General features: G+C 66.6%; 51 protein-coding genes, 1 tRNA gene and 1 pseudogene (2 of these 53 only partly in view). 28 read left to right on the forward strand and 25 right to left on the reverse strand.

Annotated features, from left to right (window positions below; all coding sequences use genetic code 11):
• The 5 genes from FV217_RS23190 to FV217_RS03570 form a co-directional block, all read left to right on the forward strand.
• A protein-coding gene (locus FV217_RS23190) for a glycosyltransferase (RefSeq protein WP_210245117.1) crosses the window boundary here: on the forward strand, positions 1-2,533 show its 3' portion. The gene continues 791 nt to the left of window position 1, outside the view; the window shows 2,533 of its 3,324 coding nt (coding positions 792-3,324); its start codon lies off the left edge, out of view; the stop codon is at positions 2,531-2,533.
• Complete coding sequence (locus tag FV217_RS03555; protein ID WP_147814362.1) at positions 2,533-3,966, forward strand: O-antigen ligase; 1,434 nt, start codon at positions 2,533-2,535, stop codon at positions 3,964-3,966. Before FV217_RS23190 ends, FV217_RS03555 begins: the two co-directional genes overlap by 1 nt.
• Positions 3,963-4,751: a polysaccharide deacetylase family protein gene (locus tag FV217_RS03560; RefSeq protein ID WP_147814364.1), complete on the forward strand. Its 789-nt coding sequence runs from the start codon at positions 3,963-3,965 to the stop codon at positions 4,749-4,751. Before FV217_RS03555 ends, FV217_RS03560 begins: the two co-directional genes overlap by 4 nt.
• Positions 4,748-6,034, forward strand: a complete 1,287-nt coding sequence (locus tag FV217_RS03565) for a glycosyltransferase family 4 protein (RefSeq protein WP_147814366.1) — start codon at positions 4,748-4,750, stop codon at positions 6,032-6,034. Before FV217_RS03560 ends, FV217_RS03565 begins: the two co-directional genes overlap by 4 nt.
• A 115-nt stretch (positions 6,035-6,149) precedes the next feature.
• Complete coding sequence (locus FV217_RS03570) at positions 6,150-7,361, forward strand: glycosyltransferase family 4 protein (RefSeq protein ID WP_246682710.1); 1,212 nt, start codon at positions 6,150-6,152, stop codon at positions 7,359-7,361.
• A gap of 103 nt (positions 7,362-7,464) precedes the next feature.
• On the opposite strand, the gene FV217_RS03575 is transcribed toward FV217_RS03570, so the two are convergent.
• Complete coding sequence (locus tag FV217_RS03575; RefSeq protein WP_147814368.1) at positions 7,465-8,688, reverse strand: GNAT family N-acetyltransferase; 1,224 nt, start codon at positions 8,686-8,688, stop codon at positions 7,465-7,467.
• A 193-nt stretch (positions 8,689-8,881) separates the two neighbouring features.
• Positions 8,882-8,956, reverse strand: a tRNA-Thr gene (locus FV217_RS03580).
• Positions 8,957-9,219: 263 nt separating this feature from the next.
• On the opposite strand from FV217_RS03580, the gene rpsT reads away from it, so the two are divergent.
• The 13 genes from rpsT to FV217_RS03645 all read left to right on the forward strand — a co-directional run bounded on the left by rpsT (position 9,220) and on the right by FV217_RS03645 (position 24,779).
• Positions 9,220-9,486, forward strand: coding sequence for a 30S ribosomal protein S20 (gene rpsT / locus FV217_RS03585; protein WP_147814370.1), 267 nt, complete (start codon positions 9,220-9,222; stop codon positions 9,484-9,486).
• 591 nt (positions 9,487-10,077) lie between these two features.
• Positions 10,078-11,592, forward strand: coding sequence for a chromosomal replication initiator protein DnaA (dnaA, locus tag FV217_RS03590; protein ID WP_147814372.1), 1,515 nt, complete (start codon positions 10,078-10,080; stop codon positions 11,590-11,592).
• A gap of 239 nt (positions 11,593-11,831) precedes the next feature.
• Positions 11,832-12,857 (forward strand): hypothetical protein, encoded by a 1,026-nt coding sequence (locus FV217_RS03595; protein WP_147814374.1) that lies wholly within the window; start codon positions 11,832-11,834, stop codon positions 12,855-12,857.
• A gap of 165 nt (positions 12,858-13,022) precedes the next feature.
• Positions 13,023-14,144: a DNA polymerase III subunit beta gene (gene dnaN, locus FV217_RS03600; RefSeq protein WP_147814376.1), complete on the forward strand. Its 1,122-nt coding sequence runs from the start codon at positions 13,023-13,025 to the stop codon at positions 14,142-14,144.
• Between the two features lie 43 nt (positions 14,145-14,187).
• Positions 14,188-15,321: a DNA replication/repair protein RecF gene (gene recF, locus FV217_RS03605; RefSeq protein ID WP_147814378.1), complete on the forward strand. Its 1,134-nt coding sequence runs from the start codon at positions 14,188-14,190 to the stop codon at positions 15,319-15,321.
• 138 nt (positions 15,322-15,459) lie between these two features.
• Positions 15,460-16,203 (forward strand): Stf0 family sulfotransferase, encoded by a 744-nt coding sequence (locus FV217_RS03610; protein ID WP_147814380.1) that lies wholly within the window; start codon positions 15,460-15,462, stop codon positions 16,201-16,203.
• Positions 16,166-16,993, forward strand: a complete 828-nt coding sequence (locus tag FV217_RS03615; protein ID WP_147814382.1) for a Stf0 family sulfotransferase — start codon at positions 16,166-16,168, stop codon at positions 16,991-16,993. Before FV217_RS03610 ends, FV217_RS03615 begins: the two co-directional genes overlap by 38 nt.
• Positions 16,994-17,463: 470 nt before the next feature.
• Entirely contained in the window at positions 17,464-19,320 is a 1,857-nt protein-coding gene (gene recQ / locus FV217_RS03620; protein ID WP_147814384.1) for a DNA helicase RecQ, read from the forward strand.
• A 300-nt stretch (positions 19,321-19,620) separates the two neighbouring features.
• A complete protein-coding gene (locus FV217_RS03625) occupies positions 19,621-20,709 on the forward strand; it encodes a hydrolase (protein ID WP_238230413.1) in 1,089 nt (362 codons plus the stop codon).
• 161 nt (positions 20,710-20,870) lie between these two features.
• Complete coding sequence (purL, locus tag FV217_RS03630; RefSeq protein WP_147814388.1) at positions 20,871-23,096, forward strand: phosphoribosylformylglycinamidine synthase subunit PurL; 2,226 nt, start codon at positions 20,871-20,873, stop codon at positions 23,094-23,096.
• Positions 23,097-23,128: 32 nt separating this feature from the next.
• Complete coding sequence (locus tag FV217_RS03635) at positions 23,129-23,365, forward strand: BolA family transcriptional regulator (RefSeq protein ID WP_147814390.1); 237 nt, start codon at positions 23,129-23,131, stop codon at positions 23,363-23,365.
• Positions 23,366-23,404: 39 nt separating this feature from the next.
• Entirely contained in the window at positions 23,405-23,746 is a 342-nt protein-coding gene (gene grxD, locus FV217_RS03640; protein ID WP_147814392.1) for a Grx4 family monothiol glutaredoxin, read from the forward strand.
• Between the two features lie 130 nt (positions 23,747-23,876).
• A complete protein-coding gene (locus FV217_RS03645) occupies positions 23,877-24,779 on the forward strand; it encodes an NAD(P)/FAD-dependent oxidoreductase (RefSeq protein ID WP_147814394.1) in 903 nt (300 codons plus the stop codon).
• A gap of 4 nt (positions 24,780-24,783) precedes the next feature.
• On the opposite strand, the gene FV217_RS03650 is transcribed toward FV217_RS03645, so the two are convergent.
• Positions 24,784-25,158 carry a DUF2794 domain-containing protein gene (locus FV217_RS03650; RefSeq protein ID WP_147814396.1) on the reverse strand — a complete coding sequence of 125 codons (375 nt, stop codon included), beginning with the start codon at positions 25,156-25,158 and terminating at the stop codon, positions 24,784-24,786.
• Positions 25,159-25,585: 427 nt separating this feature from the next.
• Here FV217_RS03650 and bluB point away from each other — a divergent pair, with 427 nt between their 5' ends.
• The 3 genes from bluB to FV217_RS03665 all read left to right on the forward strand — a co-directional run bounded on the left by bluB (position 25,586) and on the right by FV217_RS03665 (position 27,704).
• Positions 25,586-26,221: a 5,6-dimethylbenzimidazole synthase gene (gene bluB / locus FV217_RS03655; protein WP_147814398.1), complete on the forward strand. Its 636-nt coding sequence runs from the start codon at positions 25,586-25,588 to the stop codon at positions 26,219-26,221.
• Positions 26,222-26,417: 196 nt separating this feature from the next.
• Positions 26,418-26,915, forward strand: a complete 498-nt coding sequence (locus FV217_RS03660) for a L,D-transpeptidase (RefSeq protein WP_238230529.1) — start codon at positions 26,418-26,420, stop codon at positions 26,913-26,915.
• A gap of 273 nt (positions 26,916-27,188) precedes the next feature.
• A complete protein-coding gene (locus tag FV217_RS03665; RefSeq protein ID WP_147814400.1) occupies positions 27,189-27,704 on the forward strand; it encodes a L,D-transpeptidase in 516 nt (171 codons plus the stop codon).
• A gap of 103 nt (positions 27,705-27,807) precedes the next feature.
• Here the strand turns inward: FV217_RS03665 and FV217_RS23745 are convergent.
• Both FV217_RS23745 and FV217_RS03670 read right to left on the reverse strand, forming a co-directional pair.
• Positions 27,808-28,080 (reverse strand): annotated as a pseudogene (locus tag FV217_RS23745) (cupin domain-containing protein); the annotation flags it as partial.
• A 66-nt stretch (positions 28,081-28,146) separates the two neighbouring features.
• Positions 28,147-28,401 (reverse strand): DUF1674 domain-containing protein, encoded by a 255-nt coding sequence (locus tag FV217_RS03670; RefSeq protein ID WP_238230411.1) that lies wholly within the window; start codon positions 28,399-28,401, stop codon positions 28,147-28,149.
• An 82-nt stretch (positions 28,402-28,483) separates the two neighbouring features.
• Here FV217_RS03670 and FV217_RS03675 point away from each other — a divergent pair, with 82 nt between their 5' ends.
• From FV217_RS03675 to FV217_RS03690, 4 genes are all read left to right on the forward strand, one after another.
• On the forward strand, positions 28,484-29,860 hold the full coding sequence (locus FV217_RS03675; RefSeq protein ID WP_147814402.1) for an RsmB/NOP family class I SAM-dependent RNA methyltransferase: 1,377 nt from the start codon (positions 28,484-28,486) through the stop codon (positions 29,858-29,860).
• A 146-nt stretch (positions 29,861-30,006) separates the two neighbouring features.
• A complete protein-coding gene (locus tag FV217_RS03680) occupies positions 30,007-31,743 on the forward strand; it encodes a heparinase II/III family protein (RefSeq protein WP_147814404.1) in 1,737 nt (578 codons plus the stop codon).
• Positions 31,744-31,840: 97 nt separating this feature from the next.
• Positions 31,841-33,439 (forward strand): bifunctional phosphoribosylaminoimidazolecarboxamide formyltransferase/IMP cyclohydrolase, encoded by a 1,599-nt coding sequence (purH, locus tag FV217_RS03685; protein WP_147814406.1) that lies wholly within the window; start codon positions 31,841-31,843, stop codon positions 33,437-33,439.
• Between the two features lie 124 nt (positions 33,440-33,563).
• Positions 33,564-34,355 (forward strand): glycosyltransferase family 2 protein, encoded by a 792-nt coding sequence (locus tag FV217_RS03690; protein WP_187272417.1) that lies wholly within the window; start codon positions 33,564-33,566, stop codon positions 34,353-34,355.
• A gap of 259 nt (positions 34,356-34,614) precedes the next feature.
• Here the strand turns inward: FV217_RS03690 and FV217_RS03695 are convergent, their stop codons facing one another.
• From FV217_RS03695 to FV217_RS03710, 4 genes are all read right to left on the reverse strand, one after another.
• Positions 34,615-36,315, reverse strand: coding sequence for a cation acetate symporter (locus FV217_RS03695; protein WP_147814410.1), 1,701 nt, complete (start codon positions 36,313-36,315; stop codon positions 34,615-34,617).
• The gene (locus FV217_RS03700; RefSeq protein ID WP_147814412.1) at positions 36,312-36,683 is read right to left on the reverse strand and encodes a DUF485 domain-containing protein; all 372 of its coding nucleotides are present in this window, start codon (positions 36,681-36,683) and stop codon (positions 36,312-36,314) included. The genes FV217_RS03695 and FV217_RS03700 overlap by 4 nt, the downstream gene beginning before the upstream one ends.
• A gap of 162 nt (positions 36,684-36,845) precedes the next feature.
• Positions 36,846-38,795 (reverse strand): acetate--CoA ligase, encoded by a 1,950-nt coding sequence (gene acs / locus FV217_RS03705; protein WP_147814414.1) that lies wholly within the window; start codon positions 38,793-38,795, stop codon positions 36,846-36,848.
• A 201-nt stretch (positions 38,796-38,996) separates the two neighbouring features.
• Entirely contained in the window at positions 38,997-41,699 is a 2,703-nt protein-coding gene (locus tag FV217_RS03710) for a PAS domain-containing sensor histidine kinase (protein WP_147814416.1), read from the reverse strand.
• A 215-nt stretch (positions 41,700-41,914) separates the two neighbouring features.
• Between FV217_RS03710 and FV217_RS03715 the strand changes: the two genes are divergently transcribed.
• Positions 41,915-42,403: a phasin gene (locus FV217_RS03715; RefSeq protein ID WP_147814418.1), complete on the forward strand. Its 489-nt coding sequence runs from the start codon at positions 41,915-41,917 to the stop codon at positions 42,401-42,403.
• 218 nt (positions 42,404-42,621) lie between these two features.
• Positions 42,622-42,951, forward strand: a complete 330-nt coding sequence (locus tag FV217_RS03720) for a hypothetical protein (RefSeq protein WP_147814420.1) — start codon at positions 42,622-42,624, stop codon at positions 42,949-42,951.
• A gap of 195 nt (positions 42,952-43,146) precedes the next feature.
• Here FV217_RS03720 and FV217_RS03725 read toward each other — a convergent pair whose 3' ends face one another.
• The 11 genes from FV217_RS03725 to hisB form a co-directional block, all read right to left on the reverse strand.
• Positions 43,147-43,821 carry a L,D-transpeptidase gene (locus tag FV217_RS03725; RefSeq protein ID WP_147814422.1) on the reverse strand — a complete coding sequence of 225 codons (675 nt, stop codon included), beginning with the start codon at positions 43,819-43,821 and terminating at the stop codon, positions 43,147-43,149.
• Between the two features lie 114 nt (positions 43,822-43,935).
• Positions 43,936-44,757 carry a transglutaminase family protein gene (locus FV217_RS03730; protein WP_147814424.1) on the reverse strand — a complete coding sequence of 274 codons (822 nt, stop codon included), beginning with the start codon at positions 44,755-44,757 and terminating at the stop codon, positions 43,936-43,938.
• Between the two features lie 191 nt (positions 44,758-44,948).
• Complete coding sequence (locus tag FV217_RS03735) at positions 44,949-45,458, reverse strand: response regulator (protein WP_147814426.1); 510 nt, start codon at positions 45,456-45,458, stop codon at positions 44,949-44,951.
• Positions 45,459-45,656: 198 nt separating this feature from the next.
• Complete coding sequence (locus FV217_RS03740) at positions 45,657-46,790, reverse strand: transglycosylase SLT domain-containing protein (RefSeq protein ID WP_147814428.1); 1,134 nt, start codon at positions 46,788-46,790, stop codon at positions 45,657-45,659.
• 243 nt (positions 46,791-47,033) lie between these two features.
• On the reverse strand, positions 47,034-48,047 hold the full coding sequence (gene coaA / locus FV217_RS03745; RefSeq protein WP_147814430.1) for a type I pantothenate kinase: 1,014 nt from the start codon (positions 48,045-48,047) through the stop codon (positions 47,034-47,036).
• The gene (locus FV217_RS03750; RefSeq protein WP_147814432.1) at positions 48,044-48,367 is read right to left on the reverse strand and encodes a phosphoribosyl-ATP diphosphatase; all 324 of its coding nucleotides are present in this window, start codon (positions 48,365-48,367) and stop codon (positions 48,044-48,046) included. Before FV217_RS03750 ends, coaA begins: the two co-directional genes overlap by 4 nt.
• 108 nt (positions 48,368-48,475) lie before the next feature.
• Positions 48,476-49,252, reverse strand: coding sequence for an imidazole glycerol phosphate synthase subunit HisF (gene hisF / locus FV217_RS03755; RefSeq protein ID WP_147814434.1), 777 nt, complete (start codon positions 49,250-49,252; stop codon positions 48,476-48,478).
• Positions 49,253-49,276: 24 nt separating this feature from the next.
• Positions 49,277-50,014 (reverse strand): 1-(5-phosphoribosyl)-5-[(5-phosphoribosylamino)methylideneamino]imidazole-4-carboxamide isomerase, encoded by a 738-nt coding sequence (gene hisA, locus FV217_RS03760; protein WP_147814436.1) that lies wholly within the window; start codon positions 50,012-50,014, stop codon positions 49,277-49,279.
• 56 nt (positions 50,015-50,070) lie between these two features.
• Positions 50,071-50,733 carry an imidazole glycerol phosphate synthase subunit HisH gene (gene hisH / locus FV217_RS03765; protein WP_147814438.1) on the reverse strand — a complete coding sequence of 221 codons (663 nt, stop codon included), beginning with the start codon at positions 50,731-50,733 and terminating at the stop codon, positions 50,071-50,073.
• Complete coding sequence (locus FV217_RS03770) at positions 50,730-51,206, reverse strand: DUF2628 domain-containing protein (protein ID WP_147814480.1); 477 nt, start codon at positions 51,204-51,206, stop codon at positions 50,730-50,732. Before FV217_RS03770 ends, hisH begins: the two co-directional genes overlap by 4 nt.
• Before the next feature lie 23 nt (positions 51,207-51,229).
• A complete protein-coding gene (gene hisB, locus FV217_RS03775) occupies positions 51,230-51,817 on the reverse strand; it encodes an imidazoleglycerol-phosphate dehydratase HisB (RefSeq protein ID WP_147814440.1) in 588 nt (195 codons plus the stop codon).
• 217 nt (positions 51,818-52,034) lie between these two features.
• Between hisB and FV217_RS03780 the strand changes: the two genes are divergently transcribed.
• Positions 52,035-52,952, forward strand: coding sequence for a metallophosphoesterase (locus tag FV217_RS03780; RefSeq protein ID WP_147814442.1), 918 nt, complete (start codon positions 52,035-52,037; stop codon positions 52,950-52,952).
• Here FV217_RS03780 and FV217_RS03785 read toward each other — a convergent pair.
• From FV217_RS03785 to FV217_RS03805, 5 genes are all read right to left on the reverse strand, one after another.
• Positions 52,949-53,824, reverse strand: coding sequence for an S-methyl-5'-thioadenosine phosphorylase (locus FV217_RS03785; RefSeq protein ID WP_147814445.1), 876 nt, complete (start codon positions 53,822-53,824; stop codon positions 52,949-52,951). The two genes, FV217_RS03780 and FV217_RS03785, sit on opposite strands and share 4 nt — an antisense overlap.
• A gap of 122 nt (positions 53,825-53,946) precedes the next feature.
• Entirely contained in the window at positions 53,947-54,840 is an 894-nt protein-coding gene (locus FV217_RS03790; protein ID WP_147814447.1) for a cytochrome c1, read from the reverse strand.
• Positions 54,841-54,856: 16 nt separating this feature from the next.
• The gene (locus FV217_RS03795; protein ID WP_246682711.1) at positions 54,857-56,179 is read right to left on the reverse strand and encodes a cytochrome b N-terminal domain-containing protein; all 1,323 of its coding nucleotides are present in this window, start codon (positions 56,177-56,179) and stop codon (positions 54,857-54,859) included.
• Positions 56,180-56,225: 46 nt separating this feature from the next.
• Positions 56,226-56,798, reverse strand: coding sequence for a ubiquinol-cytochrome c reductase iron-sulfur subunit (petA, locus tag FV217_RS03800; protein WP_147814449.1), 573 nt, complete (start codon positions 56,796-56,798; stop codon positions 56,226-56,228).
• A 262-nt stretch (positions 56,799-57,060) separates the two neighbouring features.
• Positions 57,061-57,671 carry the final stretch of a malonyl-CoA decarboxylase gene (locus FV217_RS03805; protein ID WP_147814450.1) on the reverse strand. The gene runs 796 nt beyond the window's last position, so 611 of the gene's 1,407 nt are visible here — the last part of the coding sequence; the start codon falls outside the window, past its right edge — the gene reads right to left on this strand; its stop codon occupies positions 57,061-57,063.

Genomic DNA, 57,671 nt, shown 5'->3' on the forward strand with positions numbered 1-57,671 from the left:
GGCCCTGCGCGACCTTCCGGAAATCCGGCTCTGGCTCGGGGTCTATCTCGGCTGGCTCGTCGCCGCCGGCCTCGCCGTCGCGGTGCCCGGCCTCGCCAAGCTCGTTGCACTGGTGGCACTGATGGCGCTTCCGATCGCCGCCCTGGGCTTGCGCTACCGCTCGCTGCCGCTCGGCCTCTACGCCTTCGTTGCCTGGAACGCGCACGCCTTCGGCATGGCGCGCGGTTTTCTTGGGGGACGGGTCGCGCCGGGTGAGCGGATCGCCAGCACCGTCGCGGAACCGGCAACCCGGCACGACGCGGCATCGCCCGCACCCCGGGACGTAACCCCCGGCCGGGCGGCAAAAGCGCTGGCCATCTGCGCGGGGCTCGCCATCGCAGTGGCGGCCGCCGCCCCGATCGAGCGCGCCGATGCCCGGCCGGCAGAGCCGACATGGGTGGCCCTGCGTGATCGCAACCTCGCCATAGCCGAGGGCAGCCCGCTCGACTTTTCCGGCCTCGGACCCCTCGTCCCGGCCGGCACGCAAGGCCGGGTGATCGCCGGCCCCTCCGGCAACCTCGCGCTCGCGGACGATCCGGCCACGCGCGTCCCCTTCCTGTGCGCGTCGCTCGCCTGGAGTCCGGCCTCCGGCAGTTATCCCGACAAGCCGACCGCCGAGCGCTATGCGCGGCAACTCCGGATCCACGGTTACAACCTCGCCCGGCTGCACTTCGCCGACGCGATCCTGATGACCGGGCGGTCGCGCGATTTCGATCTCGACCCGGAGCAGTTCGACCGGCTCCGCTATCTGCTCGCCGCGCTGAAGCGCAACGGCATCTACTGGATGATCGACGGGCTGACGTCGCAATCCGGCGGCCTCGGCGGGATCGACGATCGTTGGGGCAATGCGGGCGGACTCAAGCTCGGCGTCCATGTCGATGGGGCCGCGCGCGCCCATTGGCGGCGCCTCGTCAGGACGATCTACGGCAGCGTGAACCCCTATACCGGGCTCAGCCCGCTGCACGATTCCGCGCTGGCCCTCGTGGTGCTCGCCAACGAGAACGGCGTCGAATTCGATACGATCCTGGCCGAGAAGGACTCGGGACAAGCCTATCCGGACATGCTCCGGGCTCCGTTCAACGCTTGGCTCAAGACGACCTATCGTGGCAACGCCGCGCTGCGTTCGGCCTGGGGCGATCTCGGGGCCGGCGAGAGCCTCGAGGCGGGCACGGTCCGCCTGCCGACGGATCGCTACGTGCCCGGCCCGCGGATGCGCGATCTCAAGCGTTTCTTCGTCGCGCTGGAGACGGACACGGTCGGCTGGATGACCGGGGAACTCGCAACCCTCGGCTATTCGGGCCTCGTCAGCGCCTACAACAACGGGCTGTCGAGCCAGACCGATCTGAGCCGGGCCCCGCTGCCTGTCGTCAGCATGAACGCCTATTTCGACGAAGTGCTCTCGTTCGATCCCGGCACGACGATCTCGCAGAAGAGCTCACTCGACGACGCTGCCGGCTACCTGCGCGAATTGGTCGGCCGGCGCCGGTTCGGGACACCCTTCGTCGTCACCGAGTACGACCATCTGTTCTGGAACCGCTTCCGGCGCGAGGCGGGACTCGTGGTGCCGGCCTATGCCGCGCTTCAGGGCTGGGATGCGATCTGCCGCCACGCAGCCGGGCCGATCGACCTGACCGTCGATCAGCCCTGGCCGCATAAGCGCAGGCTGCTGCCCTTCGGCATCTCGCTCGATCCGGTCGCCCGGGCCGGCGAGACCCTGGCCGCCCTGCTGTTCCGGCGCGGCGACGTCGCCGCGGCGCAAAGTGGTGTGGCCCTTCCGTTCGGGACGACCGCCGACCTCGTCGACGACGGCTTCGGCGGCTTGCCGGATTCCGTGACCAAGCTCGGGCTGCTGACGCGCTTCGGTCTCGTCCCGCATTCGGGCGAGCGTGTCCCGGCCGGCGTCGCCACGCTGCCGGCGCTCTCGCAAGGGACGACCCCGTCCTTCGCCGCGGATCGCGCCGCGATTCGAGACGACGCTTCCGATGAGGCCGCTGGCCTCTACGGAAGCGTCGGCGGGCAGATCCTTCTCGATGCCAGGGCGCGCCGGCTGCAGGTCGTCACGCCGCGCACCGTGGCCGCGAGCTATGCCGCGGTGACCGAAAAGCTGCGGCTCGGGCCCCTGACGATCGAGGCCGGGAGCGGACCGGCTCTGCTCGCGGCAAGCGCCCTCGACGGTCGGGATCTCATCGCGTCCCGGCGGATGCTGCTGATCTTCGCGACCGACGCCAGGAACACCGGCATGCGCTTCCGCGACACCGAGGCGCGCACCATCGAAAACTTCGGCGAGATGCCGATTCTGATCGAGCGTCAGACCGCGCGCCTGCGGTTCGCTCTGGACGCGCCGCGGGAATGGCGTCTGCGCTCGCTGCATCTCGACGGAACGCCGGGCGATGCGATCGCGATGCGCACCGAGGCGAACACCCTGGTATTCGACCTGGACAACACCGCGACTAGCCATGGCCCGACGACCTTCTTCCTGATGGAGCGGTCGTGATGTCGGCCGACGCTTCCCCACCCCTCGACTACCGATACCGCGTCGGCCCTCGGGCCGACGTCGAAGTCGAGCCGATCCGGCTGGAGCGCGGCTCCGGGCGGATGACGGAGCCCGGCCCGTCGCCGAAGATCGTCGCGGCCCGGCCGGTCTCCTCCCGGTCGGCGCTGTCCGTGGCCGCCTCGGGCCTGCTGTTCCTGTTCGTCTTCCTGTTCTTCTGGATCTCGGTGAACCCGTTCATCGATCTCACCGATCCGACCTCCCAGACACCGAGCGAGTCGGCCGGCGCGCTCAACCAGGCCGCCGTCTTCCTTCTCGCCGGATTGTCGGCCGCAGGCCTCGCCCTCGGCGCTTGGCGTCATGCCGGCAGCCTCGCCGTGCCGCTCTTCCTGGCGCCGCTGGCCTGGTACCTCGTGACGGCCGGCCTATCCGTGGAGCCCTCGCTTTCGGCGCGCCGCTACGTGCTGACGCTCCTCATCATCGTGCAGGTGGTCAACGCGCTGCTGATGGCCGGCGATCGGCGGATCTTTTCCGCATATCTCGCGGTCTCGCTGCTCGCCGTCCTGGTGATCTGCTACGGCGGCGTCGCGCTCTGGCCGAGCCACGCCGTCCATTCCGCCGACGAGATCCTCGAGCCGATGCATGCCGGGCATTGGCGCGGCTCGTTCCTGCACAAGAACGCGGCGGGCGGCGCGATGGCGCTGGCGGTGATCGTGTCGATCTACGTGGCGCGAACCTTCAACGTGGCGGTCGGATGGCTGCTCGGCATCGCCTCCGCGATCTTCCTCGTCGCGACCGTATCGAAGACCGCGCTGGCGCTTCTGCCGGTCTCGCTGCTGCTGTCGGAAATCCTGCTGAGGGTGTCCTCCCCGCTCGTCCGCGGGGCGATCATCGCCTCGGTGCTGGGGCTGTTCGGGCTGTTCACGGTGGGCTCGGTGATCCTGCCCCCGGTCCACGCGATCCTGGAAGTGGTCTCGTCCGACCCGACCTTCACCAACCGCACCGAGATCTGGAGCTACGCCCTGTCGCAGTTGGGCGCGAGGCCGCTGATCGGACATGGATTCGAGGCGTTCTGGCGCTCGGGCTCGGTATTTTACAGCGCCTCCGAGACCTTCGCGAGCCAAGCCGCCAACGGCCATGACGGCTATGTCGACATCCTTCTGACGACCGGCCTGCCGGGGCTGATCATCAGCCTCGGCGCGTTCGTGGTCCAACCGCTACGGGATCTCAACCGCAGCCTCGCCAGCGGCAAGGATCCGGCGACGACGGCGTTCTTCACGCGGCTGTGGGTGTTCTGCCTGCTGACGAGCTTCCTCGAAAGCATCTTCCTCAACAACACGCCCGGTTGGTTCATGTTCTTGCTCGCCGTCATCGGCCTGCGCTTCCTCGCCTGCGCCCGCGTCATCGTCGCACCGTCCGCGGAGGCTGCGCGATGACCGGTCTGGCGCAAGCCCCGATGCGGGAGCCGCTGCAGCGGCGCCTCGCGCGGCTGGCCGCCCGCACCATCCGCACGCGGACGGTCCGGGCCCATCCGCACGCGCCGCTGGTGTCCTTCACCTTCGACGACATCCCGGACTCCGCTGCGGAGCGTGGTGCCGCGATCCTGGAAGGCGCCGGAGTGCGCGGCACGTTCTACATCGCCGGCAGCCTCGTCGGCGCGGTCGAACCGATCCGACGCCTCGCCGGCCGGGAGCAGTGCCGCGACCTGCATCGCCGCGGCCACGAGATCGGCTGCCACACCTTCTCGCACCAGGCTGTCTCGGACCTGGGCCGCACGGCGCTCGCGGAGGACATCGCGAGGAATGCGCGCTTTCTCGGAGAAATCGATCCCGGCATCGCGCCGGCCAACTTCGCCTACCCCTTCAATACGACCTCGCTGCGGGCCAAGCGGCAGCTCGAATCCCACTTCGCCACGTGCCGCGGCGGCGTCCCCGGGATCAATGCCGGCCGGATCGATCCCGGCTTCCTGCGCGCGGTCGAACTCGCCGATTGCTGCATCGACGCGGCGGCGGTGCGCTCCTGGATCGCCCGCGCCGTCGAGGCGCGCGGCTGGCTGGTGTTCTTCAGCCACGGCATCAGCGAGCGCCCCGAGCCGTGGGGCTGCCATCCGGATCTGCTCCGGGCCGCGGTCGCCGAGGCCCGGAGGCAGGGGGCATCCGTCGTCACCATGCGCGAGGCGTTGCGGCAGGTGCTCGGCGACGATCGGGCGACCGCATCATGATCGCAGTCGCGGAACGGATCGAGGCTCCGATCGTGCCGTCGGCCCTGCCGTCCGGCGGACGGCTGCTGTCGATCAACAACTATCATTATCGCCGCGGTGGCGCGGAGGTGGTCTTCCTCGAGCAGAACCGCCTCTTCGAAGAGATCGGCTGGGACGTGGTGCCCTTCGCGATGCGCCATCCGCGAAACCTCCCATCCCCGCACGAGCGTCATTTCGTCGAGGAGATCGAGTTCGGCCACGCCTACGGCCCGATGACTCGGCTCAAGCACGCTGCGAGCATCATCTACTCGCGCGAGGCCCGCGCACGGCTTCGTGACATCCTGGGCGAGGCGCGGCCGGATGTGGCCCACTTCCACAACATCTATCACCACCTCTCGCCCTCCTTCCTGCCGGTCCTGAGACAGGCCGGGGTTCCGGTGGTGATGACGGTCCACGATCTCAAGCTCGCCTGCCCGGCCTACACGATGCTGCGTGACGGCAAGGTCTGCGAGCGCTGCAGGGGTGGCCGGATCCACAACGTCGTCGTGAACCGCTGCATCAAGGGATCGCTGCCCTTGAGCGGCCTCGTCATGCTGGAGACGGCGGTGCATCGGGCGCTGGGACTCTACCGTGACACCGTCGACGCCTTCGCGGTGCCGAGCCGGTTCTACATCGACAAGCTGGTGGAATGGGGCTGGCCGCGCGAGCGCTTCGTCCACGTGCCGAACTTCGTCGATTCCACCGCGCTGCGGCCCGGTACGACCGTCGGCGAGGGCTTTCTCTATGTCGGCCGGCTCAGTCCGGAGAAGGGGCTCGATACGCTGGTGCGCGCAGCCGCCCTGTCCGCGCAGCCGGTCACGATCGTCGGCACCGGGCCGATGGAGGACGAACTCCGGGCGCTCGCGGCCGAGACCGGCGCCGACGCGCGCTTCCTCGGCTTCCGAACGGGCGAGGCGTTGCACGATGCGATCCGCGGCTGCCGTGCCGTCGTGCTGCCCTCGACCTGGTACGAGAACGCGCCGATCAGCGTGCTCGAAGCCTATGCGCTCGGTCGCCCGGTGATCGGTGCCCGCATCGGCGGGTTGCCGGAGATGGTCCGCGAGGGGGAAACCGGCGCCATCGTCCCGCCGGGGGATGTCGCGGCGCTCGCGGCCGAACTGACACGCTTCGGAACGCTGCCGGCCGAGACGCTGCTCGCCATGGGCCGGGCGGGGCGGCGCTGGGTCGAGACGGATTTCTCCCGGGACGCCTACCGGGATCGCCTGCTCGATCTCTACGCCTCACTTCGCGGAGGCCGGCGATGATACCAGCGGCGATAAACTTCGACGCGTTCGGCGATCGGCCGCCGGCAAGCGCGATTGCGCGCGGCCTCTCGGGCCGCGAACGGCCCTGGCGGCGTCGGCCGAAAGGGCCATGCGTATGAGACGTCTGATCAAGCCGGGTCAACGCAAGGCCCGCCGCCCGCTCAAGGTGATGATGCTCGGCCTGCGCGGCCTGCCGCGGGTGCAGGGTGGAGTCGAGCGCCATGTCGAGGAACTCGCCCTGAGGCTCGCCAGGTCCGGCTGTTCGGTCGAGATCCTGGCGCGCGGCCCTTATGTCGAGCGGAAAGACCCGCACCGCTGGCGCGGCCTCGTCGTCACACCGCTGCCGTCGCCACGTGCCCGCTCGCTGGAAGCCGTGGTCCACACCCTCTTGGGCGTCGTGCACGCGGCGCGGCGCGGGCCGGACATCTTGCATATCCACGCGGTCGGCCCCTCGCTGCTCGTCCCGCTGGCGCGGGCCCTCGGCCTTCGCGTCGTCGTGACCCACCATGGCTTCGACTACGACCGTGCGAAGTGGGGACGTTTCGCGAAAGTCGCGCTGAGGCTCGGGGAATGGGCCGGCATGCGTTTCGCCAACCGGCGCATCGCCGTGTCACGCGTGATCGCGCGGACCATGAACACGCGCTACGGCGTGCTCGTCGACGCCGTGCCGAACGGCGTCACGCCGCAGCCGCAGCCATCGAGCATGGCGGCCTTGCGGCAGTTCGGGCTGACGCGACGGCGCTACGTCATCACCGTGAGCCGTCTCGTTCCGGAGAAGCGCCATCTCGACCTGATCGAGGCCTTCGCCCGAGGCGCGCCGGAGGGGTGGAAGCTCGCCATCGTCGGCGCGGCCGACCACGAGGACAATTATTCCCGTATGGTGCTCGCGGCGGCGGAGGCGACGCCGGGTGTGGTCGCGACGGGCTTCCAGAGCGGTCTGGCGCTTCGCGAGCTCATGGCGCATGCGGGCCTGTTCGTGCTCCCTTCAAGCCACGAAGGGCTGCCGATCGCGCTTCTCGAAGCCCTGGCGGACGGTCTGCCGGTGATCGCCAGCGATATCCCCGCCAACCGCGAGATCGGGCTGTCGGACGCGTGCTATTTTCCCGTTGGGGACGTCCCGGCACTGACGGCGGCGATCGCCCAATCCTGCGCCAGCTTTCACACCGACGCCGAGCGCGACGCCAGCCGCGCGCGGGTCGGTCGCGAGTACGACTGGGACCTGATCGCCGTCGACACCCGCGCCGTCTACGAGACTTTGCGGGAGGACGAGGATCCCGCCGCCATCCTGGGTGAGCTCACACCGCTTCCCCGGCCATCCCCGCGATAGACTGCTCTCCGAGTAGGCCGATTCGGGTTGAAGCGAGAGCGCAGCAGATCGAGATCCTGCCGCCGCCACACGAAAATCTCGGAGCGAGCCTGCGAGATTTTACTCAATGAGTTGTTTTGGAAGCATCGGCGTCGTCCCCGCTGGGCGGTGCATCGGGCTTGGCGGATTTCAGGGACCGCAGCAGGATCCACTTGTAGGGCCGGAGCCGTTGCCAGAGCCGAGAGGCGCGAAGACGCGTTAGAAGAGCGCCGGTCAGGACGTAGAGACGTCCGCGCAGGCTTACGGGAATCACCGCGATGTGGAGAGGCACGACCACGTCGCAATATTCGTACTTGTAGACCTCGTCGCCGATGCCGAAATCGAACCAGCGATAGCCGTGCGTGTGGCACCAGCGGATCAACTCGTCGTTGAGGATCCGGCCGGGTGAGAATTTGCGCCACTCGCCACCGGCATAAGCCGTCATCAGAAAATAGAAGCGGTCTTCATACACCAGGCCCCAATGGCTCGCGACGACCGTATCGCCGGCCCGGACCGCGGACAGATGAATCGGAGAGAGGTTCGCGAGCCGCCGCGTCGCCTCGTCGTAGAAGGCGCGCTTGCCGGGGATCTCGAAGCCCGGAACGCGGGTCTCGTGGAATTTCCGGGTCTTGTTCTCGATCATGTCGTCGAGGAACTGCCGGCCCTGCTCGGGCGAGTCGGCCACCTCCAGCGCCACGGCCTGATCCTTGGCAAGCTGGCGCATGTAGCGGACATGGCGCTTCGAGACCGGGATCCGCTTTTCAAGGTCTTCCCGGCCGACGGGCAGGCTCATCACATGGCCCGATTCGGGCATCTGGACGACATCGAGATGCATCAGCGGGTTCGCCTGTCCGCCGACTTCGGTGGGCATCTTGTCGAACACCGCCACGTCGAAACCGGGCAAGGCCGCCCGGATATCTTGCCAGAGCCGCTTCATCGCGTCCGCATCGAGGTTCGATGCAGGCGCAAACAACACCGGCTGGCTGTAATCGACGACGGTACCGTCGAGGAAACCGAGCACCCGGACGCCACGGATGCGTTCGATCCCGAGGGGGAGCAGCATCACGGTCTGCCCGGCGGCATCGGAGACGCCGACGAACAGCGCCCGGATCCGCCGCGCCGCGCCGATGGTATCGAGCCAGACTTCGAGGATGTCGGCGCATTGAAAGACGTGGCAGCGCGCCGAGCCCTGACGGTCGCTCCGGGGCCAATCCGGGAAGGCCGAGGGCGTATCGGCGACGCGTATTCGAAACGTATCGGCCGGTCCGCCGGCCACCGGGTCTACACGAGATGCGTCCGTCAGGATCACGAACGTCCCCCTCAAACAATGGCTGTGATGGCGCGAGTGCTCCGGACGCGTTTCGATCGCAACCTCACCGGAACCACGGCCGAGCGATGCGCTGCCGGCCGGCCTCGAACGTGACCGAACCAACGCCGAAGGCTCCCAAGTTCAATGAACCTGAGAGCACTCACGATATCCGTACCCAAGTGCTTAAAATTGATGGTGCTGCGAGGGGGGATCGAACCCACGACCTCCTCATTACCAATGAGGTGCTCTACCACTGAGCTACCGCAGCTTGCGGGGGCGGCCTGAAGAAGCGGCACCGTCCGGCAGGAGGCGGCTCTAACGGATCGGATCGGGCTTGGCAACGGCCCGAATGACAGGTTTATGGCTCTGCGTTGACGCGATCCGAACCCGTGTCTATAGAGCCGGCTCTGCCACCGTACGCGCTTCGCGGGCCGGCGGCGTCGCCTTTTGCCTGATCACACCTGATGCGTCGATCGAACGCCCGCCATCGCGAGGACGTTTCGGTGCCGCCCAAATAGACGAGGATGCCCCATGGCCAACACCGTGTCGGCCAAGAAGATGACCCGCAAGATCGCCAAGCGCACGGCGATCAACCGCTCGCGCCGCTCACGCATGCGCACCTTCGTCCGCAAGGTCGAGGAGGCGATCGCTGCCGGCGATCAGACCGTGGCCGCCGACGCCTTGCGCGTCGCCGAGCCGGAACTCATGAAGGCTGCTCAGAACGGCATCGTTCACAAGAACAACGCTTCGCGGAAGGTTTCGCGCCTCGCCGCCCGCGTGAAGGCCCTCGCTGCCTGATACGCCTCACACGGCATCATCGACGAAAAGAGCCCGGCCATCGCGCCGGGCTTTTTCGTGCGCGCTCTGCGAGATGAGCTGCCGTCCGCGATAGCCGCCAAGCGCCAGCGTCCCGCTTTTCCACGGCCTTGCGCGAGTTGTTCACAGATTCTTCGAACTTGTCCCAGCGCCGACCTTGCACCGCCGCGCCCGACGCCGGTTCAGACGGCGTTAACGCTAATCTGAATCGTTTCAGTTGCGTCTCCGGCGCCCCCGCCTGTAGCTTAACAAAACCTTGCTGCCGCGGATCGAGTGCGAAGTGTCAACGGCTTGCGCCGGAGTCGTCCCCAAGTTCCGCACCTCTGTCTCGACTCCGATGGGCTGCGCGAAGGCCCCCCTGGTCCCGCAGATGCTATCCCCAGACTTCCCGGTGTTAGGAGAACGATAGAGGATTGTTGATAGACCCGTCCTGCCGGTCGATGATCCCGCGGGAGGGCTTGACACGGCAGGACCATTCCGAGGCCTCGCGACTCGCCGAGGTCTCCTTCAAGTAGCGTGAGCGTACGTGTCCCCGGCGGTGTCCCCGTCCCGGATACGAGGAGAAGTCAGGTTATGCAGCTCGACGGCAGCAGGACGGACGGCGCCGACAACGGCAGGAACGGCAACGGCGCGGGCGATGTCCAGGCGGCCTGGACGCGCGTGAAGCGCCGGCTGCGGGCCGAGCTCGGCGAGGACGTGTTCGCGAGCTGGTTCGCGCGGCTCGAGCTGGAGGATGTCGTCAACGGCGTCGCCCGGCTGACGGTGCCGACGCGCTTCCTCAAGAGCTGGATCGAATCGCACTACGTCGATCGGGTGCTGAACACCTTCAAATCGGAGGTCGAGGACGTCGTTCGACTCGACGTCAGCGTGCGTGGCGCCGCGTCCCCGCCGCGCCCGGTCGCCGGCGTGGCCAAGCCCGCGGCGCCTGCCGGCCCCCTCGCACGCTATCAGGCGTCCGGGGCTCCGGCTCCGACGCATGGCGCCGTCGCCAACGCGGTTTCCGAGGCCGCCGCCGGCGCCCGCGCCGACGCCTCCTCCTCGGGCGACATGAGCAGCGCGCCCCTCGACGCGCGTCTGACCTTCGCAAGCTTCGTCGTCGGCCGCTCCAACGCTCTGGCCCATGCCGCAGGCGAGCGCGTGTCCCGCCATGACGGCGAGGGCGCCCTCTACAACCCGCTCTACGTCCATGCCGGCGTGGGCCTGGGCAAGACCCACCTGCTGCACGGGATCGGCCATGCCGCCCGCGAGGCCGGCCGCCGCGTGATCTACCTCACCGCCGACCGCTTCATGTACGGCTTCGTCAACGCCCTGAAGACCCAGAACGCCCTGGCCTTCAAGGAGCGCCTGCGCGCCATCGACCTGCTGATCCTCGACGACGTCCAGTTCATCCAGGGCAAGTCGATCCAGGCCGAGTTCGGCCACACGCTCAACGCCCTGATCGACGCCGGCAAGCAGGTGGTCGTCGCCTCCGATCGTCCGCCGACCGAGCTCGAAGCCCTCGACGAGCGCGTGCGCTCGCGGCTCGCCGGCGGTCTCGTCGTCGAGATCGGCACCCTCGACGAGACGTTGCGCGCCTCGATCCTCCAGGCCCGGCTCACTGCCGTGCGTGTGACGCACCCGACCTTCGAAGTCGCACCCGCCGTCGCCGCCTACGTCGCCAAGGCGATCACCGCCAACGGCCGCGATCTCGAAGGCGCCGTGAACCGCCTCCTCGCTCACGCCACGCTGACCGGCGCCCCGGTGACGGTGGAGACGGCCGAGGCCGCGATCCGCGATCTCGTCAAGAACCGCGAGCCGAAGCGGATCAAGATCGAGGACATCCAGAAGCTTGTGGCCTCCCGCTACAACGTCTCGCGCTCGGACATCCTCTCGGAGCGCCGGACCGCCGCCGTCGTGAAGCCGCGCCAGATCGCGATGTACCTGTCGAAGGTGCTGACCCTGCGCTCGCTCCCCGAGATCGGCCGGCGCTTCGGCGGCCGCGACCACACCACCGTGCTCCACGCCGTCCGCAAGATCGAGAAGCTGATCGGCGACGATCCGGTGCTCGGCGACGAGGTCGAGCTGTTGAAGCGAATGCTGCAGGACTAAACACGACACTCGCAGAGCCAAGGTTGGGCCTGCTTGAGCGCACGGGATGGGTGTCTCGTGCGCTCAAGCTGTTTTCAGATCGTACTGCAGCGTGATGCGGCGTACCGCACGGAGAGTGTTAACAAGTAGTTTCCACGCCGACTTTCCGCCCGATTTTTCAATCACAGGTCGTGTCTGTGCATGCCGCCCGATTGTTTTCAGTCGCGGTTCCGTGCGCGTGCATTGGAGACTGCAGGGCGATGCGGAAACAGAGCAGCGACGCCGGTCGAGCACGTCACGACATCGGCGCCGGGGCGTCGCCACATGGGAAACGGCGCAAATCGAGTCGCGCCAAGCACGGGGCGACCTCGCAGCCGAATCTGCAGGGCAAACGCCGGCGGAATGCGACGCCGATCGCGATGACAGCCGCACCTCCGGTCGCCGATCTGCTCGAACCGACCTCGGCAGCGGGTTATGCCGTGAGCGCTGCCGTGCAGATTCCTGCCGCTGTCTCGATTGCAGGACCGGAGCGCGACCTGGAGACGGTGACCGCTGTGGTGGTTTCCGCACCTCCCGACGCCGATCCGTCGGACGATCTCGACGAGCCCTGCAAGGCCTCGACGCAGGCGATTGCCGCGCCTGCCGCTCCCGCGGAGTCGGAGCCCTTCCGTTTCGCCGAGCCGACAATGCCTCCGCAAGCCGACTCAACGCGGTCGCGATCCCGGCACGCCCGGCCGTCGTTCGTTCGCTGGGCGACCGCGGCTTCGGTCGTTGCGGCTGGGCTGCTGGCGCTCGGCCGCATCTCGCACACGGACGTCTCGGCTCATGCCGTGCCGGAGCCGGTCCACCTGGTTCGACATACCTTGCCGGTTGAAGCGGTGATCGGCGTCGCCTTGCCGCCGATCCAGATCGCGTCGTCGGCGTCGCCGCCGGCTTCCATACCGCTCCTTCCACCGCCCGAAGCTTTCGTCGCGCCGCCGTCTCCTGATCTCGCGGCGATGATCGGCCCGTCCGCGAGCGAGCGCGTCATGGCACGCGATGCTGCGCTTCGGCACCGCATCGCCAAACCTCGGCAGCCGTTTCCGAAAGCAATCGTGTCCGAGACGGCAGGCGTACCGCCCAGCCCCGCCCAGCCGCCCACCGACGATGCGCATACGAAGCTCGCAGGCCGCTCACACGCGCTCGGTCGCTACGAGATGCGCTGGGGAACCGCCCGGCTGCACGAGGATCCGAATTCCGAAAACGCCCAGGGGCCGAACTGGGATTTCCTGGTGAGCGCGCGGTAGCTCAAGCGTGGGCCTCGGTACTCGGCCCGCCGGCCGCCGCAGCCAATCCGGGCGGGAAGGTCGTCGCGTCTCTCTTGCCTTGAGCTTACGGCTTCGCCAAGCTGTTTGCCCTGATCCCGCATCTCCAGCGGCGGCAGGCGTTCTCCGAAGTTCAGAGTTTTCCCGATGAGAGTCACTGTCGAGCGCGCGGCCCTCCTTCGGTCGCTCGGCCACGTGCACCGCGTCGTCGAACGGCGCAACACGATTCCGATCCTGTCCAACGTGCTCCTGCGCGGCTCTGCAGATGGCCTCCAGCTCAAGGCCACCGACCTCGATATCGAGGTGACCGAGACCGTTCCGGCCGACGTCGCCGATGCCGGCGCGACCACGGTCCCTGCGCACGTGATCTATGACATCGTACGCAAGCTGCCCGACGGCTCCCAGGTCTCGCTTGAGACGAGCGAAGAGACCGGGCAGATGACGATCCGGTCCGGCCGCTCCCGCTTCGCCCTCGGCGCCCTTCCCGAGGGCGATTTCCCCGATCTCGCCGCGGGCGAGCTGCCGCACGCTTTCTCGATCGCCTCGCTCGATCTCAAGCGGTTGATCGACAAGACGCAGTTCGCGATCTCGACCGAGGAGACGCGCTACTACCTCAACGGCATCTACCTGCACACGATCGAGGTCGAGGGTGCCCTCAAGCTCCGGGCCGTCGCCACGGACGGGCACCGCCTCGCCCGCGTCGAGATGGACGCGCCCGAAGGCAGCCGCGGCATGCCCGGCATCATCGTGCCGCGTAAGGCCGTAGCGGAGATACAGAAGCTCGTCGACGACGGCGGCGAAAGCGTCTCCATCGAGATTTCGCCGGCCAAGATCCGGCTCTCCTTCGCGAGCGGCGTGACCCTGATTTCGAAGCTCATCGACGGGACTTTCCCCGATTATCAGCGGGTGATCCCGACCGGGAACGACAAGCGTCTGACGGTCCAGCGCGACGAATTCGCGCGCGCAGTGGACCGCGTCTCGACGATCTCGTCCGAGCGCGGCCGCGCGGTGAAGCTGGCGATGACGGACGGGCGTCTCGCCCTATCGGTCAACAACCCGGATTCCGGATCGGCCACCGAAGAACTCGACGTCGATTACGAGGCGGCCGGGCTCGATATCGGCTTCAACGCCCGGTACCTCCTCGACATCACCAGTCAGTTGGAAGGCGACACCGCCCTGTTCCGGCTCGCCGATCCGGGCTCGCCCACGGTGATCCAGGACCGCGAGGGCGCGCCTGCGCTCTACGTGTTGATGCCGATGCGGGTGTGAACCGGGCTATCCTCGGCACGCCTGAGGTCATAGATCCCGAGACATGCAAACGATGCCGGGCGATTCAGCTCGCCCCTCGCGGTTGATCGTCCGCGATTTCCGTAATCATACCGAGTTCGACCTTTCGATCGGCCGCCCCTTCGTCGCTCTGGTCGGCGAGAACGGTGCGGGCAAGACCAACCTGCTCGAGGCCCTGTCGCTATTCTCACCCGGCCGTGGCCTGCGCCGGGCCGATCTGACGGTGATGGCGCGCGCGGGCGGCCCGGGCGGCTTTGCCGTCTCGATGACCCTCGGCTCGCGCGAAGACGGACACAGGCTCGGCACCGGCTGCGAGCCGCCGGGCTTCGACGGGCGTCCGACACGGCTGTGCCGGATCGACGGCGCAGGCGTTTCGTCGCCGGTCGCCTTCGCGGAATTCCTGCGCATCGTCTGGCTGACGCCAGATCTCGATGGCTTGTTTCGCGGGCCTGCCGGTGATCGCCGGCGCTTCCTCGACAGGCTGGTTCTTGCAGTCGACGCGACCCATGGTGGACGGGTCGCAGCATTGGAGCGGGCCTTGCGCTCCCGAAACCGGCTTCTGGACGAACGCCCGGACGATGGTCGTTGGCTCGATGCCGTCGAGCGTGAGGTGGCCGAACTTGGGGTGGCTGTGGCCCTTGCCCGCCGTGAAACCGTCGAACGTCTCGACCGGCTGATTGGCGAGACGCGTGACGACGCACAGCCCTTCCCCTGGGCCAACGTGCGGCTCGAAGGGGACCTCGACGATCTCGTCGCAGTCTGGCCGGCTCTGGAGGCGGAGGACCGCTTCCGTGCGGCGCTCCGACAGAGCCGGCACCGCGACCGCGCGGCTGGCCGGACGCTTGTCGGTCCGCAGACCACGGATCTCGTGGTGCGACACGGACCCAAGGACATGCCGGCGGCTACGGCTTCCACCGGTGAGCAGAAAGCCCTGCTGATCGGACTCGTGCTGGCCCATGCCCGTCTCGTCCAGGCGATGAGCGGTATCGCTCCGCTGATACTCCTCGACGAAGTCGCCGCCCATCTCGACCCGCGCCGCCGCGCGGGCTTGTTCGAGGCGCTCGAAGCTCTGCCCGGCCAAGTCTGGATGACCGGTGCCGATCCTGCCGTATTCGCCGAAGTCGGGCACCGGACCGAGGTGGTGAGGATCGGCAACTAGTCGGGATTTTTGCGCAATTTTCTTGGGAGGATCGTCCATTGACCCTGTGCGTCGCCGAATCTACCCACCAGCGGCCATGAGCTTACAAAGAATATCGGCAGACCAGGTATCGCCGCCACCCGAACCGGTCGGGCGGTCATGAGCGGTCCCGTTCGTCAGCCGGGCTGCGAAAACCTGCGGGAACAGCCGCTTCGTGGCTATGCGGTCTGTACATTGCCACGCTCGGGAAGCAATTACTTCTGCGACGTGCTCGGGACGACCGGCGTGCTCGGATATCCGAAGGAATACTTCAACGGCGACGCGCGCCGCCTCTACGACGATCCCAGCTACCCCGATGGACGGCATCAGCAGGTCGAACGCATTCTGACGATGGGGCGTACGCCGAACGGGATCTACGGCCTGAAGACCTTTCCGGGCCTGCACGATCTGGTGGCACCGCATCTGCGTTGGACGAAGGTGCTGCCGCGCTTGAGTTTCGTGCGCTTCCGCCGTCGGGACGTGCTCGGGCAGGCGATTTCCTGGGTGCGCGCTGCGCAGACCCACCAGTTCCGCATGTCTGATCCTGTACGTGGCGAACCGGCCTATGACGCCGAAGCCATCGCGCTGCGGGTGCGCCAGATTTGCCAGCGCGGCGCTCGCTGGGACATGTTCTTCGCACGCACCGGCCTGCCGTTCATCGAGATCACTTACGAGGATTTTCTGGCAGATCCCAGTGCGGCTGCCGCGCGGGTTGGAGACCTTCTCGGTCTCGACGAGCGCCCGATGGTGCGGTTGGAGCGATCGATTTTCCGCGTTCAGCGGGATGGCAGCAATGCGCAATGGCGGGCGCGTTTCCTAGACGAACATGGCGATGCCGACCGCATGGATGCCTTTGCGGTATGAGCAGGGGGATGGCATGGCATTGATCGTCGAGCTCCTCGGCCGCCTGCGCCGGAAAGCTGCCCGACCTCCATCGGACCGCCCTCTACCTCGCGGTTACGCGGTCTGCGGAGCCCCACGTTCAGGCAGTAATTATTTCTGCGAGATCCTGAGCAGCACGGGTCGGCTTGGACACCCCCGCGAGTACTTCAACGCGAATGCACGCCGGGCCATCGACGATCCAAATTTTCCCGATGATCCGCATCTCCAGATCGAGCGTATCCTCACCAGTGGCGCGACCCAGAACGGGATCTATGCGCTGAAACTGTTTCCGGGTCTGTTCGACACCGTTTCTCAGCATTTGAAGCTGACGCAGGCCCTGCCGAACCTGCACTTCGTCCGCCTGCGCAGACGCGACCTTCTGGGCCAAGCAATTTCATGGGCGCGTTCGACCCAGACGCAGCAATTCCGTTCGACCCAGACGCCGAGTGGCGAGGGGCGCTATGATGCCGACCTGACCCGAGCCTACCTCGCCCAAGCCTGCCAGCGCTCTGCCCGTTGGGACATGTACTTCGCCAGGACCGGCATCGACCCGGTCGAGGTGACATACGAAGAACTCTCCAGTGATCCGCAAGGCGCGGTCGATAAGGTGGCGGACGCTTTGAATGTCGCCCGCCCGCGTGTCGCCCTCGACCGTGTGCGCCTTGAAGTTCAGCGTGACGAACTCAGTGGAGAGTGGCGCAGGCGGTTCATCGCCGAACACGGCGATCCGAGTCATATCGATCCGGTGGAGGCGATGGCTGCGACGCTCTGAGCTTTGTCAGGCCGCGGCGAGGGTCGCGAACACAGCGAGCGCAGAGTTTGCCAGCAACTTTGCCGTATCCGGACATTAAAGCGGCGCTATAAGCCCATCCTCTCCCGTCAAGGTCGCGACTATCGCGGAGGCATCAACGAACATCAGGTCTCGCCGCTGATGTTGTCGAAGAATGCTCCGTCGGCTACGAAACCGGTGTTGGGAATAGCAGAAATTTGGTCCGGCAACAGTAGAGCCGTGCGGCTGCCGACAGAGAATCGTCTGGTGGTTGAGGCTATCGACGAGTGCCCTCCAAACCGCCTCGGTCTCGTAGACACGCCCCACAGGGGCCGGCTGTCCGCAAGCGGATACATAGCGTCGCTACCGGAGGTCGAGCGGCATATCGCGCTCCCTACGTAGACAGTTCCATCGTATTGCCTACACACGCCCGCTTCAGCAGTGACATACTCTTCGTTAGCACCGAGACACCCATGACCCAGCGCCTCGATGAGGCTCGCGCCGCGCTCAAGAAGACCTTCGGCTACGACGATTTTCGGCCCGGGCAGGCGGAGGTGATCGGGGCCGTGCTCGACGGCACGGATGTCTTTGCCGTGATGCCGACGGGGTCGGGCAAGTCGATGACCTATCAGCTGCCCGCGCTCATGGGCGATGGGCTCACGGTGGTGATCTCGCCGCTGATCGCGCTGATGCACGACCAGGTGCAGCAGATGGTCGGGTTCGGCGTCGAGGCTGCCACGCTCAACTCGACGATTGCCGAGACTGCCGCGCGCGAGACGTGGCGCAAGATCCGCTCGGGCGAGCTGCGGTTGCTGTTCGTCTCGCCGGAACGCCTGCTGATGGACGGCTGCATGGAGGCGCTGCGCAGCGCCGGCGTGCAGCGCCTTGCGGTCGACGAGGCGCATTGCGTCTCGCAATGGGGCCACGATTTCCGGCCGGAGTACCGCGAGATCGCCCGCGCCCGCGAGGCCCTCGGCAACGTGCAGACCCTGGCTCTTACGGCCACGGCCGATGCGGCGACGCGCACCGACATCGCAGAGCGGCTGTTTCCGGCGGGACGCGAGGCCAAGACCTTCGTCCATTCGTTCGATCGGCCGAACATCCGGCTGACCTTCGCGGCTAAGGACAACCCGACCCGGCAGCTCGAACGCTTCCTGCGCAACCGCAAGGCGGAGAGCGGCATCATCTACTGCTCGTCGCGCAAGCGCGTGGAACAGCTTGCAGACACCCTGAAAGGCGACGGCTTCAACGCCCTCCCCTACCATGCCGGCCTCGACCAGGGCACGCGCATGCGGAACCAGGACACCTTCCTGCAGGAGGACGGCGTCGTCATGACGGCGACGGTGGCCTTCGGCATGGGCATCAACAAGCCGGACGTGCGCTTCGTCTGCCATGCCGACATGCCGACCAACGTCGAGGGCTACTATCAGGAGATCGGCCGCGCCGGCCGCGACGGGCTGCCGGCCGATACGCTGACGCTCTACGGTCTCGACGACATGTCGCTGCGCCGCCGCCAGATCGACGAGAAGGAGGTGCCGGACGAGCGCCGCCGTGTCGAGCGGCGCAAGCTCGAGGCGATGATCTCGCTCTGCGAGGGCGCGGCCTGTCGGCGCCAATCGCTGCTCTCGTATTTCGGCGAAACGAGCGAGGCCTGCGGTCGCTGCGATCTCTGCCGTGGCGGCGTCTCACTGATCGACGGAACCGTCGAAGCGCAGAAGCTGCTGTCGGCGATCGTGCGCACCGGCCAGCGCTTCGGCGCGGCCTATGTCTGCGACGTCGTGCACGGCAAGGAATCCGAGCCGATCCGGAAGAACGGCCACGCCCAGCTCAAGACCTTCGGCGTCGGCGCCGACAAGCCCGTCGCCGCGTGGCGCGCGCTGCTGCGCCAGCTCTTCGCCGCAGGCGCGGTCGCCGAGAACGGCGACGGCTATGGCGGGCTCACCATGACCGAGAAGGGCGAGGCGATCCTGTTCGGCCGCGAGACCGTCCAGGTCAGGCCCGATCCGGAGCCGCGCAAGGCCGAGCCGAGGAACCGTCGTACGGCCGTTCGCGACGATGAGGCGCTTCAGCTTGGCGAGGCGGACGAGGCGCTGTTCCAGCATCTGCGTGGCCTGCGAGCGACCATCGCCCGCGTCGAGAACGTGGCGGCCTTCATCGTGTTTCCGGACAAGACCCTGATCGAGATGGCCCGGGCCAAGCCGGTCGATCTTTGGGCGCTTCGCAGCGTACACGGGGTCGGCGAGCGCAAGCGCGAGGCGTATGGCCAGCGCTTCGTCGAGGCCATCGTAGAATTTCTAGCCGACTCGCCGTCCAAACGCGTGCCGGGTTGAAGATGATTCTTCAGCTGCCGACCAAGCTCCACCATGCCGTCTCCCGGCATGGACGCCAGTGCATCGCGGGCTGCGGAATAGCACGACTCTGCCGGCAGGAATGCTGCTAGACGGTCGCCTCTTCCGTCAGCCTGGCGAATTCCTCGCCCGCCCGTATCGAGCGCGTAAGCCATTTCCGATTCCGAAGACACGACCAAGCTGCGCCGGATCTTCTATCTGCCCGGGTTCGATCCTCGCGAGCCGGAAGCCTATTGGGGTCTGCTCCGCCGCGAAAGCAGGCTGACTGCGAGCCGGCGCGGTATGACGATCGAGGTCGGCAAGTCCGTCCGCTCGACCGACGGTCATAGCCTCGATTGGATCATCGACAGCGTCGAGCATGGCGCTCGTACTCGGACAGGCTACAGTCTGCTGAGATGGGACGACATCGTCCGTTCCCACTTCCCGCGATCGAACGTCGACCGGCTGATTGCGATCCCCGCGCTTTGGTGGCGTCTCTGGCGGACCGGCTATCTCAAGGCCTTCCGACGCGAGGCCTGGCAGTTCTCGACGGTGATCCTCGTCGTCCACCTGCTCTACGCCACGCTGGTTGGCGCGAGCGTGACCCTCGCTGCCTGGTTGACCGCGATCTCACCGCTCGGCGACGGGCCGCCAATTCTGCAACTCGCCCTGACTGTCCCCGCCGCCTACGGCATCCTCGGCCTGCTCACGCGTGCAACGAAAGGCCGGCCATTCTACGTGACACATCTCGTCGACGACACGGCGTTCACGCACGAACACGCGGCGAACCGGACCACGGCCATGAGCGAGCGCCTCGATGCCTGGGCGCTGCGCATCCACGCGGCCGAGTCCGAGGCGTCCGAACTGGTCGTGATCGGGCATTCCTCGTCGAGTTTTCTGGCCCTCGAAGCCCTCGATCGCGTACTCGCACGCGATCCGCTCTTTGGCCGACGCAGCACGCCCGTGACGCTGGTGACGCTGGGCAGCGTGATCCCGTGGATCGCCCTCGACGCGCGGGCAGAGGCCATTCGTGGTTCGCTGCAACGTGTCGCCGATGCCGACGCAATTGCCTGGCTCGACCTGCGCGCACCCTGGGACTGGCTCTCGATCCACCTGCGCAATCCACTGCAGGCTTCGGATATGTATGCGCCAAATCCGGACAGACCGACGATCTGCAGCGTCGACATCGAGGACCTGATCGAACCGAGTGCCGTCGCATTGGGGCGCTGGAACTTCTTCCGCATGCATTTCCAGCTGCTCATGTCGAGCCGCGACCGGAGCGCCTTCGACTACATCGCGCTGATAGCGGGGTCCGTGCCGGTGCATCGGGCGGTCGGCGAACTCCGGGATGTCCCTGCTGCGGACGTGCCGGTCACGGTCCCGGCGAGCTGAACTCTGAATGCGGGATAAGGATCGCTGCGGATATGAGCCCTGACGGGTTTGCAGTGGCGGCCCCGCCGATCTAATCCGTCGCACGACGCGTGGGAGCCCCGAGGATGGGACCTCCCCCAATGGCGACTTTTCCGCCACGCCAGTCCCAGGCGAGAGACCGAATGTTTCGCAATGACGTCCCGATCACGCCGGAGCTCGTCCGTCAGCACGGACTCACGCCGGACGAGTACGCTCGTTTCCGCGCCCTGATCGGCCGGGATCCGACGCTGACCGAGCTCGGGATCGTCTCGGCGATGTGGAACGAGCACTGCTCCTACAAATCCTCGCGCAAGCACCTGCGCGGGCTGCCGACGACGGCGCCCTGGGTGATCCAGGGGCCCGGCGAGAACGCGGGCGTCATCGACATCGGCGACGGGCTCGCCTGCGTTTTCAAGATGGAGAGCCACAACCACCCGAGCTTCATCGAGCCCTACCAGGGCGCGGCGACCGGCGTCGGCGGCATCCTTCGCGACGTGTTCACGATGGGCGCGCGGCCGATCGCGGCGCTGAACGCGCTCCGCTTCGGCTCGCCGGACCATCCGCGCACGCGCCATCTCGTCTCGGGCGTGGTCGCTGGCGTCGGCGGCTATGGCAATTCGTTCGGCGTGCCGACCGTGGGTGGCCTCGTCGGATTCCACTCGCGCTATGACGGCAACATCCTCGTCAACGCGATGGCGGTGGGCCTCGCGAAGACCGACGCGATCTTCTACGCGGCGGCCACCGGCGTCGGGAATCCGATCGTCTATCTCGGCTCCAAGACCGGCCGCGACGGCATCCACGGCGCGACCATGGCCTCTGCCGAGTTCGACGCGGAGACCGAGGCCAAGCGCCCGACCGTGCAGGTCGGCGACCCCTTTGCCGAGAAGCTGCTGCTGGAGGCCTGCCTGGAGCTGATGGCGTCCGGTGCCGTCATCGCGATCCAGGACATGGGCGCGGCGGGCCTGACCTGCTCGGCCGTCGAGATGGGCGCCAAGGGTGATCTCGGCGTGGAGCTCGACCTCGACGCCGTGCCGGTGCGTGAGGAGGGCATGACGCCCTACGAGATGATGCTGTCGGAGAGCCAGGAGCGCATGCTCGTGGTGCTCAAACCCGGCATGGAGGATGAGGCGAAGGCGATCTTCGTGAAGTGGGGCCTGGACTTCGCGATCATCGGGCACACCACCGACACGCTGCGCTTCGTCGTCAAATGGCACGGCGAGACCATGGCCGATCTGCCGATCAAGGAACTCGGCGACGAGGCCCCTCTCTATGACCGTCCGCATATCGCCAACACGCACCAGCCGGTGATCGCTGCCGCCGACGTGCCCGCGACGGTCCCGCATGCGGAGGCCCTCAAGCGGCTGATCGGCTCGCCCGAACTCGCCTCCAAGCGCTGGGTCTACGAGCAATACGACCACTTCATCCTGGGTAACACGATCCAGAAGCCGGGCGGCGACGCCGCCATCGTGCGCGTCGAGGACGGCCCCAAGGGGCTCGCCATCACCGCCGACGTCACGCCGCGCTATTGCGAGGCCGATCCGGTCCAGGGCGGCCGGCAGGCGGTGGCCGAGGCCTGGCGCAACATCACCGCCGTCGGTGGTCGTCCGCTCGCCATCACCGACAACCTCAACTTCGGCAACCCCGAAAAGCCCGAGGTGATGGGTCAGCTCGTCGGCTGCCTCAAGGGGATCGGCGAGGCCTGCCTCGCCCTCGACTTCCCCGTCGTCTCCGGCAACGTCTCGCTCTACAACGAGACCAACGGCGTCGGCATCCTGCCGACCCCGACCATCGGTGGTGTCGGCGTGCTCGACGACGTGGCGGTCCACGCGACGATCGCGCTGAAGCGCGCGGGCGATGTGCTGGTGCTGCTCGGCCGGACCGAGGGCTGGCTCGGCCAGTCGCAGTATCTCGCCGTGATCGCCGGCCGTGAGGAGGGCGCACCGCCGCCCGTCGATCTCGCCGGTGAGCGCAAGACCGGCGATTTCGTGCGCGGCCTGATCACGTCGGGCGCCGTCGACACGGTGCACGACCTGTCCGATGGCGGATTAGCCGTGGCACTCGCCGAGATGAGCATCGCGTCGGGCATCGGAGCCACCGTGCCGGAGGCGCCAGCGGGTATCGCGGCACATGCCTGGCTGTTCGGCGAGGATCAGGGCCGCTACCTGCTCGCCGTAAGCGAGACGGTAGCCTCTGAGATTTTGTCCGGCGCTTCGGCGCAAGGCATCGCGGCCGCGCGCATCGGCACGACAGGCGGCGATGGTTTGACCCTGCCGGACAGCGAGACCATATCGGTGGCTGATCTTCGTGCCGCGCATGAGGATTGGTTTCCGGCCTACATGGCGAGCCAGCCGGCTGCCCCTGCCGCCTGACACGACCTCACCGCAAGACTGGAGACACCCCGATGCCGATGGATGCGCGTGAGATCGAAGCGATGATCCGCGAGGCGCTGCCCGACGCCACGATCGACATCAAGGATCTGGCGGGCGACGGCGATCACTACGCCGCGACGGTCCTGTCCTCCGCCTTCAAGGGCAAGACCCGCGTGGCGCAACACCAGATGGTCTACGGCGCGCTGCAGGGGCGCATGGGCGGCGTGCTCCACGCCCTTGCGCTGACCACGGGCGTCCCCCAGGATTAGGGGAGCTGATTTCAACCGATCCGATAAGAGGACGACACGATGACCGACGCCAACACCACCATCGAGAACGAGATCAAGTCCCAGGATGTGGTCGTGTTCATGAAGGGCACGCCGCAGTTTCCGATGTGCGGCTTTTCCGGCCAGGTCGTGCAGATCCTCAACTACCTCGAAGTGCCGTTCAAGGGCGTGAACGTCCTCGACGACATGGCGATCCGCGACGGCATCAAGGCCTTCTCCAACTGGCCGACCATTCCGCAGATCTACGTGAAGGGCGAGTTCGTCGGCGGTTGCGACATCACCCGCGAGATGTTCCAGTCGGGCGAATTGCAGACCTTCCTGTCCGAGAAGGGCGTCCCGGTGAAGAACACCGCCGCCGCCTGATCGGCAGCCAGATCCCCGACCAGAAGGGCGCTGCGGCGCCCTTTTTCGTGCCCGAAACAGTTCGGTGGGCAACGAACACGGCGTTCCGCCAATTTCCCCTGTGTAGTCGACGCCAGGGAAGCGAGCTACGATGCGCGACGTCATCATCGTGGGCGGTGGTCCGGCCGGGCTCAATGCGGCGCTCATCCTCGGCCGCTGCCGCCGCGATGTCCTGCTCTGCGATGCCGGCAAGCCGCGCAATGCGGCGACGCCCCTGACTTGGGGCCTTTTCACCCGCGACGGCACGTCGCCCTTCGCCCTGCGCGAGCAGGCCCATGCCGATCTCGAACGCTACGGCACGGTCGAGCGCCGTGAGATCGAGGTCGTCGAAGCACGGCGTTGCGAGGACCGTTTCGAGATCAAGCTGGTTGACGGGACGCGCGAGACGGCCCGCCGCCTGATTCTGGCGACCGGTCTTCGGCAGGACCTCCCGAAGATCGAGGGCTTCGAGACCTATTGGGGCACCGGGGTCCATTCCTGCCCGTATTGCGACGGCTACGAGGCCCGCGACCGGCCGATCGTCGCCTATGGCCGCGGCCATGGCGGCTGCGGGTTGGCTCTGGAGCTAAGTTGCTGGAGCCGCGACGTCACCCTCTGCACGGATGCCAAGGATGGCGAGCTCTCCGAGAAGGATCGCGACAGGCTTGGCCTCAACGGCATTCGCATCGTCGAGACGCCGATCGACCGACTCGAGGGCAATGGAGAGCGGCCGGAGACTCTGGTGTTTCGCGACGGGCGGGCGATCCCCTGCTCCGCCATCTTCCTGATGCCGGTGGCGTGCCAGCCCTCGCATCTCGTCGGGCAACTCGGCTGCGATCTCTCCGAGACGGGAGTGGTGCCGACCAAGGGCGACTACGAAAAGACCAATGTGCCCGGCCTGTTCGTCGCCGGTGACGCCTCGCGGCGGGTGCAGTTCGCGATCGTCGCCGCGGCGGAGGGCGCCATGGCGGCCTTCGCCATCAACATGGAGCTGATCGCCGAGGATACGGCCTGATCGCTCACACCGCCCGCAGCGGCTTCTCGAGCACGGCGATGACGCGGGCGAGATCGTGGCCCCGCTTCATGACGAGGCCGCCGGCTGCGATCACGGCGTAGGCGCCCTGACGGCGGGCAAGCTTGGGGTCCTTTTCGATTCGGTATAGCGGCATCTCGGAGCTGCGCCGGTAGATCGAAAACACGGCCTTGTCCCGCCGGAAATCGAGGGCGTAGTCGCGCCACTCGCCCTCCGACACCCGACGGCCGTAAAGATTGAAGATGGTGCGCAGCTCGTCGCGGTTGAAGGCGATCTGGGGTGTGGAGGCTTCCGAAGGAAACGGAATGACCTTTGCGCCCGGATCGGCCCCCTGCGTATCGACGCTCTGGCGCTCGCTCATCGTTCCTCCCGCATGCGGCCGTCGATGCGTCCGAGACAGGATGATGGGCCGGGTATTTCGCCGCCGCAAGCCCGCCTCGGGTGCATCGGTTGCCGGCGCACGGACACTGCAGCGAAACAAAAGGCCATCGTCTCGCCACGGTTTCGCCGTGCCGGCGCCTCCGTAAAACGGTCGAGTGTGGCTTGAAACCTCGTCGGTCACGGGTCCCGAAGCGGCCCCGCACCCAAGCTCCCCAGCCCGCGGCGGCGGCTTTGGACCGGCCCGTGCTCGACACTCCGAGGTTTCAAGACCCAAGGACTTCAGGCGGCCTCTTCGGAGCGCCGCCCTTTTTTTGTCCGACGCATACCCGGCCGATCGGATAGACTGCGACGCCACGGCAATCCCGCCCAGCGCAGTTTTCTTTCCCGTCTCGTCGGATCCGTAGAGCGTGCCCCCTGATTTCGACGCCGCGTTCCGCGATCGCCTCGCCGACCTCTTTGCCTGGCGCCGCGACGTGCGCCGTTTCCGCGGGGATCCCGTCGACGAGACCGTTCTCTCGACCTGCCTGGCCCTGGCGTCCCTGGCGCCGTCCGTCGGCAACAGCCAGCCATGGCGGTTCGTTCGGGTGGCGGACCGCTCGCGCCGCGCGGCCGTGGTCGAAAGCTTTGCCCGCTGCAACATCGCCGCCTGCGCTTCCTACGCCGACGAGCGTCGGGACCTCTATGCGAGCCTCAAGCTCGAAGGGCTGCGCGAGGCTCCGGTTCATCTCGCTGTGTTCTGCGATGAGGCGACGGAGACCGGCTACGGTCTCGGACGCGAGACCATGCCGGAGATGCTGCGGTACTCGGCGGTGACGGCGGTCCACACGTTCTGGCTTGCGGCGCGAGCGCACGGGCTCGGCGTCGGCTGGGTCTCGATCCTCGAACCGGAGGAGGTGACGCGCCTCGTGGATGTGCCGGCCGCGTGGCGGCTCGTCGCCTATCTCTGCGTCGGTCATCCGGTGGAAGAGCATAGGGACCCCGAACTCGTCCGCCACGGCTGGCAGGGGCCGTCGCCGATCTCGGCGCGCCTCACGGAACGGTGAGTCTTACGAGACTTCGACTCGCGGGCCGGTCGAGTCGACTGTTTCCGGCAAGAGGCTGTTAGCCGTCAGCCTGGAATTACGTAATTCGCCATCGCGTAACCATGCCTTCTAACAGGAACGCCAAGCTTCTCTGCGAATTATCCTCTTGCGTAAGGTCACGCTTGAAGGACGAATTCCGATGTTCGGGAAATGGGGAATGGGCACAGGTGTCGCCGCGGCGCTGACCGCCGGCCTGCTCGCGGCAGCGCCCGTTCAGGCGCGCGAGGTGGTTCCGTTCAACGAGCCCGGACTGGCCGGCTCGCTCGTCGTGCGCACGTCCGAGCGCCGGCTCTACCTCGTCAATTGGGACGGCACGGCGATCCGTTATCCGGTGGCCGTCGGCAAGCCGGGCAAGCAATGGGCCGGCCAGACCGTCATCGACGGCAAGTACTTCCAGCCCGACTGGTCGCCGCCGTCGGATGTGAAACGCGATCACCCCCACCTGCCGAACCTGATCCGCGGCGGAACCCGCGGTAACCCGATGGGCGTTGCGGCGATGACGCTGCGGGGCGGTGAATACGCGATCCACGGCACCAACAAGCCGAGTTCGATCGGGACGTTCGCGTCCTACGGCTGCATTCGCATGTATAATCAAGATATCTCGGATCTATTTCAGCGTGTCTCGGTGGGGACGCAGGTCTACGTGACGCGCTGATCACGCACGGCGTTGATCCTCACGCCGCGGTCGAGGCAAGAGCCTCGGCCGCGGCTTCGTTATGTCCGCCATCCGGCACGGCGGGAGACACCCAGCGATCGACAGACGATCGACGATTTGTGCCTGGATCGATTGAAATCCCTCAATCTGTATTAATCATGGCGGTCGTCTGCGCGTTTCGTTTCTCCGTAAACCAACAAAATTACATAAAACATCAAGCTTAGACCCGCATCGTCGGTCCTGCGTGAAGACACGCTCGGAGGACGACAATCGATGTTCGGTAAAGTGGCGTTGGGCGCGGGCATGGCCGCCGCGCTGTGGTCCGGCCTGTTTGCGGCTACGCCGGTACAGGCCCGGGAGATCGTGCCGTTCGCGGGCGCCGGCATGGCCGGCTCGCTGGTGGTGCGGACCTCCGAGCGCCGGCTCTATCTCGTCAACGGCGACGGCACGGCCATCCGCTATCCGGTGGCGGTGGGCAAGCCGGGCAAGCAATGGGCCGGCCAGACCATGATCGACGGCAAGTACTACCAGCCCGACTGGTCGCCGCCCGCTGTGGTCAAGCGTGACCACCCGCGCCTGCCGAACCTGATCCGCGGCGGAACCGCGAGCAACCCGATGGGCGTCGCCGCCATGACCCTGCGCGGCGGCCAATACGCGATCCACGGCACCAACCGGCCGGAATCGATCGGTCACTTCGCATCGTATGGCTGTATCCGCATGCACAACCAAGACATCGCCGACCTGTTCGAGCGTGTCTCGGTCGGCACTCAGGTCCAGGTGGTGCGCTGAGCGTGACCAACGGAGACGCGAGCCGCGAGGATCGCGCTCTCGCGGCTCGGCGCGTTGGCGCAGAGATGGCCTCGACCGCCCTGAATGTCGCGATGATCCGGTAGGTGTGTGCCACGCCTACCGGTACGAGCCAGGCATCGCCGTGCTCGAGAGAGATCGTCTCGCCGGCCAGAACGAGGTTCGCGCGCCCGGCAAGCACGTGGCCAACGGTCTCATAGGGCCGGGCAGCGCTCTTCTCTGTCGTCGGTGGCTGGTTTGTTGCGCCGCATCTGCATAGCCACGCGCTCGGCTGCGGCAAGGCGAGTTCGCGGTGCGGACCCTCCGGTACGCCCCGGCCGGAAACCCTGGACGTCCCGTGGTGGACCCTCGTAGGCATGCGCCTGGGAGGCGGTAGCGCCGAATTCTGCGATTTACCCGGGTTGCGGTCCTGTCCCAACGATTTTCAGAAATCGACGGCGATGCCCTTCACCTCCCAGTCTGTGTAGCGGACGGGTTCGAGGCCGCCGCGGCCGCTCGTCTCGGGCTTGGCGGCGATTTCGGCGGCGCGGGCGTCGATCGCCGCGCGCCGTTCGGCTGCCTCGGCAAGCGCACGCTGCGCCGCGGGCGTCATGACGCGTTTCGCCTCGCCCTCGGATGGAGCCTGATCGGGTGTCGTCGGTGCATTCGTCGTGTCGTTCTGCATGACGGCCTTTGTCATCGTTCTCTTGCGTCGCGTCGCTGCGGATGGGACTGCGTCGTGCAGGACATCGCAGCACGCTCTTTTCCGGAAAGTGGCATTCATGACGGCACGCCGCAACGCGGCCCCTCCCAGCGACGTGCCGGATGGCCCGGTCGCCGGCCTCGCGGCCCGGCGTACGGCGCATGAGGCCGTCGCGGGGCTTCTCGGCAAGGGACGGGCCTTCGCGCTGGAGGATGCGCTGGCACAGGCCGGCGCCGGGCTCGAACCGGGCGAGGCCGCACTCGCCCGCGCCATCGCCACCGCGACGTTTCGGAGATTCGGCTTGCTGCGCGGCGTGCTGGCCGAGCGCATGAGCCAGGGGCTGCCCGAGGACGACCCGCGCCTCCTCGCCCTGCTCGCCACCGGCGCGGCTCAGATCCTCGACCTAGCCGTGGCGGACCACGCCGCAGTCGACCTCTCCGTGCGGCTTGCCAAGGCAGACCCGGAACTGCGCTACCGGGCCGGTCTCGTGAACGCCGTGCTGCGGAGGGTGACGCGAGAGCGCGAGGCCATCCTCGCCAATGCCGGCGATCCCCTCGACGTGAACACGCCGGACTGGCTCGCCGTCCGCTGGCGCGCAGCCTACGGCGAGGACGCCGCCCGCCGGATCGCCGCCGCGCATCTCGACGGTGCGGCGGTCGATCTCACCATCCGCGAGGATGCCGAGACCTGGGCGACGACACTCGGCGGGGTCGCGCTCGGGCTCGGCAGCGTGCGGCTTGCCGAGGTCGACACGCCGGTGGCGTCGCTTCCGGGCTACGGTGAAGGGGCCTGGTGGGTGCAGGATGCCGCAGCCGCCCTCCCCGCGCGCCTGTTGCAGGCCAAGCCCGGCGAGCGCATCGCCGATCTCTGCGCCGCGCCGGGCGGAAAGACCGCGCAACTCGCGGCCGCCGGCGCAGCGGTGCTTGCCGTCGATCGTTCCGGTGTGCGCCTCGAACGCCTCCGCAAGAATCTCGATCGTCTTGGCCTGACGGCCGAAATCCGCGTCGGCGACGCGATCACGCTCGATTTGGGCGAACCATTCGACGGTGTGCTTCTCGACGCGCCCTGCTCGGCAACCGGCACGATCCGCCGCCATCCCGACGTCGCCTGGACCAAGACCGAGACCGATGTGGCCCGCCTTGCCGGCCTGCAGCGCCGGCTCCTCGAAAAGGCGGCGACGCTCGTTCGACCGGGTGGGCGATTAGTCTATTGCTCCTGCTCGCTGGAGCCGGAGGAAGGCGAGCGCCAGATCGCCGGCTTCCTTCAGCATCACCCGGAGTTCGAGCGAGTGCCGGTCACGCCGGACGAGGTGGCCGGACAGATCGAGATGATCGACCCGCAGGGCGATCTGCGCACGCTTCCCTGCCACCTCCCGCTCTCCTCCGGCGGCGAGGCCGGTCTGCGGCGGAGCGGACTCGACGGCTTCTTCGCGAGCCGTCTGCGGCGTAAAAGCTGATCGCCGTCGTCGCTGTGGCCATCCCGCCGCGCGACACAGCGTTAGCGGACGGTTAAGAGGCGACCGCTAATCTGACCGATGGACCGCGGGTCCATCCGCCGCCGTCCCGTCGGGATAGTCCGGACACACCAACGAGAGGGTACGACGTGGCGCGCGGCCATGAGCGCTGGGTGTTGTATCGGCTCGCCGTGCGCGAGGCGGTGCGCTCGGTGCGTAGTGCGTTCGCACGCGTCACCGCCCCGCCGGACCTGCTGGCGCGCGCGCGGGTGACGGCGCTGGTGATCGCGCCGCACGACCTGCGCACCAGCGACGCCACTTTTGCCGACGACATCTATTCCGGGCTGTTCGTCTTCGCCGGACGTTCGCTCTCGGTCAGCGGCCGCTCGCCCTTCGACTACGACCCGCCCTCGCCGGAATGGGCCGAGGTGCTCTACGGCTTCGGCTGGCTCCGGCACCTGCGCGCCGCCGACACGGCGCTCGCCCGCGCCAGCGCCCGCGCCTTCGTCTCCGACTTCCTCGCCAACCGCGGCGACCCGGCGCTGGCCCGTCCGGTACCGATCGCGGCCCGGCGGCTGATCGCGTTCCTGTGCCAGTCTCCGTTGGTGCTGGAGGGGGCGGATCACGCCTTCTACCAGGCTTTCCTCAAGGCGATCGGACGTGGCGCCCGCGATCTGGAGCGCGCGTTGCGGCGCGGTACGGAGCGGCCCTCGCGGCTGCTTGCCTCTGTGGCGCTCTGCTATGCCGGGCTCTGCTGCGACGGGCTGCAGCCGATCCTGCGGCGCGCGACGCGCGTACTGTCGCGGGAACTCGACCGCCAGATCCTGCCCGATGGCGGCCATCGCAGCCGCAACGCGCGCTTCGCGGTGGAATTGCTGCTCGACTTGCTGCCGCTCCGCCAGAGCTTCCTCAGCCGCAGCCTCGAGCCGCCCGAGGCGCTGCTGCGAGCAATCGACCGGATGCTGCCGATGCTGCGTCTGATGCGGCAGGGCGATGCCTCGCTCAGCCACTTCAACGGCATGGGCACCACGGAGGCCGACCACCTCACCACGCTGCTGATCTACGACGGCGCCATGGTCGAGACGCAGCGGCACGCACCGTTCTCCGGCTACGAGCGGCTGGAAGGCGGCAGGCTGGTGCTCGTCGCCGATGTGGGCGGTCCGCCGCGGCATTCGTACTCGAAGCTCGCGGGCGCCGGCTGCCTGTCCTTCGAAATGTCGAGCGGCCTGCAGCGGCTCGTCGTCAATTGCGGGGCGCCGGCCAGCGGCGGCGAGCAACGGCGCGTCTCGCGCAGTACCGCCGCCCACTCAACGGCCTGCGTCGCCGATACGTCGTCGTGCCGATTCCTGACGGGCGAGGACGGCTGGTGGGGGCGGCGGGTCATCGCCCGCTGGCTGTTGAAGCGCTGGGGGCCGATCGTGCTGCGCGGGCCCGGCCTGGTGACGATCGAGCGTCGCAACGAGCCGGACCGCTCCATCCTCGCCGGGCGCAACGATGGCTACCAGCACCCGTTCGGCGTGATCCACGAGCGTCGCTGGGACCTTTCCCTCGACGGCAACCGCCTCGACGGCGAAGACGCCTTCCGGCGCGAAGGTCGTACGAAGGGACGTCCGCGCGAGGTCGCCATCCGCTTCCATCTGCACCCCACGGTCAGCGCGCGGGGAGAGGACGACGGCCGGATCGTATTGACCACGCCGCTCGGAGGCATCTGGCACTTCTCATCTCAGGGTGCCGATCTGGCGATCGAGGACAGCGTGTTCTTCGCAGGCGTCGCGGGAGCGCGCCGAACGTCGCAGATCGTCCTGCACCTGACGGTCACCGAGGGCGCCAGGGTCCGCTGGCAGTTCACGCACGCCAGCATCGCGCCGGAGCCACGGTCCGCCTGACGATTCCGGACATTCGTGTGGTCCTGCTGGCTCGGCCGGCGGGTTCCGTGCTAGTCGCGGGCATCCCTGATCTGCCGACGACCGGACGCCACGCCTGATGCCGCGCGACACCACTCCCGTCACCCGCGCCCTCCTCTCTGTCTCCGACAAGACCGGGCTGATCGAATTCGCCCGCGCCCTGTCCAAGCGCGGCATCGCCCTCGTCTCCACCGGCGGAACGCACAAGGCGCTGACCGAGGCCGGGCTGCCGGTGACCGAAGTGTCGGAACTGACCCGCTTTCCCGAGATGATGGACGGGCGGGTCAAGACGCTTCATCCCGCCGTGCATGGCGGGCTGCTCGCCATCCGCGACAATCCCGAGCATCAGGCGGCGCTCGCCGCGCACGGCCTGCAGGCGATCGACCTGCTGGTGGTCAACCTCTATCCGTTCGAGGCGACGCTGGCGGCCGGCCGCCCATTCGACGACTGTGTCGAGAACATCGACGTCGGCGGTCCCGCCATGATCCGTGCTGCTGCCAAGAATCACGCCGACGTGACGGTCGTGGTCGACGTCGCCGACTATGCCGCCATCCTTGGCGAGCTCAAGACGCATGACGGAGGTATCGGTGCCGCCACGCGCCGCCGGCTCGCTCAAAAGGCGTTTTCGCGGACCGCCACGTACGACGCGGCGATCGCCAACTGGTTCGCTGGCGAGATCGACGCCGACGCGGCACCGGCCTTCCGTGCCTTCGGCGGCAGCCTCGGTCAGAGCCTCCGCTACGGCGAGAACCCGCACCAGGCGGCGGCCTTCTACCGCTCGCCCGGCATAGCCCGCCCTGGTGTTGCCACGGCACGACAGGTCCAAGGCAAGGCGCTCTCCTACAACAATCTCAACGACACCGACGCCGCCTATGAATGCGTCGCCGAGTTCGACGCCGCGCGCACGTCCGCGGTCGCAATCATCAAGCACGCCAACCCCTGCGGCGTCGCCGAGGCATCGAGCCTGATCGAAGCTTACGAGCGCGCCCTCGCCTGCGATCCGACCTCGGCCTTCGGCGGCATCGTCGCGCTCAATCGTACGCTCGACGCCGATGCCGCCAGAAAAATCGTCGAGATCTTCACGGAGGTCATCATCGCGCCGGATGCCTCTGAGGAGGCTATGGCGATCGTCGGCGCCAAGAAGAACCTGCGGCTGCTGCTGGCCGGCGCCCTCCCCGATCCGCGGGCTGCGGGCGAGACGGTGCGTACCCTGGCGGGCGGGCTGCTCGTGCAGGGGCGAGACAACCACAGCGTCGACGATATGGACCTGCGGGTCGTGACCCGGCGGCAGCCGACACCGGCCGAACTCGCCGACATGCGTTTCGCGTATCGGGTGGCCAAGCACGTGAAATCGAACGCCATCGTCTATGCCAGAAACGGTGCGACGGTCGGCATCGGCGCCGGCCAGATGTCACGCGTCGATTCCTCGATCACCGCCGCGCGAAAGGCAGCCGAAGCCGCGGAGCGCCTCGGTTTGGATGCAAGCCTCGCGAAGGGTTCGGTCGTCGCCTCGGACGCGTTCTTCCCGTTCGCTGACGGCCTGCTCGCGGCAGCCGAAGCCGGCGCGACGGGCGTGATCCAGCCTGGCGGATCGATGCGCGACGACGAGGTGATCCGCGCCGCCGACGAGGCCGGGCTGGCGATGGTCTTCACTGGCATCCGCCACTTCCGGCACTGATCGTCGTACACCCTACACGACAAGGCTTGCGATGTTTCGAGCGCAGTCACAACGCTGGAATCGAAGCCGAAACCCTAGACAGAGAGAGTTTTTTCTCTCAGCCTGCCTCATCGCAAAGAATGAGGTGGCCTACATTCTGGAATGGATCGCCTATCATCGGGTCGTCGGATTCGACTTCTTTTATATCTACGATAACGACAGCAACGATCGACTTTCCGATCTACTCGGTCCGCTAACGGCCAAAGGCATCTGTTGCGTCATCGATTGGCCGCGGTCGTCAAGTCCCGATAATCCACAAGTCAGCGCCTATCATCATACTCTGGCGTATTTCGGCCACGAAACCGAATGGCTGGCGACGATCGACGCAGACGAGTTCGTTGTCCCACTTACCTCCAATAATGTCGCATCGATCTTGGCCGATTCGTTTCGAAATAGAGATGCGGTCTTATGCAATTGGCGTATTTTCGGCTCCGCGGGTCACCGTGAGCCGAACGGCCAATTGTGCATGGAGCGCTTTCATCGTGCGAGCGGACCTGATTTTTCGGCAAACAACAATGTGAAATCCATATTCAGGCCCAACGCCGCTGAGTCGATCTTCGTCCATAATCATTATATGAAATCAAATAACGTCGCACTTTCGGACAATAGTGAATTTGCCACCCCGCGGGAGCAGGTTACCGCTTCGCCTGTCTATGGACACATGCAGATCAATCACTATTTCTGCAAATCACAATCGGAGTTTTTTATCAAAAGACTGAAAGGTCTAGCCGATCATCCGATCGATGCTCCATACGCCACGCGTGCTTTTCAAATGTTCGTAGACCACGATCGAAACGAATGCTTGGAGCAGACGATTTTCAGGTTCCTGTATGAGACGAAAGATGAGATTTCTCGTCTCAAGAGCCTGCTCCGATAATCCAACCGGCATAGCCATCGTAGTTTCTGCAGGCGCTGGAAACAGTCCGCGCGAGCTCGGCTACCGTTTTCAGTCGTCGCCAAGTCCCCTTTCAAGTGAAGCATGAAGACGCACGGCATTGTCTCCGCCGTGCTGATCGGACCCCTGGGTCGGGGGCATTCGATCGGATGCCTACGCCCCGCTCGGACACGGCTTCACGACGAAAAGAGGCGCAGCTTTCGCTGCGCCTCTTGGATGTCGCCAGTCGAATCTTCATCGTTCAATGAGCGTGTGCGCCGCTCGCACCGATTCCCGTCTCCGAGCGTACGAACTGCGCTTCGAAGGCGGCCCGCTCGCGTTGGGCGCGCTTCGTGTTGTCGAGCTTCGACACGACGTAGATCGTCAGGAAGGCCAGCGGCATCGAGAACAGCGCCGGATTGGCATAGGGGAACAGTGCTACAGGATGGCCGAAGGTCTTCACCCAGACCGCGTCCGACAACACCACCATCGTCACCGCAGCGACCAGCCCGACGAGACCGCCAAGCAGAGCCCCCCAGGTCGTCGTGTCGCGCCAGAGAATCGACATCAGCAGGACGGGGAAGTTGCAGCTTGCCGCCACCGAGAAGGCGAGCCCGACCATGAAGGCGACGTTCTGGTTCTCGAAGATGTAGCCGAGGACGATCGCCACGATGCCGATCCCGACCGCCGCGATCTTGGACAGCCGGACCTCGGCCGCCTCGGTCGTGCGCCCGCGAGCGATGACCATGGCGTAGAGATCGTGGCTCACCGCAGAGGCGCCGGCCAGGGTCAGCCCCGCCACAACCGCGAGGATGGTCGCGAAGGCCACCGCCGAGATGAAGCCGAGGAAGTATGGGCCACCGACGGCGTTGGCGAGATTGACGGCGACCATGTTGGTGCCGCCGACCATGTCCTTGAGCTTGTCGTAGGTCGTGCCGTCCGCCCCGAGCTTGAAGTAGCTCGCGTCCGACATCAGAAGCGCGATGCCGCCGAAGCCGATGATGAAGGTGAGGATGTAGAAGTAGCCGATCAGGCCGGTGGCGTAGAACACCGACTTGCGCGCGGCTTGCGCGTCCGAAACCGTGAAGAACCGCATCAGGATATGCGGCAGGCCGGCCGTACCGAACATCAGGCCGACGCCGAGCGAGATCGAGTCGATCGGATTGGTGACGAGGGCGCCCGGTCCCATGATCGCATCGCCCTTCGGGTGAGTTTGGACCGATGCGGCGAAGAGCTTCTCAAGACTGAAATCGTACAGGTACAGCACGGCGCCGGCCATGAACGTCGCACCGCCGAGCAGCAGGCAGGCCTTGATCACCTGCACCCAGGTCGTCGCCTTCATGCCGCCGAAGGCGACGTAGATGATCATCAGAGCACCGACGATCACCACCGCGTAGAGGTAGGGCAGCCCGAACAGGAGCTGGATCAATTTGCCCGCGCCGACCATCTGGGCAATCAGGTAGAAGGCCACGACGACGAGCGTGCCGGTTGCCGAGATGATGCGGATCGAGGTCTGATCGAGCCGGAAGGATGCGACGTCGGCGAAGGTGAACTTGCCGAGGTTGCGCAGCCGCTCTGCGATCAGGAACAGCACGATCGGCCATCCGACAAGGAAGCCGGTGGAGTAGATCAGCCCGTCGAACCCCGACGTATAGACGAGACCGGAAATGCCGAGGAACGACGCGGCGGACATGTAGTCGCCCGCGATCGCCAGGGAGTTGGTGCCGGCCGAGATGCCGCCGCCGGCGGCGTAGAAGTCGGAGGCCGACTTCGTCCCCTTTGCGGCCTTGTAGGTGATACCGAGGGTGAACAGCACGAAGAAGGCGAACATGCCGATCGCCGGCCAGTTAGTGGCCGATTTCGTGACGTTGCCGAGATCGGGTCCGGCGGCATAGGCCGCCGTCGCGGCGATGCCGAGAACGCCGATGGCGGCGAGCCCGCCGAGGGTATGCGAACGGCTCATCGGGCGAGGCTCCGGGTCAGATCGGCAGCCAGGGAGTCGAAGCGCGTGTTGGCGCGCACCACGTAGATACCCGTCAGAACGAACGCGAAGACGATGACACCGACGCCGAGCAGCAGACCGAGAGACGCTGTGCCGGCGACCTTGGTGGCGAGCAGCGGCTTGTCGAACGCGATGAGTCCGATGAAGCCGTAATAGACGACCAGCATCGCGAAGGTCAGGATCAGTCCGAAGCGTGTACGCTCACGGACCAGGGTCTGAAAGATCGGGTTGCTCGAGACCCGATCCAATCGGGCATCGGGAAGCTCGACTGTCGCCAGAGCATCGGCTCCGGGTGGTGCGGCGCGTCCCGCCGTCTGTACTGTGCTCATGAAATTCCCTCCCGCCTGCCCGGTCGACGCACTGCGTGCCGGTGGTCGGTATTTTGTTGTGCTGTGACGGGCGGTTATCGGCGTTCCGCGCCGTCATTGACGCGAAAGTCGTACGCCCGCCCCGGGCGCACGTCGAGTTTAATCCATCGACAATCCAGAACTTTACTTGGCCCGATTCTGCCGGTTCTCGATCAGGTCCTCGACGACAGCCGGTTCGGCGAGTGTCGAGGTATCGCCGAGCGAGCCGAAGTCGTCTTCGGCGATCTTGCGCAGGATGCGGCGCATGATCTTTCCCGAGCGGGTCTTGGGCAGCCCTGGCGAGAACTGGATCAGGTCCGGCGAGGCGATCGGGCCAATGTCCTTGCGGACCCAGGCGACCAGTTCCTTGCGGAGCGCGTCGTCGCCTTCTTCACCCTCGTTGAGGGTGACGTAGGCGTAGATGCCCTGTCCCTTGACGTTGTGCGGGTAGCCGACGACCGCGGCCTCCGAGACCTTCTTGTGGGCGACCAGCGAGGATTCGACCTCGGCCGTGCCCATGCGGTGGCCGGAGACGTTGATGACGTCGTCGACGCGGCCGGTGATCCAGTAATAGCCGTCCTCGTCGCGCCGGGCGCCGTCGCCGGTGAAGTAGAGGTTTTTGTAGGTCGCGAAGTAGGTCTGCTCGAAGCGCTCGTGGTCGCCGTACACGGTGCGCATCTGGCCCGGCCACGAATCCTTGATGCAGAGGTTGCCCTCGCACTTGCCGTCGAGTTCCTTGCCCTCGGCATCGACCATCACCGGTTGCACGCCGAAGAACGGACGCGTCGCCGAGCCGGGCTTGAGCTTCGTCGCGCCGGGTAGCGGCGTGATCAGGATGCCGCCGGTCTCTGTCTGCCACCAAGTGTCGACGATGGAGCAGCGCTCGTCGCCCACGACCTTGTAGTACCACTCCCAGGCTTCCGGGTTGATCGGCTCGCCGACGGAGCCGAGCACGCGCAAGGACTTGCGCGAGGTCTTCTTCACCGGGGCCTCGCCGCCGCCCATGAGCGAGCGGATCGCCGTCGGCGCGGTGTAGAAGATGTTGACCTTATGCTTGTCGACGACCTCCCAGAAGCGGCCGTTCGTCGGGTAGGTCGGGATACCCTCGAACATCAGCGTCGTCGCGCCGTTCGCGAGCGGGCCGTAGACGATGTAGCTGTGCCCGGTGACCCAGCCGACGTCGGCCGTGCACCAGTAGACGTCGCCCTCGTGGTAATCGAAAACGTATTCATGCGTCATCGCGGCGTAGACGAGATAGCCGCCGGTGGTGTGGACCACGCCCTTCGGCTGGCCGGTCGAACCCGAGGTGTAGAGGATGAAGAGCGGGTGCTCGGCCTCGACCGGCACGGCCGGGCAGTCGTCGGTGACTTCCTTGGCGGCCTCGTCGTAATAGACGTCGCGGCCCGCCTCCATCGTCACGTTGCCGCCGGTGCGGCGCACGACGACGACGTGATCGACCGAAGCATCGTCGAGACGCTTGATCGCCTCGTCGACATTGGCCTTGAGCGGCACCTTCCGCCCGCCACGAAGACCCTCGTCGGCCGTGATCACGAGCTTGGCCTCGCAGCCCTTGATGCGGCTGGCGAGCGAATCCGGCGAGAAGCCGCCGAAGACGATGGCGTGGATCGCGCCGAGCCGGGCGCAGGCGAGCATCGCGTAGGCGGCTTCCGGAATCATCGGCAGATAGAGGATGACCCGCGAGCCCTTCTCGACGCCGCGGTTCTTGAGGACGTTGGCCCAGCGGCAGACCTCGCCGTGCAGTTCCTTGTAGGTGATGTGCTTGTCGTCGTTCGGGTCGTCGCCTTCCCAGATGATCGCGACCTGATCGCCGCGCGTCTCGAGGTGACGGTCGATGCAGTTGTGGGCGACGTTGGTCTTGCCGTCCTCGAACCACTTGATCGAGACGTTGTCGGGCGCGAAGCTGGTGTCCTTGACCTTCGTGAACGGCGTCATCCAGTCGATGCGCTTGCCGTGCTCGCCCCAGAAGGTCTCGGGGTCCGACACGGACGCCTCGTACATCTCCCGGTACTTCGCATCGTCCACGAGCCCGCGCTCGCGCCATGCGTCCTGCACGTCGACGACCCGTTCAGTCATGCCGGTTCTTCCCTGTGAGGTGCCCGATCGTATCGCGACGGTCCGCGCAGCCGGGGCTTCCAACCTGTATGTAGTTGCATCGCCGAAACGGCGCGGCAAGCACCAAGAATGTAGAATTAAGTACGACTTTTGCCGCCCATCCGAGAAATGCCTACTGCGCCATCCCGGTCGTCCCGACGATCGGGATCGTCTCGAGCGGTCTCAGGCGCTCAGGGCCTGCGGCGGCGGAAACAGCATTTCGACGAGGGTGCCCTCGTTCTTGCGGCTGGTGATCAGGAAGCGGCCGCGATTGGCCTCGACGAGCGCCTTCGTCAGCGTCAGCCCCAGTCCCGTGCCGTTGCGCCCGCCCGCCACTTCGCTGCGGCTGAAGGGAGCGAGCGCGCGCTCGATCTCCTCAGGCGTCATGCCGACGCCGGTATCGCGCACCCGGAAAGCGATCTCCCCGCGCTCGGCGGTCGTCGTCGAGACGATGACCTGACCGCCGGCCTCCGTGAGCCGGATCGCGTTGGCGATGACGTTCAGGGTCGCCTGACGCATGGAGCGCTCGTCGGCGACGAGAGGCCTGAGGTCCGGCGACAGGCTGGTGCGGACCACGATCCGGTCGCGTGCAGCCTGCGGCTGCATCAGCGCGATGCAGCCCGACACGACCTCATTCAGCGCGATGTCGGTGAAGGTGAGCTCGCCGCGGCCGGCCTCGATCCGGGCGATATCGACGAGGTCGTCGACGACGCCGAGCAGGTGCTCTGCCGACTTATGGATCTCGCGCAGATCCTCGCGGTAGCGTTCGCTCCCGAGCGGCCCGTGCTCTTCAGCGAGGGCCGCGTCGGCATGCGCCAGCATTTCGGTCAGCGGCGTACGAATTTCATGGCGGACCTGGGAGAGGAAATCGGCTCGGCGTCCGTTTTCGGGTTCGACGCGGCGCGGGACAGGAAGCGGTTCCGCGTCCCGCTCGCGTAGCGTGACGCAGAACCGCGCGCTGTTCGCCGCGGAGAGCTGCACGATCCGCATCCGCAATGGTGCGGTACCCGTGCGCGGAGTGGCCTCGCACGGCTCGCTGGCGCCGCGCTCCCGTGCCTCGCGCAGGCCGGTCGCGACGGTGGGCTGACTGCAGGGCGCAAACAGGTCGGCGAGCGCGCCTCCGACGACCTCCCGGGCATCGCTCGCCAGGATCGCCGTGGCGCTGCCGTTCAGGGTCAGGATCCGGCCGCTCTCGTCGAGTGTCGCGACACCTTCCGCGATATGGTCGAGAAGGTCCTGGGCATCGCGCTCGCGAGTGTTGTCGCGCGCCTCGGCGAGGGCGCGCGCGATCTGCTCGCGCGCCTGATCGGCCTGGGCGGCCGCGCGGACCAGAAGCAGTTCGGCCGGTCCGCCGTCCCAATCGACCCTGGAGCGCTCGACGATGACGGCGAGCAGGGCGCCCCCACCAGTGGTCAGCGACACCGGCGCATCGGGTGCGACACCATCGTCCGGCGCCGGGAGCCGACCGAGCAGGTGCGTGAGGGTGTCCGCCGCATCCAACGCCGCGCGATCCGGATAGTCGGTCAATTCGAGGAAGCGGCGGTTGACATAGAGGGTCTCGGCGTCGCGGTGGACGAGAACCCCTGCGGGCAGGCGGTCCAGGGCGGACACGATCGCCGCTTCGATCGCCGCGCTCGTGTTGCGCGCCGCACTCACCGGGAATGCCATCACCGCGCCACGGCGCTCGGGATCTGGGATGGAGTCGGAGGGTAGCGGCGCATCGTCCCCGGCGAAGCGGGCCCCGAGGGCGCGTGCGATCTCGCGGAACGCCGCATGCTCGTTCGTCGAGAGGTCGGCGCCCGTGGTCGGTTCCGTAACGTCTCCGGAGTCCGGCCCAGGCGCGTCCGCGTGATTGCCGGTCGTGACGGCCACGTCGGCGACATCGAGGGTTGCGTCCGGTGTATCGGCCGGCTCCGGCGCGGATTCGTGTGGGGAGGCGTGCTGCTCCGAAGTTTCGACGAAGGCTGCCAATGCCTCGCCCCGATCGCCGGCTTCCGCTGGCAGGACCGAGTCGACGGCTATAGCCATGCGCTCCGACGCCGCGGTGGTTTGCACGTCGGCTAGCATGTCTGCCGGCGCGGCCGGCTCGACTACGGTCTGTCGGTCGAGCGCCCGTATCTCGCGAACCACGCCGAAGCCCGAAAAGCCAGCGAAAGGCTGCGCCGGACGGCCCGAGGGCGCACCGGACAGGTCGATGGCGATCACCCGATCAGCTCCCGGCGGCCGGAGACGAAGCGGTAGGGCTCGGAACGTCCGCCGCGCACCGAGCGCCGCGCCGAGGCTTGGCCCCGCATCGCTCTCGGAGAGCGCCTCCCACGACCGTCCGACGAGGTAAGTGGCGAGATCGGTCGCGATGCCGGTGACCTGTGTGAGAAGCCCGGCCTCGTCGCTGCGCCAAGTGAACCGGCCGCCCGAGACCGGAGGCGCGTCGGTGATCGGCTCCGAGACCGGCTCGCGTATCGGATCGACCTGCGGGCGGATTCCGGGTCGGCGCAGCGCAGGCAGAGGCTCGGTGGGCGCGAGCAGGAGTACGGTCTCGTCGGTGCCGCTTCTTGCCCGCCCGAGCAGGCAGGCGGTGGGCCGCGCGATACCACGCGTATCGAAGCGGATCCTGACCAAGCGCACACCGCGCTCCGACGGACTCGCGGATCGGATCTGCTCGGCGAGACGCTGCCCGAGGCCACCCGCCTCGTCTGTGATCGCAGTCCGCAGGCCAGCAGCGCTATCGGTCGCGTGGATCACGTGTTCGCTAAGCGCGTCGAGGACGACAACGATTCCCTCGCGTGTCGCGAAGACGGGGGCGATAACGGGATCGGTCGACCAGCGCGCGACGTCTGCGGCGAGCGTCGCGTCGCCGATGTCGGCCTGCGTTGCGCGGTCGGACATCAACAGCCTAATTGTGCGCCATGAGTTGGATTGGGCTCCAGTCTGGAACTTCCGGAGGCCCCGTCATAGACATGAAGGCGATCTGACACACGTTAATCAACGCTTAACCCTAACAGGCGGCTGGCCGTCGCAGGAAGGGGCTGGCGTCGTATGAACTATATGTTATTGTGCACCGCACAATGATGAAACGTTGGGCAACAGGAAGGGCTACAAGAATGAGCAACCCCCAGAACCCGAATTACGAAGTTCCCGCCGAGATGCGCGACTTCGCCGAGAAGAGCGTCGATCAGGCCCGCAAGGCGTTCGACTCGTTCCTCGGTGCTGCGCGCCGGACCGCGGATACGGTCCAGGGCTCCGCCGAACTGGCCCGCACCAACTCGACGACCCTGTCGTCGCGCAGCTTCGAGTTCGCCGAGCAGAACGTGAACGCCGCGTTCGATCTCGCGCAGAAGCTCGTGCGGTCCAAGGATGTCCAGGAGGCCATGCAGCATCAGGCCGAGTTCGTGCGATCGCAGTTCGCCAACATCCAGGCTCAGGCCAAGGAGTTCGGTGGCCTCGCGCAGAGTGCGCTCCAGCAGGGTGCCGAGAACGCGAAGACCGCGGTCCAGCAGGGCACCAACGAAGCCCGTCAGGCCTTCGATCAAAGTGCCGCTGCGGCCAAGGATGCCGCCGCCAAGGCGACCGAGAAGAAGTCCGGCGTCTGAGCCCAGCTTAGATACGAACGAGGTTTCGCTCTCGGGAGCGCGGCCTTCATGCCCAACGGAACGATCGGCTCTCTCTCGCGAGGGGGCCGATTTTTTTGATGCGGCTGGGGGCCGCTGTCCCGGCGCTTCGCCTTTTTTCGAACGATCCGCCCTCTTAGCGAGGCCCCTGCCGTTCCGCATTTCGAGACGGCACCCCGTCATCGAGAGAGGTCGATTCCATGCGTCCCGTCTATCGCTTCAGCATCGTGGCCGCGATCCTTCTCGGCGCGGTCGGGTCACAAGGTGCCAGCGCCCAGTATTTCGACGACGGTTATGACGGCCCGCCTCCGCGCCGCGGCGGCTACGAGTATCGCTACGAGGAGCGCCGGCCTCCGCCGCGCCGCGTCAGCGGTCTGAACTGCGACGCGATCCAGCCCGGCATGTTCGGGCCGAAGCCGTTTTCCTGTCCCCTGCCCGGTCCGCGCCCGCTCGGTGCCCGCTGCTTCTGCGATACGCCCGTGGCGCCGCTCAGCGGCGGCGACACGGTCGCCGGCAGGGTCGTTCCTTAGATCAGGCTGTGTTTTAGATCGAATCGATCAAAACGCAGAAAACGTGATCGATTCGAAAGTTTAGGGCAGGCTTGGCGCGAAAAACCGTTGCCATCTTTTCGCAGTCTGCTCTCGAGCCGCATTCAACGAAAAAGCCCGCGCCGGAGAACCGGCGCGGGCTTTTCTTACGGGCGAAGGGGATACCAGTCGGATCTCTCAGTTCAGGACGACGACCTTCGCGCCGACGCGGACGCGCTCGTACAGGTCGGTGACATCGTCGTTGGTCATCCGGATGCAGCCCGAGGAAACGGCCTGGCCGATCGTATCCGGCTCGTTCGAGCCGTGGATGCGATACTCGGTGCCGCCGATATACATCGCGCGAGCGCCCAGCGGGTTCTCGACGCCGCCGGCCATGTAGCGCGGCAGGTCGGGACGGCGCTGGAGCATCGCCTGCGGCGGCACCCACGACGGCCATTCCTTCTTCGCGACGATCTTCTTCGTACCCGACCATTCGAAGCCGGGACGGCCGACGCCGACGCCGTAGCGGATGGCTTCGCCACGCGCCGTCACGAAATACAACCGCCGCTCGGAGGTCGAAACCACCATCGTGCCGGGGGTGTAGCTCGGATCGAACCGGACCATCTCGCGCGGGATCGGGGCAACCTGTGCCTGCGGTGCAGCCTGCGCACCCTGGCCGTAGCCGGCGGACGCACCGTACTGGCCGGCATAGGGGTCGTATTGCTGGGCGCCGGCGCGGGAATAGGTCTGGCCTGCGTAGTACTCATCCGCGTCGTTCGTGCCGAACGGATCGTACGGCGCAGACATCGCGGGCGAGGCAGCAAGAACACAGACGCCGATGACGCCGGCGAGGGCAGTGGCCAGGGTCTTCATGGTGGGATGCCTACCTGTGCATGTATCTTGACTGTATAAGCGTGACCTTAGCCGTACGGTTCCACTCCTGTTGGACGATTTTGCAGCACCGCATCGTGCGTCGCCGCACGAACCCTAACCGGCGGTTTCTTCGATCACTTCGTCTGTATGGACATCGAAGCGGACGAGCTGCTGGGCACCGAAATTCGTCGAGATCGCGCAGTCGGCGGCATCGCGTCCCCGGGCCATCAGGATGCGTCCGACGCGCGGCGTGTTGTGGCGGGCATCGAAAGTGTACCAGCGGCCGTCGAGATAGACCTCGAACCACGCCGAGAAATCCATCGGGTCCGGCACCGGCGGAATGCAGATATCGCCGAGGTAGCCAGTACAGTAGCGCGCCGGGATGTTCATGCAGCGGCAGAGCGCCACCGCGAGATGCGCGAAGTCGCGGCAGACCCCCTCTCCGCCTTCGTGGCCGTCGAAGGCGGTCCGGGTCGCGTCGGCCCGTTGATAGTCGAAGCGGATGCGCTCATGCACGTAGTCGACGATGGCCTGCACGCGCGCCCAGCCGGGCTTTTTCGCTCCGAACAGCGCCCAGGCAATCGCCGACAACTTGTCGGTGTCGCAGTATCGGCTGCCGAGCAAGTAGATGAGAATGTCGTCGGGCAGGTCCTGCACGTCGTGTTGACGCGCGTCCGGCGCGACCACATCCGCCTCACCGGAGTCATGGATGAGAAAATCGGTGGAGACGGTGACCCGGCCCGGCGGCGCGACGATGCGGGTGCAGACGTTGTCGAAATCGTCGCGATAGACCCGGACGGACGTCGGCGGGTCGAAGGTCAAGATTTCGGGCGTGACCAGATCGGGGATGCGGGATGGATGCACGTTGAGCATCAGGATCATCGGAGTTGGCTGTACAGACTCAAAGGTGATTTCGAACCCGGTCCTGATTTTCATTTGCCGCATGCTTTCCGAGATGGGATCCGGCGACGCAAGCCGCCGCGCCGGTGTACTGATCCGTCATCTGAGAGACGACGAAGGCACGGTCCTGACTCGGCCGGCTTTGGCCCGTGAGGCTTGGCCAATGCTCGTCAGGCGACGCAGGACGTGCCCTGCAAAGTGCGGGCCTTGTTTCGGGAGAGCCGTCGTCAGGCGACCGCCGGAGGCGGCTCGTCCGATGCCCGACCCGCTTCGACGAGAACATCGAAGGCCCGCCATGGCTTTGCGATGAAAACGGCCCGTTCGGGTATTTCGTCGCAGCGTTCCGGCGCGACACCGGAGGTGACCACGAGGCGCGCCTTGGGCCAGAGGGTCGCGACGGCATTTGCGAGCTGGATTCCGTCCATCTGACCAGCGAGGCGGATATCGGCGAAGACCAGAGCCACGTCTCCACCGCATCTGCGCAGCACTGCCAGGGCCTGTTCGGCGCTGTCGCAGCCGACGACCGACAACTCGGTCTCTTCGAGCAGTGCCTCAGCCAGATCGCGAACGTCCGGGTCGTCTTCGACCACGAGCGCCAGCCGCGCAGCCTTGCGGGGCACGTCGAGGTCGGTGTGCTTCACCCGGCGAACGAGTGCGGCAAGATGCTCGGGGACGCCTTCCGAGACGAGGGCGTCGTAAGCCGAGGCGAGGGCCTGTCCGATCTGGTCGAGAGGCATGCCCGGCAAGAGCGGATCGAACGTGCCACCCCGGCCGGCCTTCGCGCGCGATCCGTCGAGCGGTTCTGAATTCGGCTTTCGCACGCGATTCCCCAAACCACGCAGCTGCGACGCGCGCAACCACTTTGGTATGAATGTCGACAGCTGCTGGTCAGTTGCGTCGGCTTGGCCTTTTCGGGCGCGAAAAGCGTCCCGAAACTACTGGCTCGCCGCGTCGACATAGGCCATGACGCCGGCGACCGAGGTGACGTCGCGGTAGCGGTCGCCGCGGGTGCTCATCATCGCCTCGAACTTTTCGTGGACCTGCGCCACGGACAGGCTCGGCGCCTTCTTGGCACGGCGGCCGCGGCCGGAGGCGGCCCCGAAGAAGATCGAGCGGTTGGCGCGGGCCGGGCCGGGCAGCAGGGCGGCTGCGGCCGAGCCGGGCTTGTCGACGACCTTCGAGAGGAAGTTCTCCGCGTCGTTGGGGCCGAGGAAGTGGGCGAGGTAGACCTCGCCGAGGGAGAGATCGCGGCCGATGGTCTGGGAGATGCGGGCGGCGTCGCGCTTCAGCATCTCGCCGGCCATCAGCGCGGACAGGTAAGGATCGCGCCGCATTTCGAGGACGCGGACGCGATCGGCCGCATTGGTGATGACGGGACGGTCGTTACCGTCCGCCGTGATCAGCGCCGCTTCCTGAGCAAGCCCGTATTGCGGCCCGAAATCGCGTACCACACCCAGCCACGTACGTTCGATGAACTGGAACAGGCCCGTGGCCGAAGAGGTCTTGGCTTGAACGGCCGTGATGAAGCTCGACTCCTTGTCGGCCACCGCCATCAGCAGCACAGGATCTGTCTGTACGGCCTGGGCCGCCTTCACGATCGTCTGCACGATGTGCCGGCGGATCTTCATCGGGCCGAATTCGAGGATGTCGTTCGGGTCGCCGGTCGCGGTCTGCGAGAGCAGGAAGTCGTAGGAGACACGGTCGACGCTGTTGCCGCCGAGCTCGGTGTCGAGATCGTGGACCGCGGCGAAGCTCGATGCCGCCGTCAGGCTGATCTGCGGCTGGGGCGCCTCGGGCACCAGGGCTTGCACGCGGGGCTTCGGCATCGCGAGGTCGCTGACGACCTTGGTCGATGCCTCGGCGCGGCCGAGATCGGTGCCGGCATTGAGCAGAACGGCGCTGAGGCCGCCCGCGACCAGGGTCATCGAGAGGATCGAACGGACGAGCGCGGTACGGCTGCCGTGGTTGCGGCCGACTTCGTTGGACAGGGCGATGACGTCGTGCCGAGCGCCGGCGCCGAAGCGGCGGGCGGAGGTCGTGGTCTGCGAGCGGTTCGTGCGGCCCTGCATGTTCGGTCGCTTATCCCCTGAATCGCCGCTGTTCACGGCCTGTCGATGCCCCGAGTTTTTCTTGACCGGTGTGGCGACAACACGGCTGCGCTTGTGGCAGACCGAAGGCATTGCAGGCCAAATGCGGGGCTGCTGCCAGGGCGCGGCTACGCTTGAGGCGGGAGCACCGGGCGAAGCGTGGCAGTTTTCAGCCGATCGTTGCCGAACGGCCACGCTTTGTGACCGTTTTGAGAGCGTCTCCGCTCAGAGCCTGCGCAGGGCAACGCTCTCGATTCGGTGGCTCGCGCCCTTGGCGAGAATCAGGCTCGCGCGCTGGCGCGTCGGCAGGATGTTGTCGCGCAGGTTGGGCAGGTTGATCGTCGCCCAGAGGCCGTCGGCGATGTCGAGAGCTTCCGTCTCGCTCGCCTCGGCGTATTTCCGGAAATACGAGAGCGGATTGCGGAAGGCCGTCTGGCGCAGGCGCAGGAAGCGGTTGACGTACCAGCGGTGCAGGTCGTCCTCGTGGCCGTCGAGATAGATCGAGAAATCGAAGAAGTCGGAGACGAAGGGGATCGCGGTGCCGTCGCGGGGCAGGCGCGCCGGCTGCAGCACGTTCAGCCCCTCGACGATCAGGATGTCCGGCTGCTCGATCACCTGCTCCTCGCCCGGCACCACGTCGTAGACGAGGTGGGAATAGACCGGCGCGGCGACCCGCTTCTTGCCTGCCTTGATGTCGGTGAGGAAGCGCAGAAGGGCTGCCGTGTCGTAGCTCTCCGGAAAGCCTTTCCGCTCCATTGCCCCCATGCGCTTCAGCTCGGCATTGGGATGCAGGAAGCCGTCTGTGGTGATGAGGTCGACCTTGGGCGTATTCGGCCAACGTGCCAGCAGGGCCTTGAGCACCCGCGCCGTCGTCGACTTGCCCACCGCCACCGAGCCCGCGAGGCCGATGATGTAGGGTGCCTTGGCCTCGTGCTCGGCCATGAGAAAGCGCTGGGTCGCCTTGAACAGACCTTGCGTTGCCGCGACGTAGAGTGAGAGCAGGCGCGACAGAGGCAGATAGATCGCCACGACCTCCTCGATCGAGATCGGGTCGTTGATCGATTGCAGGCGGGCAACGTCCTCGACGTCGAGGGTCAGTGGGGTGTCGGCGCGCAGTTGAGCCCACTCGGCCCGCGTGAACAGCCGGTAGGGCGAGAGGCGGTCCGGGCCTTCGCCGGTCACCGGGTTCTGGCACTCGGCATCCGCGACGCCGATCGCAGGGATCGGCGCTCCGCTCACGTGTGCCTCCGCGAGGCCTTCTCGGCGATTCCGCTCTGCGCCGTGCGCCGCTCCAACTCCGCCATCACCTCATGGAGGGGAACGCCGCCGGCCTTGAGAAGCACGACGAGGTGATAGAGCACGTCTGCCGCTTCGCTCACGAGGCCGGATCGGTCGCCCTGGACGGCGGCGATCGCCGCCTCGACGGCTTCCTCTCCCAGTTTCTTTGCCGGTTTGGCTGGGCCACCCGATAGCAACTTGGCAGTATAGGAGCTGTTCGGCGGCGCGTCCGCGCGCGCATCGACCAGATCGGCGAGATCCTGGAGCGTAAAAGTGGTCATTCGGTCCGTCGAGCGGCGTGGTCGGTCAGGAGTGCCGGCTTCGGACCCTGATCTGGCGTGAGGTTTCCGGTCAAGGGAGCCACTTGGACGAAATTGCAGGGTCGGAGCTCAACGGTCGAGGCGCATGGCGAGGCCGGCGGCCGCCATGTGAGCCTTGGCTTCGCCGACGGTATGCTGGCCGAAATGGAAGATCGACGCTGCGAGCACCGCGCTCGCACCACCGTCCCGGACACCGGCGACGAGGTCGTCGAGGCCGCCGACGCCGCCGGATGCGATCACCGGCACGTTCACCGCATCGGTGATAGCGCGGGTCAGCGCGATGTCGTAGCCGGACCGCGTGCCGTCCTTGTCCATCGAGGTCACGAGGAGTTCGCCGGCGCCGCGCCTGGCGACGGTCTGCGCGAATTCGATCGCGTCGATGCCCGTAGGCGTGCGTCCGCCGTGGGTGAAAATCTCCCAGCGTGGCGCTTCTCCCGGGCCGGAAACGCGTTTGGCATCGATCGCCACGACGATGCATTGATCGCCGAACTTTTCCGCCGCAGCCGAGACGACGTCGGGGTTCTTTACGGCCGCCGTATTGATTCCGACCTTGTCGGCACCGGCGAGCAAGAGCGTCCGGACATCCGCGACGGTGCGCACTCCCCCGCCGACGGTGAGCGGCATGAAACAGGCCTCGGCGGTTCGGCTGACCACGTCGAGCAGCGTGCCGCGGTTCTCGTGGCTGGCGGCAATATCGAGGAAGCAGAGTTCGTCGGCGCCCGCCGCGTCGTAGACCTTCGCGGATTCCACCGGGTCGCCGGCATCGCGCAGTTCGAGGAATTGCACGCCCTTGACGACGCGGCCGTCCTTAACGTCGAGGCAGGGGATGATGCGGGTCTTGAGCAAGGCTGGTCGCTTCCGAATTCTGGCTCAGACAGCCCGGGCCCGTCTGATCGCCTCGAGCGCTTCACGTGGATCGATCCGGCCATCGTAGAGCGCCCTGCCGGTGATGGCGCCGGCGAGCATCGCGCAATCGGGCTGCAGGATGCGGTGGACGTCGTCGATCGAGGCGAGGCCGCCCGACGCGATCACCGGGATGGTCACGGCCTGGGCGAGCGCCAGCGTCATCTCGATGTTGAGACCCTTCAGGATGCCGTCGCGGGCGATGTCGGTGTAGATGATCGCGGCGACGCCGGCATCTTCGAAGCGGCGGCCGAGTTCCTCCGCCGTCATGCTGGAAGTCTGCGCCCAGCCTTCGACCGCCACGCGGCCGTCCTTGGCATCGATTCCAACTGCGATCTTGCCCGGATGACGCCGCGCGGCCTCATGCACGAAGGCGGGATCGCGCACGGCGGCCGTGCCGATGATGACGCGGCTCACGCCCTTCTCGATCCAACCCTCAAGTGTGCGCATCTCACGGATGCCGCCGCCGAGTTGGACCGGCACCGACACCCGCTGCAGGATCTCTTCGACGGCCGAGGCATTCTGCGGCGCACCAGCAAAGGCACCGTCGAGGTCGACGACGTGGATCCAGTCAAAACCCTGGGTCTCGAACTCCGCCGCTTGGGCTGCCGGATCGTCGTTGAACACCTTGGCCTGTGCCATGTCGCCCTGGACAAGGCGAACGCAACGTCCGTCCTTGAGGTCGATTGCCGGAAAGAGAATCACGAAACAGCTCGTCCATGGGTTGCGGAGGCGAAGTCATGCACTGTCGTGCGCGGGTTTTACGGACGCCACCGCAAAAAGTTTGCGATCAACGCCAGACCGAGCCGCTGGCTTTTTTCGGGATGGAATTGCGTGCCCGCGAGGTTGTCGCGCGCCACCATTGCCGTGATGGAGCCGCCGTAGTCGCTGTGCGCGACGACGTCGGCGTGGTCGAGCGGCTTCAGCGCATAGCTATGCACGAAATAGGCGTGGAGGCCGTCGTCGCCCGTTGGGATCCCGTCGAGCAGCGGCAGGTGGCGATCCACCGTCAGGGTGTTCCAGCCCATATGCGGAATCTTGAGCGACGGGTCGGTCGGCGCGATCGGGGCGACGTCGCCGGAGATCCAGTCGAGGCCGGGCGTCGTCTCGTATTCGAGGCCGCGCGTCGCCATCAGCTGCATGCCGACGCAGATACCGAGGAACGGCCGGCCGCGCTCGCGTACCGCCAGGGTCATCGCCTCGACCATGCCGGGCACGGCATCGAGCCCGCGTCGGCAATCGGCATAAGCTCCCACGCCCGGCAGCACGATGCGCTCGGCCTTCGCTACCTCTTCGGGCCTGTCCGTCACGAGAATACGGGTCCCGTCGAGGGCGGAATCGCGTGCGGCGCGCTCGAACGCTTTCGCCGCCGAGTGCAGGTTGCCGGAGCCGTAATCGATGATCGCAACGGTCAACGGCGTCACCGACTGCCTTCGCTGGCGGGAAACAGGCCGATGACGGAATCGTCGACCCGGCGGTTCGAGGCCGACACAACAGTCCGCGGAGCAGCCGATGGGTCGAGCCAGCGCGTCACCGCCTTGGCTTCGGCCTCGTCGCGCGACGCGGCGACAACCGCGTCGCGCGCCGGACGACCAGTCCTGGCATAGGACCAGCGGCGCAGGCTCGACGCTTCGAGGCCGATCAGCAGGGAGGCCAGCAGCGAAATCACGATGCCTGCGACTGGCGAGATGCCCAGCATTCGCCCTCCGACGGCCAGCCCGGCCAGCAGGACGAACACGAAGAGCGCCGCCAGCCAGAGGCGATGAAACAGGAACCACAGGACCGAAAACGCGAAGGCCTGCGGCGAGAAGCCGTCGGGTACGATCGCAGCTCCGTCGAGCGCGCGTCCATCGCCGCGAAGGGCGCCCTCGGGCAGGTGAATGGTGTAGGTCCGCAAACGCATGCTGATTCCCTACCGCTCTAGAGCGAGCCCTTGGTCGACGGCACCCGCCCGTCCTCGCGCGGATCGACTGCGACGGCCTGCCGCAAGGCCCGGGCCAGCCCCTTGAAGCAGCTCTCAGCAATGTGGTGGGCGTTGTCGCCGTAGAGCGTCTCGACATGCAGCGTGATGCCGGCATTCATCGCGAAGGCCTGGAACCACTCACGCACCAGCTCGGTGTCGAACTGCCCGATCTTCTCGACGCGAAAGTCCGTCTTGAACACCAGGAACGGCCGACCGGAGATATCGACGGCGATACGGGTCAACGCCTCGTCCATGGGAAGATGCAGATCCGCATAGCGCCGGATGCCGCGTTTGTCGGCCAGCGCCTTGGCGAAGGCCTGCCCGAGGGCGATGCCGGCATCCTCCGTCGTATGATGCTGGTCGACCTGCAGGTCGCCCGTGACCTTGACCTCGAGATCGAACAGTCCGTGCCGGGCAAAAAGCTCGAGCATGTGATCGAGGAAGCCGACGCCGGTGGCGATCGTCGCCTTGCCGGTTCCGTCAAGCGCGATCGAAACGCTGACGTCGGTTTCCGCCGTACGGCGACTGATGCTCGCGGCGCGCATCTCTGGTGGGGGCCTTGATCAAAAAGGGCCGCTCCAGCAGCCGGGGCTGCCTTTTAGAGCGGTTCCGGCCGCGGGGGGAAGGGTTCTGCGCGTCGAAGCCCCGCGAAAACGCAGAACCGCTTCAGCTTTCCGGGTCACGTAAACGTCACGCTCTCACGCGGTGGCTCGACTATGTTCCGGTCCGATCGCTTATCGCCCCGTTCGCGCAGGAGTCACCATGCCGTCCCGACGGACCGTCCTCGCCGGAGGTGCCGCCATGCTCGCCGCTCCGCGCCCCGGTGCCTCGGCCGCCGGTTCGACAGCTTTGCGCTTCGGCGTCGTCGCCGACCCGCAATATGCGGATGCCGACCCACATCTCGGCCTTCAGCGCTATTATCGGAACAGCCTCGGCAAGCTGCGCGAGGCGGTCGCGGCGTTCAATGCCGAGGACCTCGATTTCGTCGTGACGCTCGGCGACGTCATCGATCGGCGCGCGGAGAGCTATGATGCGATCCTGCCGGTCTACGCGATGTTGCGGCATCGGCATGTCGTCCTGCTGGGCAACCACGACTACTCGCTCGCGCCGGAAGACCTGACGGCTCAGCCGGGCCTGCTCGGCCTCGCGAAAACCCATTACGACTATACGGTCGGCGGTATCCGCTTCGTCGTCCTCGACGGCAACGACGTCTCACTGTTCGCGCCACCGCCGGGCGACTTACGCTGGCAAATCGCAACCGATCGCCTTGGCCGGCTGGCCGCTCAGGGCGCGGATAACGCAAAACCGTGGAACGGCTCACTGAGCGACGCGCAGTTCACCTGGTTCGGCAGCGTGCTCGACGATGCACGGGCGAAGCGCCAACGGGTGATCGTGCTCAACCACTACCCGGTCTTCCCGGCGAACCCGCACAATATGTGGGATGCTGGCCGGATCGTCGAACTTCTCGCGAGTCAGCCGCACGTCGTCGCGTACTTTTGCGGGCACAATCATGCCGGTAACTACGCCGAGACCGCAGGCATCCACTACGTGAACTTTCACGGCATGGTCGATACGCCTGCGGAAAACGCCTACGCGATCGTCGAGATCGCTGGGGACCATCTCGACATCCGCGGCTTCGGCCGCGAGCCGAGCCGCGCGCTGCGCTTGCGGAGCGCTTAAGCCTTCAGCACCCGTCCCGCCACGGCGTCGAGCTTGGCAATCAAGTCCGGGTCGCGGTGGCTCTCGGCGGTCATGATGGCGCCGTCGAGGGCGCGGTGCGAACCGGCCGGGCAGTCTTCGCGCTCCGACGGGAAGTCGCGGGCGAGACGTGCGACGAGGCGCGCGGCCCGGTCGGCATTGGCGCGGGCGACGGCGACGACCGAGGCGACATCCACGTCATCGTGGTTCGGGTGCCAGCAATCGAAGTCGGTGACCATGGCGATGGTGGCGAACGTGATCTCGGCTTCGCGCGCCAGCTTCGCCTCGGGCAGGTTGGTCATGCCGATGACGTCGTAGCCGGCCGCCTTGTAGGTTTTCGATTCGGCGAGCGAGGAGAATTGCGGCCCTTCCATGCAGACGTAGGTGCCGCCCTTGTGGACCGTGATCTCTTCGGCCGCAGCAGCGTCGACGATACGCTTCTGCAGGTTCGGGCCGACTGGATGGGCGAAAGGCACATGCGCCACGCAGCCGTTGCCGAAGAACGACGAGGCCCGGCCATGCGTGCGGTCGACGAACTGGTCGACGAGCACGAAGAGGCCCGGATGCAGCTCGTTGCGAAACGAGCCGCAGGCGGAGATCGCGACGATGTCGGTCACGCCAGCGCGCTTCAGCACGTCGATGTTGGCGCGGTAGTTGATGCCGGACGGCGAGAGCCGGTGGCCGCGCCCGTGGCGGGCCAGGAAAACCACCTTGGTCTGGCCGATCCGTCCGATACGGACGGCATCGGACGGCTCGCCCCAGGGCGAGGCGATCGCCTCCTCGCGAATATCCTCAAGACCCGGCAGGTCGTAGACGCCCGAGCCGCCGATCACGCCGAGAACCGCTGCGGTCATGGCCAATCCCTATTCACTTCGTCGCTATGCGTCGGCGTATTGCCGCCCCGAGCGGTTCCGCGCAAGCAAACGGGCCCGCGCGGGGCCCGTCTGTCGATCGCTGAAAGCCAGGAATACCGGGTTCAGAACGTCTTGTGCAGTTCCGGCTGCAGGCCGTGGACCTCGCCGCCGAGCGGCTTCCAGATCTGCTTCTTCACGTAATAGAGCAGGCCCGAGAGCAGGATCAGGAACAGGATCACCTGGAAGCCCAGCGCCTTGCGGGCCATCATGTGCGGCTCGGCCGCCCAGGCCATGAAGGCCGCGACGTCCTTGGCGTACTGGTCCGTCGTCTCCGGCACGACCGGCTCGCCCTTGTCGTTCTTCGGGTAGGTCACGGCGCCGTCGCTGATCGGCGGCGGCATCGCGATCACCTGACCCTGCGGGTAGTACTTGTTGTAGTAGACCCCGTCCGGGACTTCCTTGCCTTCCGGCGCGTCGCCGTAGCCGTTCAGCAACGCGTGGATATAGTCGACGCCCTGCTCCGAATAACCGGTCAGCGGCAGCGCATCGAACACGAAGGCCGGGAAGCCGCGCTCGTAGGTGCGGGCCTTGGCGAGCACCGAGAAGTCCGGCGGTGCCTTGCCGCCGTGGGCAGCAGCTGCCGCCTTCTCGTTCGGATACATCGGCGGGAAGCCATCGGCGGCGCGGCCGGGACGGTCGACGACCTCGCCTTTGTCGTTCTCTTCCTTGACCTGATAGGTCTCGGCGAGCGCTTTGACCTGCGCGGCGCTGAAGCCGGGGCCGCCCTCCTCCGCGAGGTTACGGAAGCGGACGAGCTTCATCGAATGGCAGTTCGAGCAGACTTCCTTGTAGACTTGGAAGCCGCGCTGAAGCTGCGCCTCGTCGAACTTGCCGAACACGCCGGCGAAGCTCCACTTCTGGCGCGGCGGGTTGGGCGCGTGCTCCTCGGCAGAGGCTTGGCCGATGCCGAGGATGGCGATCAGGCCCGCTGCAAGTGTGCTCGGGTAACGCATCATCTCGTGTCCCCGCCGCTCAGCTACGCTTGACCGCATCGGGCATGGCCCAATCCGGGATGCCCTTATCAGGATCCTGCGGCTGGCCGCCCTGGCGCCCGTCCCAACCCTGCTGCCCCGGTCCGGTGACGGTCTCGAGGATCGAGCCCGGCAGCGCCTTCGGCGTTTCGAACAGGCCGCAGAGCGGCATCACGAGCAGGAAGTGGGCGAAGTAGTAGACCGTGCAGATCCGGCCGACGATGACGTAGCCACCCTCCGGCGGCTTGGCACCGAGCCAGCCGAGCAGGATCGCGTTCACGACGAACACCCAGAAGAACACCTTGTAGACCGGGCGGTAGTTCGTCGAACGGACCCGCGAGGTGTCGAGCCAGGGCGCGAAGGCGAGGATGATCACCGCGCCGAACATCAGGATCACGCCGCCGAGCTTGTCCGGTACCGCGCGCAGGATCGCGTAGAATGGCAGGAAGTACCATTCGGGCACGATGTGCGCCGGGGTCACCGAGGCGTTGGCCGGCACGTAGTTGTCGGCGTGGCCGAGATAGTTCGGCTGGTAGAAGACGAACCACGCGAAGATGATCATGAACGCGACCGTCGCGAACGCGTCCTTCACGGTAGCGTAGGGCGTGAACGGAACCGCATCCTTGCTCGACTTGATCGGGATGCCGGCCGGGTTGTTCTGACCCGTGACGTGCAGCGCCCAGACATGCAGCAAGACGACGCCGGCGATCATCCAGGGCAGCAGGTAGTGCAGCGAGAAGAAGCGGTTGATCGTCGGATTACCCACCGAGTAGCCGCCCCAGAGCAGGCTCTGGATCGAGTCGCCGACGATCGGGATCGCGGCGAGGATGTTGGTGATGACGGTGGCGCCCCAGAAGCTCATCTGGCCCCACGGCAGGGTGTAGCCGAGGAAGGCGGTGGCCATCATCAGCAGGTAGATGATGACGCCGAGCAGGTAGAGCACCTCCCGCGGGGCCTTGTAGGACCCATAATAGAGCGCCCGGAAGATGTGGACGTAGACCGCCAGGAAGAACATCGAGGCGCCGTTGGCGTGCATGTAGCGTAGCAGCCAGCCGTAGTTCACGTCGCGCATGATGTGCTCGACGCTCTCGAAGGCCGCTCCGGCCGACGGCTCGTAATGCATCGCCAGCCAGACGCCGGTCACGATCTGGATGCCGAGGAAGGCCGACAGGATCGCGCCGAAGGTCCAGAAGTAGTTGAGGTTTCGCGGAACCGGGTAGGCGATGAAGGAGGAGTGAACCAAGCCGACGAGCGGCAGGCGCGACTCGAACCACTTCGCGATGCGGCTCTTGGGAACGTAGATCGAGGTGGCGTGCGCGCTCATGAGGTGACCCGCTCAGCTCCGCTTATCATGTCCGCGTATTGTCGGTTCAGGCCGCGGCCTTGCCGCCCTCTTCGCCGATCCGGACCTTGGTGTCGGAGGCGAAGGTGTAGGGTGGGATCGGCAGGTTGATCGGCGCCGGGCCGCGGCGGACGCGGCCGACTGCATCGAACTGCGAGCCGTGGCAGGGGCAAGCCCAACCCTCGAAGTTGCCCTGGTGGCCGATCGGCACGCAGCCGAGATGGGTGCAGTTGCCGTAGACTACGAGCCACTGGTCGTGGCCCGACTTCACGCGGGCGTCGAAGGGGGCCGGATCGGAGAGCTCCGAGACCGGGATCGCCTTCATGTCCTTGACCTCTTTCTCCGTCAGCTTGCGGACGAAGATCAACTTGCCCCGCCAGAACACGTTGACGATCTGGCCGTCCGTGATCGGGGCGAGATCGACGTCGAGGGGCGCGCCGGCCGCGATCGTCGCCGCGTCGGGCCGCATCGACGAGACGAAGGGCCAAGCAGCGAAGGCGCCCCCCACGGCGACGGCCGCACCGGTCGCGAGAAACAGGAAGTCGCGACGGCTGCCATCCTGATCCTGCGCGCCTGCAGTGGTGGCCGAGGTGTTCGCCAAGACTCGTACTCCGAACGGAGAAGCGCAAACGTCTCGCCGAGAAGCACTCCGGTCTTCTGCCGGATCAGCGCCTTGCGAGCTTTGCGCGGGAGATCAGCCTAACGTGACGGCAGACACCATCGCGTCGCTGCGGACAATGCGACCAGGGGTCACCCGACCACATTCCCATAGCCGCGCTCTGTGACATGTCAGATGCGAACGTGTCTAGACTGTCGAGGCTAAGCGACATGCAGTTTGCTGCATGTTCGGCAGTGGCCTCCGCTCACGCCTCCGCCAGAACCAGCGCACGGGGCGGCGGCAGGTTCGCCCGCAGTTCGCGGCTGACGGCCGACGAGGCCGCGACCGTGCCGAGATTGGCGTAGGTCTCGTGGTTCTTCTCGATCGCGGAGAGGTCGTAGAGATAGTTCACCATCAGGCCGTAGGACTGTCCGACCCCCTTCGGCGAGGTGTCGCCGAGAAAATTCATGCGCTCCAGCCGCGCGCCGTTGCCAAGATGGAAGCGCGCCACCGGGTCGGCCGGGCGCCCCTTGGCATTTTTGGCGCGCAGGAAATAGGCCGCCGCCGCGGGCAGCATCGCTCGCCGCACAGCCTCGGTCTTCGCCTTGTCGCCCTGCCAATCGTCTGAATCGAGCAGGCGCAGGGTCTCGACATCCTCTGGGGTCAGCCCCTGCGGAGCATCCGAGCCGCGCTCGCGGTCGAGCCAGCTCCGGAAACCCGGAACCGGCGAGAGCGTGACGAAGGTCTTCAGCGTCGGGATCTCGCGGGCGAGGTCCTCGACCACCTGCTTGATCAGGAAGTTGCCGAAGGTGACGCCTGCAAGCCCAGGCTGGCAGTTCGAGATCGAATAGAAGATCGCAGTCGTCGCCGACCGCA

The sequence above is a fragment of the Methylobacterium sp. WL9 genome (assembly GCF_008040035.1).
GTDB lineage: Bacteria > Pseudomonadota > Alphaproteobacteria > Rhizobiales > Beijerinckiaceae > Methylobacterium > Methylobacterium thuringiense.

Excerpts from the sequence above, each read along its gene's own strand:
- FV217_RS03555 (WP_147814362.1), top strand. The coding sequence starts at position 2,533 with ATGTCGGCCGACGCTTCCCCACCCCTCGACTACCGATACCGCGTCGGC.
- FV217_RS03560 (WP_147814364.1), top strand. The coding sequence starts at position 3,963 with ATGACCGGTCTGGCGCAAGCCCCGATGCGGGAGCCGCTGCAGCGGCGC.
- FV217_RS03565 (WP_147814366.1), top strand. The coding sequence starts at position 4,748 with ATGATCGCAGTCGCGGAACGGATCGAGGCTCCGATCGTGCCGTCGGCC.
- FV217_RS03570 (WP_246682710.1), top strand. The coding sequence starts at position 6,150 with ATGAGACGTCTGATCAAGCCGGGTCAACGCAAGGCCCGCCGCCCGCTC.
- rpsT (WP_147814370.1), top strand. The coding sequence starts at position 9,220 with ATGGCCAACACCGTGTCGGCCAAGAAGATGACCCGCAAGATCGCCAAG.
- dnaA (WP_147814372.1), top strand. The coding sequence starts at position 10,078 with ATGCAGCTCGACGGCAGCAGGACGGACGGCGCCGACAACGGCAGGAAC.
- FV217_RS03595 (WP_147814374.1), top strand. The coding sequence starts at position 11,832 with ATGCGGAAACAGAGCAGCGACGCCGGTCGAGCACGTCACGACATCGGC.
- dnaN (WP_147814376.1), top strand. The coding sequence starts at position 13,023 with ATGAGAGTCACTGTCGAGCGCGCGGCCCTCCTTCGGTCGCTCGGCCAC.
- recF (WP_147814378.1), top strand. The coding sequence starts at position 14,188 with ATGCAAACGATGCCGGGCGATTCAGCTCGCCCCTCGCGGTTGATCGTC.
- FV217_RS03610 (WP_147814380.1), top strand. The coding sequence starts at position 15,460 with ATGAGCGGTCCCGTTCGTCAGCCGGGCTGCGAAAACCTGCGGGAACAG.
- FV217_RS03615 (WP_147814382.1), top strand. The coding sequence starts at position 16,166 with ATGGCGATGCCGACCGCATGGATGCCTTTGCGGTATGAGCAGGGGGAT.
- recQ (WP_147814384.1), top strand. The coding sequence starts at position 17,464 with ATGACCCAGCGCCTCGATGAGGCTCGCGCCGCGCTCAAGAAGACCTTC.
- FV217_RS03625 (WP_238230413.1), top strand. The coding sequence starts at position 19,621 with ATGACGATCGAGGTCGGCAAGTCCGTCCGCTCGACCGACGGTCATAGC.
- purL (WP_147814388.1), top strand. The coding sequence starts at position 20,871 with ATGTTTCGCAATGACGTCCCGATCACGCCGGAGCTCGTCCGTCAGCAC.
- FV217_RS03635 (WP_147814390.1), top strand. The coding sequence starts at position 23,129 with ATGCCGATGGATGCGCGTGAGATCGAAGCGATGATCCGCGAGGCGCTG.
- grxD (WP_147814392.1), top strand. The coding sequence starts at position 23,405 with ATGACCGACGCCAACACCACCATCGAGAACGAGATCAAGTCCCAGGAT.
- FV217_RS03645 (WP_147814394.1), top strand. The coding sequence starts at position 23,877 with ATGCGCGACGTCATCATCGTGGGCGGTGGTCCGGCCGGGCTCAATGCG.
- FV217_RS03650 (WP_147814396.1), bottom strand. The coding sequence starts at position 25,158 with ATGAGCGAGCGCCAGAGCGTCGATACGCAGGGGGCCGATCCGGGCGCA.
- FV217_RS03660 (WP_238230529.1), top strand. The coding sequence starts at position 26,418 with ATGGGCACAGGTGTCGCCGCGGCGCTGACCGCCGGCCTGCTCGCGGCA.
- FV217_RS03665 (WP_147814400.1), top strand. The coding sequence starts at position 27,189 with ATGTTCGGTAAAGTGGCGTTGGGCGCGGGCATGGCCGCCGCGCTGTGG.
- FV217_RS03670 (WP_238230411.1), bottom strand. The coding sequence starts at position 28,401 with ATGACAAAGGCCGTCATGCAGAACGACACGACGAATGCACCGACGACA.
- FV217_RS03675 (WP_147814402.1), top strand. The coding sequence starts at position 28,484 with ATGACGGCACGCCGCAACGCGGCCCCTCCCAGCGACGTGCCGGATGGC.
- purH (WP_147814406.1), top strand. The coding sequence starts at position 31,841 with ATGCCGCGCGACACCACTCCCGTCACCCGCGCCCTCCTCTCTGTCTCC.
- FV217_RS03695 (WP_147814410.1), bottom strand. The coding sequence starts at position 36,315 with ATGAGCCGTTCGCATACCCTCGGCGGGCTCGCCGCCATCGGCGTTCTC.
- FV217_RS03700 (WP_147814412.1), bottom strand. The coding sequence starts at position 36,683 with ATGAGCACAGTACAGACGGCGGGACGCGCCGCACCACCCGGAGCCGAT.
- acs (WP_147814414.1), bottom strand. The coding sequence starts at position 38,795 with ATGACTGAACGGGTCGTCGACGTGCAGGACGCATGGCGCGAGCGCGGG.
- FV217_RS03710 (WP_147814416.1), bottom strand. The coding sequence starts at position 41,699 with ATGTCCGACCGCGCAACGCAGGCCGACATCGGCGACGCGACGCTCGCC.
- FV217_RS03715 (WP_147814418.1), top strand. The coding sequence starts at position 41,915 with ATGAGCAACCCCCAGAACCCGAATTACGAAGTTCCCGCCGAGATGCGC.
- FV217_RS03720 (WP_147814420.1), top strand. The coding sequence starts at position 42,622 with ATGCGTCCCGTCTATCGCTTCAGCATCGTGGCCGCGATCCTTCTCGGC.
- FV217_RS03725 (WP_147814422.1), bottom strand. The coding sequence starts at position 43,821 with ATGAAGACCCTGGCCACTGCCCTCGCCGGCGTCATCGGCGTCTGTGTT.
- FV217_RS03730 (WP_147814424.1), bottom strand. The coding sequence starts at position 44,757 with ATGAAAATCAGGACCGGGTTCGAAATCACCTTTGAGTCTGTACAGCCA.
- FV217_RS03735 (WP_147814426.1), bottom strand. The coding sequence starts at position 45,458 with ATGCCTCTCGACCAGATCGGACAGGCCCTCGCCTCGGCTTACGACGCC.
- FV217_RS03740 (WP_147814428.1), bottom strand. The coding sequence starts at position 46,790 with ATGCAGGGCCGCACGAACCGCTCGCAGACCACGACCTCCGCCCGCCGC.
- FV217_RS03750 (WP_147814432.1), bottom strand. The coding sequence starts at position 48,367 with ATGACCACTTTTACGCTCCAGGATCTCGCCGATCTGGTCGATGCGCGC.
- hisB (WP_147814440.1), bottom strand. The coding sequence starts at position 51,817 with ATGCGCGCCGCGAGCATCAGTCGCCGTACGGCGGAAACCGACGTCAGC.
- FV217_RS03780 (WP_147814442.1), top strand. The coding sequence starts at position 52,035 with ATGCCGTCCCGACGGACCGTCCTCGCCGGAGGTGCCGCCATGCTCGCC.
- FV217_RS03785 (WP_147814445.1), bottom strand. The coding sequence starts at position 53,824 with ATGACCGCAGCGGTTCTCGGCGTGATCGGCGGCTCGGGCGTCTACGAC.
- FV217_RS03790 (WP_147814447.1), bottom strand. The coding sequence starts at position 54,840 with ATGATGCGTTACCCGAGCACACTTGCAGCGGGCCTGATCGCCATCCTC.
- FV217_RS03795 (WP_246682711.1), bottom strand. The coding sequence starts at position 56,179 with ATGAGCGCGCACGCCACCTCGATCTACGTTCCCAAGAGCCGCATCGCG.